The 55,321-nt window shown below is 66.5% G+C and carries 54 protein-coding genes and 3 pseudogenes (2 of these 57 only partly in view); 22 read left to right on the top strand and 35 right to left on the bottom strand.

The features are described from left to right. The 3 genes from C5F46_RS02155 to C5F46_RS02145 form a co-directional block, all read right to left on the bottom strand. Positions 1-672 carry the 5' portion of a TIGR01459 family HAD-type hydrolase gene (locus C5F46_RS02155; protein ID WP_107323718.1) on the bottom strand. Its footprint begins 207 nt before the window's first position, so only the first 672 of its 879 coding nucleotides appear in the window; it begins with the start codon at positions 670-672; its stop codon lies beyond the left edge, outside the window. A gap of 57 nt (positions 673-729) precedes the next feature. Beyond that, positions 730-1,647, bottom strand: a complete 918-nt coding sequence (locus C5F46_RS02150) for a manganese-dependent inorganic pyrophosphatase (protein ID WP_107323756.1) — start codon at positions 1,645-1,647, stop codon at positions 730-732. A gap of 87 nt (positions 1,648-1,734) precedes the next feature. Further along, positions 1,735-2,730, bottom strand: coding sequence for a TraB/GumN family protein (locus tag C5F46_RS02145; RefSeq protein WP_107323717.1), 996 nt, complete (start codon positions 2,728-2,730; stop codon positions 1,735-1,737). A 196-nt stretch (positions 2,731-2,926) separates the two neighbouring features. Here C5F46_RS02145 and groES point away from each other — a divergent pair, with 196 nt between their 5' ends. Next, positions 2,927-3,214, top strand: coding sequence for a co-chaperone GroES (groES, locus tag C5F46_RS02140; protein WP_107323716.1), 288 nt, complete (start codon positions 2,927-2,929; stop codon positions 3,212-3,214). 47 nt (positions 3,215-3,261) lie between these two features. After that, complete coding sequence (groL, locus tag C5F46_RS02135; RefSeq protein ID WP_107323715.1) at positions 3,262-4,905, top strand: chaperonin GroEL; 1,644 nt, start codon at positions 3,262-3,264, stop codon at positions 4,903-4,905. Between the two features lie 90 nt (positions 4,906-4,995). Here the strand turns inward: groL and C5F46_RS02130 are convergent, their stop codons facing one another. Together C5F46_RS02130 and C5F46_RS02125 are read right to left on the bottom strand one after the other, a co-directional pair. Continuing rightward, positions 4,996-6,186: a hypothetical protein gene (locus tag C5F46_RS02130; protein WP_107323714.1), complete on the bottom strand. Its 1,191-nt coding sequence runs from the start codon at positions 6,184-6,186 to the stop codon at positions 4,996-4,998. Next, positions 6,183-7,001 carry a hypothetical protein gene (locus C5F46_RS02125; protein ID WP_107323713.1) on the bottom strand — a complete coding sequence of 273 codons (819 nt, stop codon included), beginning with the start codon at positions 6,999-7,001 and terminating at the stop codon, positions 6,183-6,185. Before C5F46_RS02125 ends, C5F46_RS02130 begins: the two co-directional genes overlap by 4 nt. 266 nt (positions 7,002-7,267) lie before the next feature. On the opposite strand from C5F46_RS02125, the gene C5F46_RS02120 reads away from it, so the two are divergent. Further along, positions 7,268-8,326, top strand: a complete 1,059-nt coding sequence (locus C5F46_RS02120; RefSeq protein ID WP_107323712.1) for a type 2 periplasmic-binding domain-containing protein — start codon at positions 7,268-7,270, stop codon at positions 8,324-8,326. Positions 8,327-8,347: 21 nt separating this feature from the next. Continuing rightward, positions 8,348-10,303 (top strand): tripartite tricarboxylate transporter permease, encoded by a 1,956-nt coding sequence (locus C5F46_RS02115; protein WP_107323711.1) that lies wholly within the window; start codon positions 8,348-8,350, stop codon positions 10,301-10,303. Here the strand turns inward: C5F46_RS02115 and C5F46_RS02110 are convergent. Next, positions 10,280-11,167 (bottom strand): class I SAM-dependent methyltransferase, encoded by an 888-nt coding sequence (locus C5F46_RS02110; protein WP_133618299.1) that lies wholly within the window; start codon positions 11,165-11,167, stop codon positions 10,280-10,282. The genes C5F46_RS02115 and C5F46_RS02110 overlap by 24 nt on opposite strands. 160 nt (positions 11,168-11,327) lie before the next feature. On the opposite strand from C5F46_RS02110, the gene C5F46_RS02105 reads away from it, so the two are divergent. After that, entirely contained in the window at positions 11,328-12,338 is a 1,011-nt protein-coding gene (locus tag C5F46_RS02105) for an ATP-grasp domain-containing protein (RefSeq protein ID WP_107323710.1), read from the top strand. Between the two features lie 36 nt (positions 12,339-12,374). Here C5F46_RS02105 and guaB read toward each other — a convergent pair whose 3' ends face one another. Next, positions 12,375-13,823 (bottom strand): IMP dehydrogenase, encoded by a 1,449-nt coding sequence (gene guaB / locus C5F46_RS02100; RefSeq protein WP_107323709.1) that lies wholly within the window; start codon positions 13,821-13,823, stop codon positions 12,375-12,377. A 68-nt stretch (positions 13,824-13,891) separates the two neighbouring features. Beyond that, complete coding sequence (locus C5F46_RS02095; RefSeq protein ID WP_235820056.1) at positions 13,892-14,857, bottom strand: TDT family transporter; 966 nt, start codon at positions 14,855-14,857, stop codon at positions 13,892-13,894. A gap of 89 nt (positions 14,858-14,946) precedes the next feature. Between C5F46_RS02095 and speB the strand changes: the two genes are divergently transcribed. After that, complete coding sequence (speB, locus tag C5F46_RS02090; RefSeq protein WP_107323754.1) at positions 14,947-15,909, top strand: agmatinase; 963 nt, start codon at positions 14,947-14,949, stop codon at positions 15,907-15,909. Here the strand turns inward: speB and C5F46_RS02085 are convergent. After that, on the bottom strand, positions 15,863-16,813 hold the full coding sequence (locus C5F46_RS02085) for a GNAT family N-acetyltransferase (RefSeq protein WP_107323707.1): 951 nt from the start codon (positions 16,811-16,813) through the stop codon (positions 15,863-15,865). The two genes, speB and C5F46_RS02085, sit on opposite strands and share 47 nt — an antisense overlap. A 45-nt stretch (positions 16,814-16,858) precedes the next feature. Between C5F46_RS02085 and C5F46_RS17190 the strand changes: the two genes are divergently transcribed. From C5F46_RS17190 to C5F46_RS02050, 8 genes are all read left to right on the top strand, one after another. Then, entirely contained in the window at positions 16,859-16,990 is a 132-nt protein-coding gene (locus C5F46_RS17190; RefSeq protein WP_268935645.1) for a hypothetical protein, read from the top strand. A gap of 118 nt (positions 16,991-17,108) precedes the next feature. Then, on the top strand, positions 17,109-18,194 hold the full coding sequence (locus C5F46_RS02080) for a hypothetical protein (RefSeq protein ID WP_107323706.1): 1,086 nt from the start codon (positions 17,109-17,111) through the stop codon (positions 18,192-18,194). Between the two features lie 98 nt (positions 18,195-18,292). Next, complete coding sequence (locus C5F46_RS02075; protein WP_107323705.1) at positions 18,293-19,156, top strand: ATPase; 864 nt, start codon at positions 18,293-18,295, stop codon at positions 19,154-19,156. Between the two features lie 33 nt (positions 19,157-19,189). Further along, a complete protein-coding gene (locus C5F46_RS02070; RefSeq protein WP_107323704.1) occupies positions 19,190-20,113 on the top strand; it encodes a homoserine O-succinyltransferase in 924 nt (307 codons plus the stop codon). Further along, the gene (locus C5F46_RS02065) at positions 20,103-21,044 is read left to right on the top strand and encodes an alpha/beta fold hydrolase (RefSeq protein WP_207186810.1); all 942 of its coding nucleotides are present in this window, start codon (positions 20,103-20,105) and stop codon (positions 21,042-21,044) included. Before C5F46_RS02070 ends, C5F46_RS02065 begins: the two co-directional genes overlap by 11 nt. A 35-nt stretch (positions 21,045-21,079) precedes the next feature. Then, positions 21,080-21,952 carry a polyphosphate kinase 2 gene (gene ppk2, locus C5F46_RS02060; RefSeq protein ID WP_107323703.1) on the top strand — a complete coding sequence of 291 codons (873 nt, stop codon included), beginning with the start codon at positions 21,080-21,082 and terminating at the stop codon, positions 21,950-21,952. Next, the gene (locus C5F46_RS02055) at positions 21,945-22,562 is read left to right on the top strand and encodes a TetR/AcrR family transcriptional regulator (RefSeq protein WP_107323702.1); all 618 of its coding nucleotides are present in this window, start codon (positions 21,945-21,947) and stop codon (positions 22,560-22,562) included. The genes ppk2 and C5F46_RS02055 overlap by 8 nt, the downstream gene beginning before the upstream one ends. A gap of 64 nt (positions 22,563-22,626) precedes the next feature. Then, a complete protein-coding gene (locus C5F46_RS02050) occupies positions 22,627-23,799 on the top strand; it encodes a pyridoxal phosphate-dependent aminotransferase (protein WP_107323701.1) in 1,173 nt (390 codons plus the stop codon). Between the two features lie 59 nt (positions 23,800-23,858). On the opposite strand, the gene C5F46_RS02045 is transcribed toward C5F46_RS02050, so the two are convergent. Together C5F46_RS02045 and C5F46_RS02040 are read right to left on the bottom strand one after the other, a co-directional pair. Continuing rightward, on the bottom strand, positions 23,859-24,473 hold the full coding sequence (locus tag C5F46_RS02045; RefSeq protein ID WP_107323700.1) for a LysE family translocator: 615 nt from the start codon (positions 24,471-24,473) through the stop codon (positions 23,859-23,861). Further along, positions 24,470-24,928, bottom strand: a complete 459-nt coding sequence (locus tag C5F46_RS02040) for an Lrp/AsnC family transcriptional regulator (protein WP_107323699.1) — start codon at positions 24,926-24,928, stop codon at positions 24,470-24,472. The genes C5F46_RS02045 and C5F46_RS02040 overlap by 4 nt, the downstream gene beginning before the upstream one ends. Positions 24,929-25,059: 131 nt before the next feature. Here C5F46_RS02040 and C5F46_RS16550 point away from each other — a divergent pair, with 131 nt between their 5' ends. Further along, positions 25,060-26,022 (top strand): TPM domain-containing protein, encoded by a 963-nt coding sequence (locus tag C5F46_RS16550; protein WP_168796771.1) that lies wholly within the window; start codon positions 25,060-25,062, stop codon positions 26,020-26,022. 63 nt (positions 26,023-26,085) lie between these two features. Then, a complete protein-coding gene (locus C5F46_RS02030; protein ID WP_107323698.1) occupies positions 26,086-26,832 on the top strand; it encodes an SDR family NAD(P)-dependent oxidoreductase in 747 nt (248 codons plus the stop codon). Positions 26,833-26,834: 2 nt separating this feature from the next. Here C5F46_RS02030 and C5F46_RS02025 read toward each other — a convergent pair whose 3' ends face one another. Next, on the bottom strand, positions 26,835-27,656 hold the full coding sequence (locus C5F46_RS02025; protein ID WP_168796770.1) for a DUF2059 domain-containing protein: 822 nt from the start codon (positions 27,654-27,656) through the stop codon (positions 26,835-26,837). Positions 27,657-28,028: 372 nt separating this feature from the next. Beyond that, positions 28,029-28,475: pseudogene (locus C5F46_RS02020) on the bottom strand (DDE-type integrase/transposase/recombinase); the annotation flags it as partial. A gap of 18 nt (positions 28,476-28,493) precedes the next feature. Between C5F46_RS02020 and C5F46_RS17230 the strand changes: the two are divergent. Further along, a pseudogene (locus C5F46_RS17230) lies at positions 28,494-28,592 on the top strand (YcbK family protein); the annotation flags it as partial. A 153-nt stretch (positions 28,593-28,745) separates the two neighbouring features. Here the strand turns inward: C5F46_RS17230 and C5F46_RS02010 are convergent. From C5F46_RS02010 to C5F46_RS01980, 7 genes and pseudogenes are all read right to left on the bottom strand, one after another. Further along, on the bottom strand, positions 28,746-29,966 hold the full coding sequence (locus tag C5F46_RS02010; RefSeq protein WP_168796769.1) for an APC family permease: 1,221 nt from the start codon (positions 29,964-29,966) through the stop codon (positions 28,746-28,748). A 237-nt stretch (positions 29,967-30,203) separates the two neighbouring features. Continuing rightward, positions 30,204-30,456, bottom strand: a pseudogene (locus tag C5F46_RS17270) (transposase); the annotation flags it as partial. A gap of 552 nt (positions 30,457-31,008) precedes the next feature. Then, positions 31,009-32,091, bottom strand: a complete 1,083-nt coding sequence (locus tag C5F46_RS02000; protein ID WP_107323751.1) for an ABC transporter ATP-binding protein — start codon at positions 32,089-32,091, stop codon at positions 31,009-31,011. Positions 32,092-32,170: 79 nt separating this feature from the next. After that, the gene (locus C5F46_RS01995; protein WP_107323696.1) at positions 32,171-32,950 is read right to left on the bottom strand and encodes an SDR family oxidoreductase; all 780 of its coding nucleotides are present in this window, start codon (positions 32,948-32,950) and stop codon (positions 32,171-32,173) included. Positions 32,951-32,960: 10 nt separating this feature from the next. Then, the gene (gene xth / locus C5F46_RS01990; protein WP_107323695.1) at positions 32,961-33,740 is read right to left on the bottom strand and encodes an exodeoxyribonuclease III; all 780 of its coding nucleotides are present in this window, start codon (positions 33,738-33,740) and stop codon (positions 32,961-32,963) included. Beyond that, positions 33,737-34,465 carry a hypothetical protein gene (locus C5F46_RS01985; RefSeq protein ID WP_107323694.1) on the bottom strand — a complete coding sequence of 243 codons (729 nt, stop codon included), beginning with the start codon at positions 34,463-34,465 and terminating at the stop codon, positions 33,737-33,739. The genes xth and C5F46_RS01985 overlap by 4 nt, the downstream gene beginning before the upstream one ends. Positions 34,466-34,518: 53 nt before the next feature. Then, the gene (locus tag C5F46_RS01980; protein WP_107323750.1) at positions 34,519-34,851 is read right to left on the bottom strand and encodes a HesB/IscA family protein; all 333 of its coding nucleotides are present in this window, start codon (positions 34,849-34,851) and stop codon (positions 34,519-34,521) included. Positions 34,852-34,922: 71 nt separating this feature from the next. On the opposite strand from C5F46_RS01980, the gene C5F46_RS01975 reads away from it, so the two are divergent. After that, positions 34,923-36,098, top strand: a complete 1,176-nt coding sequence (locus C5F46_RS01975) for a deoxyguanosinetriphosphate triphosphohydrolase (protein WP_107323693.1) — start codon at positions 34,923-34,925, stop codon at positions 36,096-36,098. Between the two features lie 17 nt (positions 36,099-36,115). On the opposite strand, the gene C5F46_RS01970 is transcribed toward C5F46_RS01975, so the two are convergent. Continuing rightward, the gene (locus tag C5F46_RS01970; RefSeq protein WP_107323692.1) at positions 36,116-37,711 is read right to left on the bottom strand and encodes a peptide chain release factor 3; all 1,596 of its coding nucleotides are present in this window, start codon (positions 37,709-37,711) and stop codon (positions 36,116-36,118) included. A gap of 54 nt (positions 37,712-37,765) precedes the next feature. Then, complete coding sequence (hisI, locus tag C5F46_RS01965) at positions 37,766-38,125, bottom strand: phosphoribosyl-AMP cyclohydrolase (protein WP_107323691.1); 360 nt, start codon at positions 38,123-38,125, stop codon at positions 37,766-37,768. A gap of 63 nt (positions 38,126-38,188) precedes the next feature. On the opposite strand from hisI, the gene C5F46_RS01960 reads away from it, so the two are divergent. Next, positions 38,189-38,623 (top strand): iron-sulfur cluster assembly scaffold protein, encoded by a 435-nt coding sequence (locus tag C5F46_RS01960; RefSeq protein ID WP_107323690.1) that lies wholly within the window; start codon positions 38,189-38,191, stop codon positions 38,621-38,623. A 114-nt stretch (positions 38,624-38,737) separates the two neighbouring features. Here the strand turns inward: C5F46_RS01960 and C5F46_RS17185 are convergent, their stop codons facing one another. From C5F46_RS17185 to sciP, 5 genes are all read right to left on the bottom strand, one after another. After that, entirely contained in the window at positions 38,738-38,860 is a 123-nt protein-coding gene (locus tag C5F46_RS17185) for a hypothetical protein (protein ID WP_268935644.1), read from the bottom strand. Positions 38,861-38,960: 100 nt separating this feature from the next. After that, on the bottom strand, positions 38,961-41,051 hold the full coding sequence (gene recG / locus C5F46_RS01955) for an ATP-dependent DNA helicase RecG (protein ID WP_107323689.1): 2,091 nt from the start codon (positions 41,049-41,051) through the stop codon (positions 38,961-38,963). Next, complete coding sequence (gene ligA / locus C5F46_RS01950) at positions 41,048-43,168, bottom strand: NAD-dependent DNA ligase LigA (RefSeq protein WP_107323688.1); 2,121 nt, start codon at positions 43,166-43,168, stop codon at positions 41,048-41,050. The genes recG and ligA overlap by 4 nt, the downstream gene beginning before the upstream one ends. Before the next feature lie 60 nt (positions 43,169-43,228). After that, positions 43,229-43,942: a response regulator transcription factor CtrA gene (gene ctrA, locus C5F46_RS01945; RefSeq protein WP_107323687.1), complete on the bottom strand. Its 714-nt coding sequence runs from the start codon at positions 43,940-43,942 to the stop codon at positions 43,229-43,231. A 94-nt stretch (positions 43,943-44,036) separates the two neighbouring features. After that, positions 44,037-44,315 (bottom strand): CtrA inhibitor SciP, encoded by a 279-nt coding sequence (gene sciP, locus C5F46_RS01940; protein WP_107323686.1) that lies wholly within the window; start codon positions 44,313-44,315, stop codon positions 44,037-44,039. Positions 44,316-44,436: 121 nt separating this feature from the next. On the opposite strand from sciP, the gene mnmA reads away from it, so the two are divergent. Then, the gene (mnmA, locus tag C5F46_RS01935; RefSeq protein ID WP_107323685.1) at positions 44,437-45,576 is read left to right on the top strand and encodes a tRNA 2-thiouridine(34) synthase MnmA; all 1,140 of its coding nucleotides are present in this window, start codon (positions 44,437-44,439) and stop codon (positions 45,574-45,576) included. A gap of 7 nt (positions 45,577-45,583) precedes the next feature. Here the strand turns inward: mnmA and der are convergent, their stop codons facing one another. The 8 genes from der to C5F46_RS01895 all read right to left on the bottom strand — a co-directional run bounded on the left by der (position 45,584) and on the right by C5F46_RS01895 (position 54,425). Further along, a complete protein-coding gene (gene der, locus C5F46_RS01930; RefSeq protein WP_107323684.1) occupies positions 45,584-47,044 on the bottom strand; it encodes a ribosome biogenesis GTPase Der in 1,461 nt (486 codons plus the stop codon). Positions 47,045-47,093: 49 nt separating this feature from the next. Then, positions 47,094-48,392 carry an outer membrane protein assembly factor BamB family protein gene (locus tag C5F46_RS01925; RefSeq protein WP_235820055.1) on the bottom strand — a complete coding sequence of 433 codons (1,299 nt, stop codon included), beginning with the start codon at positions 48,390-48,392 and terminating at the stop codon, positions 47,094-47,096. A 59-nt stretch (positions 48,393-48,451) separates the two neighbouring features. Continuing rightward, on the bottom strand, positions 48,452-49,096 hold the full coding sequence (locus tag C5F46_RS01920) for a tetratricopeptide repeat protein (protein WP_107323683.1): 645 nt from the start codon (positions 49,094-49,096) through the stop codon (positions 48,452-48,454). 103 nt (positions 49,097-49,199) lie between these two features. Continuing rightward, positions 49,200-51,029: an ABCB family ABC transporter ATP-binding protein/permease gene (locus C5F46_RS01915; RefSeq protein ID WP_107323682.1), complete on the bottom strand. Its 1,830-nt coding sequence runs from the start codon at positions 51,027-51,029 to the stop codon at positions 49,200-49,202. A gap of 157 nt (positions 51,030-51,186) precedes the next feature. Beyond that, positions 51,187-51,621, bottom strand: a complete 435-nt coding sequence (locus C5F46_RS01910; RefSeq protein ID WP_107323681.1) for a hypothetical protein — start codon at positions 51,619-51,621, stop codon at positions 51,187-51,189. A 59-nt stretch (positions 51,622-51,680) separates the two neighbouring features. Next, complete coding sequence (locus tag C5F46_RS01905; protein ID WP_107323680.1) at positions 51,681-52,670, bottom strand: SLAC1 anion channel family protein; 990 nt, start codon at positions 52,668-52,670, stop codon at positions 51,681-51,683. A gap of 17 nt (positions 52,671-52,687) precedes the next feature. Beyond that, the gene (locus C5F46_RS01900) at positions 52,688-53,038 is read right to left on the bottom strand and encodes a DUF5368 domain-containing protein (RefSeq protein ID WP_107323679.1); all 351 of its coding nucleotides are present in this window, start codon (positions 53,036-53,038) and stop codon (positions 52,688-52,690) included. A gap of 13 nt (positions 53,039-53,051) precedes the next feature. After that, positions 53,052-54,425 carry an NAD(P)/FAD-dependent oxidoreductase gene (locus tag C5F46_RS01895; protein ID WP_107323678.1) on the bottom strand — a complete coding sequence of 458 codons (1,374 nt, stop codon included), beginning with the start codon at positions 54,423-54,425 and terminating at the stop codon, positions 53,052-53,054. A 149-nt stretch (positions 54,426-54,574) separates the two neighbouring features. Here C5F46_RS01895 and C5F46_RS01890 point away from each other — a divergent pair, with 149 nt between their 5' ends. Beyond that, a complete protein-coding gene (locus C5F46_RS01890) occupies positions 54,575-55,036 on the top strand; it encodes an RrF2 family transcriptional regulator (RefSeq protein WP_107323677.1) in 462 nt (153 codons plus the stop codon). Positions 55,037-55,296: 260 nt separating this feature from the next. Continuing rightward, positions 55,297-55,321, top strand: the 5' portion of a protein-coding gene (locus C5F46_RS16540) for a hypothetical protein (RefSeq protein WP_168796766.1). It continues 152 nt past the right edge of the window; 25 of the gene's 177 nt are visible here — the first part of the coding sequence; it begins with the start codon at positions 55,297-55,299; its stop codon lies off the right edge, out of view.

Here is a 55,321-nt window from a genome sequence, read left to right as displayed (position 1 = left end):
ATCGGCGCCGCCAAGGGCAGCCAGACGGCGGCTGGCCAGATCGTAGATCGGCGGATGCGGCTTTCCGAAATAAAGCGCCGTGCCGCCCATGTCTTCATACAGCGCCGCCAGCGCACCCGCGCAGTAGATGCGGGTTTCGCCCATATCCACCACCACATCGGGGTTGGCACACAGCATCGGCAGGCCGCGGGTTTTCGCCAGCAGGAACTGTGGGCGGTAATCCTCGGGAACCTCGGTCATTTCGTCAAAGGGGCCGGTGCAGACGATGCCTTCGGCCTGATCCAGGGGCACCCGTTCGATGGGCGCGGCCTTGGCGAATTCGGCGGGAATGTCGCGGAAAAATCCCTCGTCCTTGTCGGGCCCGATGTGCCAGACGCGGCGGCCCACCGCGCCCGACAGCATCGCCTCTTGCGCGGCATCGCCCGAGGTGACGATCACGTCCCAGGCATCGCGCGGCACGCCCATCGCATCCAGCGTGGCCGCCACCGCCCCCGCCGGGCGCGGGGCGTTGGTCAAAAGCAGCACCTTGCCACCCTTGCCCCGAAACGCCTGCAAGGCCGCGACTGCCTCGGGGAACGGGGTCACGCCGTTGTGCAGGCAGCCCCAGATGTCACAATAAACAGCCTGATACCGGTCAGAGATTTCGGACAATGCGCCGATGATGCGGGTCATTGAGGGGCCTTTCAGGGGCTGGGCGGGCAAGAGGCGCAGGCCCCCTGCCCTGACGGATCACAGTTTCAGCGCCGGGATGATCTGCTTTTTCCGGCTCAGGATGCCGGGCAGAACCACGGTGTCGCCCGCGACCTTGCAGGCAAATGACGCCTCGGCGATGGATTTCACCAGATCGTTGGGCACCAGAAGCGTGGCTTCCTCGTTCAGGATATCGACGATGAACAGCAGCACCTGATCGGCGCCGTCTTCGGCCGCCACCGCAGGCATCGCCGCCATCAGCGCCGCCTTGCGATCCAGCAGCACCTTGGGCGCGGTGGTTTCCAGCACCGAGACGCGCAACTGCTTGCCCGCAACCTCGTATTCCTTGCTGTCCATCCGCAGCAGCGCCGCCTCGGAATGGGCCGAAACGTCGGATTTGGCCTCGAACAGCGCCGCCGCGTGCTCGGCAATCGACACACCCAGATCGGCGGCCAGGCTTTCGGCCACGGCGCGGTCATGGGCGGTGGTGGTGGGGCTGCGGAATTCCAGCGTGTCCGACAGGATGCAAGACAGCATCGCACCCTTGATCGCGCGGGGGGCGCGGGCCAGATCGGCGCCGATCAGGTCGTGCATGATCGTGGCGGTGCAGGCCAGCGGGCGGATGGTGATGTCGATCGGCGCGCGCGTCTTGATGCCACCCGCCAGCAGGTGATGGTCGATGATGCCCACCACAGTTGCCGCGTTGATCGAGGCGGGCAGTTCGGCGGGGTTGTTGGTATCGACGATGACGCAGGTGTCGTCGGCTGCCACATCGGCGATGATCTCGGGCTGGTCCAGCCCCCAGTGGCGCAGCACAAAGGCCGCCTCGGTGTTCGGTTCACCCAGCAGCACGGGCTTGGCAGGGGTGCCTTTCACCTCGGTCAGATACCAGGCCCAGATGATGGGCGAGCCGGTGGAATCGGTATCGGGGGCCTTGTGGCCGAAAACCTTGATCATGGGATTGCCTTCAAAACGGGTCATTCGGGGCGCGTTATAGGCGCTGGCCATGGCATTGTCACGACAGAGCAGCGCAGCGGCGCGCGCTCATAGCGGCAGGCGGCGGATCGCAAATCCCTCGGCCTCCAGCAGGCGCAAAAGGCCGGTTTCGCCCGGCAGATGCAGCGCACCCGCGGCCAGCACGACCGGCCCCTGCTCCAGCGCGGGCAGGATCACCGCCATCCACGCGCGGTTGCGGCGGGTCATCAACAACTCTTCGCTCAGCGCGAATTGCGCCGCGACCTGCTCGGGCGTCATGCCCGAATTGGCCAGCGCATCGGCGCGGGTAAATTCCCAGATCAGCCAGATATCTTCGGCAAAATAGGCATCGGCCAAAGTAGCGGTGTAATCGTCGGCATGGGCGGCGATCGGCAGGCTGGCAAGGATCAGGTCGATTTCCTCGGCGTCGGTCAGCCCTTCGAACAGGCGCAGCACGGTGTCATAAGGCTCCAGCGCGCGGACGGGCAGGCCCACCGCCTCCGCGCGGGCGATCACCTGGCCATCCAGCCCCTTGGCGCCCGCCGCCAGCTCGGCCATGGCGCAGGGCGACAGCGCCAGCGTGGCCGCCGCATACCAGGGCTGAAACTTGGCCGCCAGAAACGGCGGAACGCCGCGTTCGTCCATCGCCGCAGCCAGCCGTTGCCAGTCGCCCTCGTCCATCCGTTCGGGCAGGGTTGGGCCGGTGGTGGTGAACATCAGCGCCGGGTCGCGGCTGATCGCAGCCTTCAGCGCGGCCTCTTCAGCGGGGCCACCCTCGACCAGCAGCAGCCGCGCCTCGGCCAGCAGCGGGTCAAGCCGCGCCAGGATCGGGACGTGGCGCGCATCGTCGAAATGATAGGTGCCGATCAGCGTCAGCACCTGATCGCCGCGCTGTGCCTGCCACAACAGCCCCGAGGCATAGGGCGCCGCAGCCGCGCGCACCGACAGATCAGCCTGCACCGGGGCCGGCAGATCGGCGATCAGGTTGCGCCCCACACATTCAGCCTGGGCGCCGCCCGCCCCCCCGACAACCAGCCCGACCAACAGCACCAGAGACTTCAACATTTCCCATCCTTCCGGAATTTGCCCAACCCTGCCACGCCCGCCGCGGCGGGCCAAGGCCGCCCACCCCCTGGCGTGCGCAAATTTTCGCGCGCCGCGGTGTTGACAGGTCGGGGGCAGGCGCTTAACTCAAGCGTCGTTGGCACTCTGCCAGTGCGAGTGCCAGTAATCCATAACCGGAACCAAGGGAGTTCACGAGATGGCTTTCAAACCGCTGCATGACCGCGTGCTGGTCCGCCGCGTCCAGGGCGAAGAAAAGACCAAGGGCGGCCTGATCATCCCCGACAACGCCAAGGAGAAACCGGCCGAAGGCGAAATCGTCGCCGTGGGCGAAGGCGCCCGCAAGGATTCGGGCGAGCTGATCGCGATGTCGGTGAAAACCGGCGACCGCGTGCTCTTCGGCAAATGGTCGGGCACCGAAGTCACCGTCGATGGTGAAGAACTGCTCATCATGAAGGAAAGCGACATTCTCGGCATCATCGCCTGAGATCGCTGACCGAACCCAACGAAATTCAGACAGCAGGAGCACATCCAATGGCTGCCAAGGAAGTCAAGTTTTCCACCGACGCTCGCGACCGCATGCTGCGCGGCGTCAACATTCTGGCCGATGCGGTCAAGGTCACGCTGGGCCCGAAAGGCCGCAATGTCGTGATCGAAAAATCCTTCGGCTCGCCGCGCATCACCAAGGACGGTGTGTCGGTCGCCAAGGAAATCGAGCTTTCCGACAAGTTCGAGAACATGGGCGCGCAGATGGTGAAAGAAGTCGCCTCGCGCACCAATGACGAAGCGGGCGATGGCACCACCACCGCCACCGTTCTGGCGCAGGCCATCATCAAGGAAGGCCTGAAGGCGGTTGCCGCAGGCATGAACCCGATGGACCTGAAACGCGGCATCGACCTGGCCACCACCAAGGTCGTGGAATCGATCAAGGCTGCCTCGCGCCCGGTGAAGGACAGCGACGAAGTGGCCCAGGTCGGCACCATTTCGGCCAACGGCGAGGCCTTCATCGGCCAGCAGATCGCCCATGCCATGCAGAAAGTCGGCAACGAGGGTGTGATCACCGTCGAAGAAAACAAGGGCATGGAAACCGAGGTTGAAGTCGTCGAAGGGATGCAGTTCGACCGCGGCTACCTGTCGCCCTATTTCGTGACCAACCCCGACAAGATGATCGCGGATCTGGAAGACTGCCTGATCCTGCTGCACGAAAAGAAACTCGGCTCGCTGCAGCCGATGGTTCCGCTGCTGGAAACCGTGATCCAGTCGGGCAAGCCGCTGCTGATCGTGGCCGAGGACGTGGAAGGCGAGGCGCTGGCCACGCTGGTCGTGAACAAGCTGCGCGGCGGCCTCAAGATCGCTGCCGTCAAGGCGCCGGGCTTTGGCGATCGCCGCAAAGCGATGCTGCAAGATATCGCGATCCTGACCGGCGGTCAGGTGATCTCGGAAGATCTGGGCATGAAGCTGGAAAACGTGACCCTCGACATGCTGGGCCGCGCCAAGAAAATCTCGATCAGCAAAGACAACACCACCATCGTTGACGGCGCTGGCGAGAAAGCGGAAATCGAAGCCCGCGTGGCCCAGATCCGCACCCAGATCGAGGAAACCACCTCGGATTACGACAAGGAAAAACTGCAAGAGCGCGTGGCCAAACTGGCCGGCGGCGTTGCGGTGATCCGCGTTGGCGGCATGACCGAGGTCGAAGTGAAAGAGCGCAAGGACCGCGTTGACGACGCGCTGAACGCGACCCGTGCGGCGGTTCAGGAAGGCATCGTCGTGGGCGGCGGTGTGGCGCTGGTTCAGGCGGCCAAGGGGCTTGACGGCCTGACGGGCGCGAACTCGGACCAGAACGCCGGGATCGCCATCGTGCGCCGCGCGCTGGAAGCGCCGCTGCGCCAGATCGCGGAAAACGCCGGCGTCGACGGCGCCGTGGTGGCGGGCAAGGTCCGCGAATCCTCGGATCTGGCCTTCGGCTTCAACGCGCAGACCGAAGAATATGGCGACATGTTCAAGTTCGGCGTGATCGACCCGGCCAAAGTCACCCGCACCGCGCTGGAAGATGCGGCCTCGATCGCGGGCCTGCTGATCACCACCGAGGCGATGGTGGCCGAAAAGCCCGAACCCAAAGGCGCCCCGGCGGGCGGCGGCATGGGTGGCATGGGCGGCATGGACGGGATGATGTAATCACCCGTTCCGCCTGAGGAACGCGAAGGGCGCCCCGCGGGGCGCCCTTTTGCGTCTGGGCCGCGCGGCGCTGATGCGGCCCGGCCCCGTTCAGGCCAGCCGCGCCGCAAAATCGCTGGCGCGGGCCTGTGCCTCGGCGCGGGTCCGGCCCATCACGAAACCGGTGCACAGGCTTGCCCCATTGGCGGCCGGCAACAGCGCTGCATCCAGCAGGCGGGTCGGCACGAACCAACCTTCGGCCACCGGGGCGGTGATCCGGGCGATCACCTCGGCCATCGGGCGCGGCGACGCGGCAGAGACCGAAGCGCTGACGCCAAGACCGCTGCGCGCCACCGCGGCGGGATGCAGCACCACCTGCGCAGTCGAGGCATTGAAGCGGAAGTTCGGGTCAAAGACGATCAGGCGCCCGTCGCGGGCCAGCCCGATGTCAAGCCCGCAGACCCCGCGAAAACCCGCGCGGCGCGCTGCATCGGCCACGTTCAGTGCCAGCGCGATGCCCGCCGCGGGCAAGGCCACCTCGGGGTCGATCACGCTGCCCGACTGCCGCGCGGGCGCCGCAAACACCTGCTCGGCCGCGCCCAGACAGGTTACGACCGTATCAAGCACTGACAGGTTCACACACCAGCAGGTGATGACATCGACCGCCGCCTCCACAAGGATGCGGTCGATCCCCTGGGCGGCGAAATCGGCGCGCGCGGCAGACAGGTCGGCGTCGCGCACAACATGGCGCACCGCATAGCCCCAGCCCGTCGCCGCATCGCCCGCGGCTTTCAGATAGACCGGCGGTTGCAGCTGCGCCGCGTCCAGATCGGCAAGCGCGATCACCCGGCGAGCGGCCAATGCCCCCACGGGCACGAGCGCGGGCAGGTTTTCCTTGCTGTTCAACTGCCGCCACAGGGCTGGTGGGACCAGATGCGCCGCCTCCGCAAAGCGCCCCGCGCGCAGCGGATAGGGCCAGACCAGGCGCCTGCCCTGCCCGATCAGCCGGTCGGCAATCGCCTCGGCCTCGTCTGCGGTGTCGAACAGATGCATATCCTCGTCGATCCGCAGACCGGCATCCGCCAGAAACCGCAGGATTTCATCGGTCGCACACGAACGGTGGCGAACGCTGGGCAAACCACCCAGAAGGCCCAGCATAAGGGTCGTGACCGCATCAAGGTTCAGCGGCCGGTAGCCCAGAAGCCGCGTCTGTTCCAGATCGCTGCGCGCCATAAAGGCTGCGTCGGACGGAAACAGCAGATCGGCCCCCACGACAGGGTCAAGGCGGGGCAACGGCGTCATGCCAGAAACTCGGCCGCGGCATCTGCCAGACGTTGCAGGCGCGGCGATTGCGGATCGCCCGCGAAACTTGGCGTCTTGTTGGCATCCAGCAAGATGGCGCGGCCGTCATGCACGACGTAGTCGAATTTGCCGAAGTCAAACCCCATGCTGCGGCGCGCAGCCTCCAGTTCGGGCGGCACCTCGTCAAAGAACTCGTGCCCGACCATCGTGCCGGTCTTGACCATCGGATCGGTCGAAAACAGCCGGTAGCCATAACTTGCTGCGCCAAAGAACAACCAGCCGCGCAGCGCGAACAGATCGCCCTCGCGTTCGGGCACAAAGCGTTCGACCAGCAGATCCTCGCGCCGCCAGACCCAGCCCGGCACCTCCGCGATCGAGGCCAGAACCGGATAAACCCCCTTGGGCAGGCTTCGCGCCAGGTTCCAGTCGTAGCGCGCCAACAGCTTTTGCGCCTCATGCAGCGGGCGGCGGCGCGCACCGCGGCGTTCGGGGCCGCCGAAACAGTTGAGGTTGGTCTTGATGATGACCGGCCCGGCCCAATCGTCGCCCGGCGACAGGATCAGCGCCGAATAAAGCCGTTTCGAGATGTCCAGAACATCGCGGTTCAGCACCTCCACCCCGCCGGGCGCTGACGGGATGTCGGCCGGGTCGATCCGGGTGCGGTCGTGGTGCAAGATGCACAGGTCTGCCGAGGCAGGAAAACCCGGCCCGGTCTCGACCGTGATGCCGCGCGCGCGCCACAGCGCGCTCAGCGCATTGATGACATAGGTTTCGCGCACCGCGCCCCCCACATGCGAGATGCCGATCACTGCCATGGCGACGTGTCCTTCCTTGCGGCCGGGGCACAGCCCCCCGATGCAGGCAACCCGGTGTCCTTGCGGCTCGGTGGTCGGCTCATCGCGACCGGCCCATCGGGGAGGGGCTGGTGCGGCCGTGTTCTGCCACTGACTAACAGAAGCTACCCGCAGGCTCAATCCGGGCCCGTGCTGCGGTGTGGGGTCGCCTCGGTCGGGTTTGTCTTGCGGGAAGCGCGCAGGAGTGGAAAGGTTCGGTAACGAAATCGAGAGGGGGCGTGATCGCCATGAAATTACCGTCTTGCCTGCGTTACACCGCGCTTGCGGCCCTTGCCGCCGTGCTGAGCCTGGAACCGGTCGCCGCCGACCCCAGCCTGCCGACCGATTGCGCATCGGTGTTTCAGGGTCAGCGGCTGACCATCGTGGTGCCCAATGCGGCGGGTGGCGGGTATGACCTTTATGCCCGCGCGCTGGCGCCCGTGCTGACCGCAATCACCGGGGCCACGGCACAGGTGACAAACCTGCCCGGTGGCGGCGGCAAAACCGCCATCGCCCGCGTGAACGAGGCCCCGCCGAGCGAAATGGTCGCGCTGTTCGATTCCGCGACCGACGTGATCCCTTCGGTTCTGTCGGACGCGACGCTGGGCATGACCATGGCCGATCTGGAGGTGCTGGGCATCGTCCACAGCGACCCCGAAACCTGGCTGGCCCGCCACGGCATCGACCTGGCCGACCCGTCAACCACCCGGCTGATCAGCGCGGCCTCGATGATCGAATCGAACCTGATCCCGGTCGGTCTGGCCTCGCTTGCACTGGGCATCGAGAGCAAGGTCATCGCAGGATATAACGGCTCGGTCGAAAATACCGCGGCCATCCTGCGCGGCGAGGTCGATATGGCGTCTGCCTCGCTGACCACTGCCCTGCGGGCACGGGAAACAAACGATCTCGATCTGGCGCTGGTCCTTGCGGACAGCCCGCATCCGGCGGCCCCAGACGTGCCCGTTCTGGGCGGGCCGGGCGGCATGATCGAACGGCGCAGCGCCGGCCTGCCGGCGCCCGAACGCGCCGAGCGTCAGAGACTTGGGGAGATCGTGGTTGCGCTGGCGAACGGCCCGCGCACATTGTTTGCGCCCGCAAGGATGGAGCCGCGCACCAAGGCCTGTTTCGAGGCCGCCATGACTGCCGCCCTCGAAAGCCCCGATTTCCGCGCCGCCGCCGAGGCCCGCAAACGCCCCGTGACCCCCGTCACCGGCCCCGAAGCCGACGAGATCGTCGCGCGGATCGCGACTGCCTACCTTGACGCGCGCCCGCTGCTGGAGATGTTGCTGGCCAGCCAGAGCCGCTAGGCGCAGGAACGGAACGCTGACGTGACCGAGTTTTTCGACCCCCTGGGCATCGGTCTGGCAAATGTCTTCTCCTGGCCCAACATCCTGATCCCGCTGCTGGGGACGGTGCTGGCGATGATCCCGTCGTTCCTGCCGGGCATCGGCGCAGCCAGCCTGGCCGCGATCATGATCGCGGTGACGGTCACCTGGGAGCCGGTTTCGGTGCTGCTGCTGTTTGGCGCGCTGACCGGGGGCGCCACGTTCATGGGCTCGATCACCGCGATCCTGTTCAACATTCCGGGCAATGCCTCCAGCGCCGCGGTGCTGCTGGATGGCCACCCGATGGCGCGCGACGGGCAGGCGCGGATGGCGATTGCCGCATCCGCCACCGCCTCGGCGGTCGGTTCGCTGATCGGGGTTCTGGTGCTGATCGCGCTGCTGCCCGCGGTGCGGCCGCTCCTGTTGCAGTTCGGGCCTGCCGAACGGTTTTTGTTCGGGCTGTGGGGCCTTGTGGCGATCATCGCGGTGCCCAATGCCTCGGCCCTTCGGGCGCTGGCGGCAACGCTACTGGGGCTGACGCTGGCGCTGGTGGGCAGCGATCCGGTCAGCAGTGCGCCACGCTGGACGTTCGGAGCCTTCGCCTTGTTCGAGGGCTTTGGCCATGTCGCCATGCTGCTGGGCTTTTTCACGCTGGCCGAGGTGATTTCGTGGCGGCGCAGCTATGATCTGAAGCCGGTCGCGCCCGTCGATGCCAGCCGGGATTCGGCACGCGCCGGCATCCGTGCGGTATTTCGGCACTGGGGCCTGACGGGGCGGTCGGCGCTGATCGGAACGGCGGTGGGGATGATCCCCGGCGTTGGCGGCACGGTGGCAAGTTTCGTGGCCTATGCCCAGGCCGCGCAGGGCCGGGGCGCCGACCCCGCCCGCTTTGGCCAAGGCGACATCCGCGGCGTGATCGCACCAGAAGCGGCGGTCGATGCGAAAGACGGCGGCTCGCTGCTGCCGGTTCTGGCCTTTGGCTTGCCGGGCAGCGAGGGCGGGGTGATCTTGCTGTCGGTGCTGACGATTCACGGGCTTACGCCGGGCGCACCGATGCTGACCAGCGGGCTGGGGCTCAGCTATACGCTGATCTTCGCGCTGCTGCTGTCAAACCTCGTGACATCGGCGCTGGGGCTGGCCCTGGCGCCGCAGGCTGCGCGGCTGACGCGGCTGCGCATCGACCGGCTGGCGTTGCCGGTGCTGCTGGTGGCGCTGGTTACTTCGGTGCAATTGAACGGCACGCTGGCCGATCTGCATGTGGCGGTGGGCTTTGCCCTGCTGGGCTATCTGTTCAAACGCTTTGACTGGCCGCGCATTCCCTTCGTGATCGCTTTCGTGCTGGGCGGGTTCATCGAAACGAACCTTCAGCTATCGCAGCAGTTGCTGGAGGTGGGGCGGTTGCAGCCGCTACAGCGGCCCGGCGTGCTGATCGTGCTGGGGCTGATCGCGCTGTCGCTGTGGTGGATGCTGCGCAAGCCCGCCGCGGGCACCGCCGCCCAGCGCGGCCCCGCAGCGCGGGCCGAGCCGGTCTTTGCCGCGCTGCTGCTGGTGCTGGCGCTGGGGCTGGCGGTGATCAGCCTGACCGGCGCCCCGGCCTATTCGGGCTTTGCGCAAACGCTGGTGTGGTCGGCGGTGGCGGTGCTGGCGCTGATCCTGACACGCGGGCTGCGCGCGGGCGGAGGTTTGGCCGGGGCCGCGCTGCCCGCGGCCCACCGCCTGCCCTTTGTGGCGCTGGCGGCGCTGCCCTTGGGTATCTGGCTGCTGGGCCTGCCGCTGGCACTGGCGGCGCTGGTCGGGGTCTGGGTCGTGCTGGATACGCCCGCGGGCCGCTGGCGGATCGTGCGGGCCGCGGTCTGGGCCGGGGCCGCCGGGGCGGGCGTGGCGCTCTACCTTGAGCGGGTGGCGGCGATCCGGCTGCCGCCGTCGCTTCTCGCCTCAGCCTGGGGCGGGCTGGTCTAGGCCGCGGCGGCGCGCCGCGAACAGGCTTTGCGGGCCAGGCCCCGACTGCCCCGCCAGATGCACGGGCGAGCCGGTCTGCGCCGCATCGGGCGTGACGATCTCCATCAGGTCGAACCCCGCGCGGGCCAGCAGGCCCCGAAACGCATCGGGATCGCTGGGCGCATGGGTCAGCCGCGCCGCCCAGAAGGCGGCCCCCGCCAGCCTGATCTGCGCCGCCTCTGCCGGATCGAAGCCATAGGCTAGCGCCGCCGCCTCAAGCCCGGCGGCACTGATCGCGATACCCGCCGGATCGCGGCTGCGCGCGGCGCCAGACAGGCGCTGAAACCCCATCAGCTCCCCACCCGGCCGCAACACCCGCGCCCATGAGGCCACCACACTGGCCCGCGCCTCGGGCGGAATGAAATGCAGAACCGAATGCATCACGACCGCATCGACCGGCGCGCAATCAAGGCCCGCCAGATCGCCGTGATGCAGTTCGAACCGGGCCCCGATCTGCGCGGCAAAGCGCCGGTTCTGTTCCAGCGTCGTCGCGCAACGATCGGCCAGAACGATCTGCGGCCGGACCCCCGCGGCGCCCAGCGCGCGCAATACCAGCGCCGCCAGCCCGGTATCGGCCGCCCCAGACAACAGCACCCGGCACACCCCGCCCCGCGCTGCCGCAACCAGACGGGGCGCAAAAAACTCCTCGCCCGCGGGCAGCGCGCCGCCCTTCATCAGAAGGCGGATCATGCTCCAGGCGCGGTGATAAGGTGCGCAGCCATGAGCCGGGTCGCACAACCGCGGCGCCGCCTCGAACGCGAACCGCGCCAGTCCTTCCAGCGGTTCTGACGGCGCCACTGTGGCGGATTGGTCTGTCAGCGTCATTCCCTGCCCTTTCGCACTGCGGCCCACGGCCCTGCCCCGGCACCTCAGGCCCCCGGCACCTTAGGCCAAGCTGCCATGCCCGGTGATGCGACCAATCGCTTGCATCCCCCGTGTTGCGCCCGCACTGTGCCCTCGCAACCCCGACCCCGGACCACCCCGCATGATCGTCGTATTCATTCACGAATTGAACCGCAATCCGCTGCTCAAGATGCTGGCCTCGGCCAAGGGACGGCTGCCGCCGATCACGCCCGTCACCTATCAGCAGGCGTTCCGGCGGCTGGCCTTTCCGGCTGGCACGCTGATATTCACCGATTTCGAGTTTCTGGACGGTTTCGGCATGATGGCCGCCGCCGCAATGGCCGATGCCGCCCTGCGGCGCGACCCGCAGACGCGTGTGCTGAACCACCCCGCCGATGCCGCCGAACGCTATGCGCTGCTCAGACGGCTGCACCGGGCCGGGCTGAACCCGGTCGAGGTGACGCGGCTTGACGGCGGTGACCGGCCCACTCGCTATCCGGTCTTCCTGCGGCTGGAAGACGGGTGTCTTGGCGCCGAAACCGGGCTACTGCACACAGCCGAAGACTTCGACGCGGCCCTTGCGCATCTGCGCGCTACCCAGCGGCCCTTGAAACGGCGCATCGCCGTCAGCTTTGAGGCCAGCGCCGATGCCGAGGGCGGCTTTCGCAAATACGGCGCCTTCCGCATTGGCGATGCGATCATCCCGCAGCACATTCTGCGCAGCCCCGACTGGGTGGTGAAATCATCCAAAGGGGTCAGCTCGGCCGCCTTCGCCGCCGAAGAACTGGCCTTTGTGCGCGACAACCCGCACCATGAATTTCTGCGACAGGCAACCGATATCGGCGATCTGCAATTCGGCCGGATCGACTATACTCTGCGCGACGGTGTGCCCGTCATCTTCGAGGTGAACCCGAACCCGACCTTTCCGCGCTTTGACCGGGCCGGGGGCGAGCGCGCCGAGCGGCGCGAACTGATCCTCGCCCGCGTAGCGGCGGCCTTTGCGGCGATCGGGCCGCAAGGCCCTGCCGGGGGCACGATCCGCTTCTTGCCCCCCAAAGACTGCCACCGCCAGATCCAGACCGCGCGCTGGTCGGGGATCGGGCGCAGGCTTTGGGCCGCGCGCGCCTGGCAGCTTGGGCGCGGCGGCGCCTGAGGCTGGCCAGGTTGCGCGGCGGTCTGGCGGGGCGGCTTAGCCCAGCCGGTAGTTCGGGCTTTCGCGGGTGATCTGCACGTCGTGGACGTGGCTTTCCTTCAGCCCGGCGCCGGTGATGCGGACGAACTGGCAGCCGCCCTTCATCTCGGCCACGGTGCGGTTGCCGGTGTAGCCCATGGCGGCGCGCAGACCGCCGACCAACTGATGGACCACCGCCGCGGCGGAGCCTTTGTAAGGCACCTGCCCCTCGATCCCTTCGGGCACCAGCTTGTCGGACGCCGCATCCTTCTGGAAATAGCGGTCGGCCGAGCCGCGCGCCATCGCCCCCAGACTGCCCATGCCACGATAGCTTTTGAAGCTGCGGCCCTGATACAAAATGACTTCGCCGGGCGATTCATCGGTGCCCGCAATCGCCGACCCCACCATTGCACAGCTTGCCCCGGCAGCGATCGCCTTGGCGAAATCGCCCGAATACTTGATGCCGCCATCGGCGATGATCGGCACATCGCCCGCCCCCAAGGCCGCATCCATGATCGCGGTCAGTTGCGGCACCCCCACGCCCGCCACGATCCGCGTGGTGCAGATCGAGCCCGGCCCGATGCCGACCTTGACCGCATCGGCCCCGGCGCCGATCAGCGCGCGCGTCGCCTCGGCGGTGGCCACGTTGCCCGCGACCACCTGCACCGCATTCGACAACGCCTTGATGCGTTCCACGGCCTTGGCCACACCCTCGGAATGGCCATGTGCGGTGTCGATCACGATCAGGTCGCACCCCGCGTCGATCAGCGCGGCCGAACGCTCGAACCCCGCATCCCCCACGGTCGAGGCTGCGGCCACCCGCAACCGGCCCAGTTCGTCCTTGCAGGCATGCGGGTTCAGCACCGCCTTTTCGGTATCCTTCAGCGTCAGCAGGCCGGTCAGCTTGCCCTGCCCGTCGGTCACCAGCAGCTTTTCGATGCGGCGGGCCTTCATCAGCCCCTTGGCCTCGTCCAGATCGGCCGGCTCGGTCAGCATCGCCAGATTGTCGGCGGTCATCACCGCGCGCACCGGGGTGCGGTCATCAGAGGCAAAGCGCATGTCGCGGTTGGTGACGATGCCCACCACATGGCCGCGCCCATCCACCACCGGAAAGCCGGTGACGTTGTAGCGGTCCTGCAACGCCTTGGCATCGGCCACGGTCTGGTCGGGGGTCAGGGTGATCGGGTTGTAGACGATGCCCGATTCAAACCGCTTGACGCGGCGCACCTCGTTGGCCTGCTCTTCGACACCAAGGTTGCGGTGGATGACCCCGATGCCCCCGGCCTGCGCCATGGCGATGGCCATGCGCGCCTCGGTCACCGTATCCATCGCCGAGGACAGCAGCGGAATGTTCATCCGGATGGATTTGGTGACCTGCGTGGTCACATCGGCCTCGGACGGCAGCACCGAAGATGCGGCCGGAACCAGAAGCACGTCATCAAAGGTGAGCGCCTCGCGAATCTGCATGGATGCCTCCTTGGCAGCTTTCGTTTGGCGGTTCCCCCTTTCACGCCGCGCGCGGTTTGGCAAGCCCCTCAGGCGATGGCGGCGTTGGTTTTTACCGCCAACTGCCCCTTGGCCCAGAGTTTCAGCACGAAAACCGCAATCGGCGGGATGGCCAGCGTGGCCGCCACCAGCAACAGCCCCCCCGGCAACCGCCAGACCCCGCCAAGGGTCAACCAGAAGCTGGCTGTGGCGGCCAGCGGAAAGGTCAGCGCGCCCCACAGCGGGCTTTGCCCGGCGGCGAGCAGCCAGCGCCCACCCAGAACCAGCGCCGCCAGCAGCAGCGCCGACAGCACCCCAAAACCAAGTGCAAGCCCGGTGAACCCCATCCCCTGCGCCACCGTCCCCAGCAGCGACAGCGGCGCCAGATGGATCGCCAGCAGCGGGCGCAGCGGCGCAGGCACGGTTTCGCGGCGAAACTGATCAAGGCTGACCGCCCAGATCGCAACAGCCACACCCAGCGCACCCCAGAACAACGGTGCCACCAGCGCCGCCACCCCCAGCCCCTGCGCCACCATCGCCGCCACCACCAGACCGCTGAAATGCAAATGCCAGACTGGGTTTACACGGCGTTGTTCGACCGGGCCGCGGGCAAAGCCCACCAGCACCAGCCCGATCAGCGCCAGATGCAGAGCCAAGCCCAGCAGCAGCACCGGGCGCGCCTCATCCGGCGCATAGGGGCCAAGGCTGCCCGCCAGCAGATAGACCGACAACACCCCCGCCGCGACGCCTGCACGCCCCGGCAGCACCCGCAACTCGTCGATGATCATCCCAGGGCGTCGCGCGAATTTTACCGCGTAAGCCAATGCTCCAAAGAGAAAAAGAAGCGTAACCGCCCCCATGAACCCTTCCACCGCAGCCAGCGGCACCCCGAATTCGCCCGCACCGCGGCGCCAGGCCAGCCCCAGCCCCAAAAGCCCCAGCATAACCGGGAAAATCGCAGGCGGGGTGCGCCGCCATAGCCCTTTAGGGGTCGGCGCCGGGGGTTTGAAGGCCATGGGTCGCATCCTGTCTGTAACGCGTCGCGGCTCAACTTGCCTTTTTTTCGGAGCTGGTCAAAGGCTTGTCGCAACCAAGGGGGCACATGATGACCGGACACAGCCATGAAACGGGGCGTCTGAACCTGCCCTTTGTCGGGATTTCCACTTTTGGAAAAAGGCCTTATCAACCAGACTGGAGCCAGATCGAGGCCGATGCGGCCATTCTGGGCGCGCCCTTCGACATGGGCACCCAGTTTCGCGCGGGCGCCCGGTTCGGCCCGCGCGGCGTGCGCGAGGCCAGCACCTTGTTCAGCTTTGGTCATGCCGGGGCCTATGACCACGAAGATGACTGCACCTACCTTGGCCCCGAGGTGCGCATTGTCGATATCGGCGACGCCGACATCGTGCATACCGACACCGAAACCAGCCACGCCAACATTGAAACCGGTGTGCGGGCCATCCTTGACGCAGGCGCACTGCCGGTGGTGATCGGGGGCGACCATTCGGTCAACATCCCCTGTATTCGCGCCTTTGCAGGACGCGGGCCGATCCACATCTTGCAGATCGACGCGCATCTGGACTTCGTCGATGTGCGCCACGGGGTGCGCCACGGCCACGGCAACCCGATGCGCCGCGCCGCCGAACAGGACCATGTGACCGGCATCACCGCGCTAGGCATCCGCAATGTCAGCTCCACCACCTTTGAGGGCTATGAGGCCGCGCGCGCCATGGGCGACGACATCCTTTCGGTGCGGCAGGTGCGGGCGCTTGGCGCCCAGGGCGTGCTGGCCCGAATCCCTGCGGGCGCGCGGCTTTACATCACCATCGACATCGACGGATTCTGCCCCTCGATCGCGCCGGGCACAGGCACGCCCAGCCACGGCGGGTTCCTGTATTACGAGATCCTGGAGATCCTTCAGGGCGCTGCCCGGACGCATGAGGTGGTCGGCATCGACCTGGTGGAGGTGGCGCCCGATTACGACCCGACCGGCTCGACCTCGATCCTCGCCGCGCAGGTGCTGCTCAATCTTCTGGGCTTTGTGTTCCACGCCCGCATCGTGAAAGGGTAACAGAGGGAATGACAAGACAGGTCGCGCCCAGCGCGACCGGCACCGCCCCGCAGCCCAGTTTGAAGCGGACAAGGCCGGGCGCCGCCTCGCTGTTCAGATCGCCCAGATCGAGGCTGCGCACCCCCTCGGCCCGCAACGCCAGCAGCGCCTGCCACAAGATCAGGTTATGCGCCTTGGCCGCCCGCCCCTCGGCCCCGGTCCAACCGATCTGATAGGTTGCACCGTCGCCATGGATCAAGAACAGCATCGCCGCCAGCGGCGGCCCGCCGCCCGGCGTATCGCGCGCGGTGAACAGGCGCAGCCCGCCCCCCGCCGCAGCCCAGACCGACACGAACCCCGCAGGCAGCGCGCGATAGCCCCGCGCGCGGCGCTGCGCCGCCTCGGCCGCCAGCAGCCAGCGATAATCGCGCGGCTGCCCCTCTTCCTGCCGGACGGTCACCCCCGCCGCCTCGGCCACCACCAGCCGGTTGCGCCATTTGCCCCACAGCCCGGCGCGCAGCACCGCGGGCGGCGGCGTCAGGTCCAGCCGGGCGATGTGACGCGGGGTGATCAGCGGGATCAGCCCGGCCCCCGCCACCGGCTGTTCCGGCGTGGCCAGCGTTGCCCCCCGCCCCAGCACCCGCAGCGTGGCGCGCTGGATGCGCGCGGGCGGCGGCGGCCCAGTCCAGACCGGCCCGCGCAGGATCAGGCGCAGCGGCGCCGCGCGCGGCCCCCGCTCCAGCATCTGCACCAGCCCCAAGCGCGCGCCGCCCTGCCAGACCTCGCACCGCAGCACCCGTCGGCCCAGCGCCTCCGCGGCGGCACCATACGCCCAATGTTGCTGCATCGCCGCGGCATGGCCTGCCAGCGCCGCGGTCCAGGCGGCGGCGTTCATCAGGCTGGGGCGCAGTTCGACAGGGTCCATGGCGCTGTTAAGACATGCGAAAGCTAAGACGTGCTTAATGCCGCCATGACGCAGCCCCCAGGCCCCCGATTCCACGCCCCTGCCCCGCGGCTGACGCCCTGGGTCGCGCTGCTGGTGGCCTGCGGCCTGTCGGCGCTTTATCTGGCGGGGCTGGGTCTGGCGTGGCTTTGCGGTTGACCGCGGGCCGGGCCGCGACAACCCGACGCTGCGTCACACCAGCCCGTTGATTGACGGAAGGATGCAACTTGCTAGGCTTTCCGAACGAAAAAAAGACACACGCAGGGATGAGGGTCACATGAGACGTGTTGTATGGGCGGCAAGCGCGCTGGCGCTGACCGCAGGAGGCGCCCTTGCGGGCGGCATTGAGCGAACCAACCAGTCGGTCGGCATCCTGTTCGAAAAGGGGCGCTATGCGGAACTGAGCTTTGGCCATTTCGCGCCCGATGTTTCAGGCACTGCCTTTGGTCAGGCTTCGGGCGACATGGCCGGCGACTGGACGGGGGTTTCCCTGGCCTACAAACAGGCGCTGAGCGACACCTTGGATCTTGCGATCATCTTTGATCAGCCGATCGGGGCAAATGTCGATTATCCGGCGACCGGCACCTATGCGCTGCGCGGAACCACAGCGGAAGTCGACGCCAACGCCATCACCGCGCTGCTGCGCTACAAACTGCCCTCGAATGTCAGCCTGATCGGCGGTGTCCGGGCGCTGCGCACCAAGGGTGTGGTATCGATCCCGCTGTCCGCGCCGCTGCCACCGATCACTTACGACATGCAGTCCTCGACCGAGACGGATTTCGGCTATGTTCTTGGCATCGCCTGGGAAAAGCCCGAAATCGCCGCCCGTGTCGCGCTGACCTACAACTCGGCCATCACGCATGACTTTACCGCGACTGAAACCTCGCCGCTGGGAGCCAACAGGGTTTCGGGCTTCGAGACAGAAGTTCCGCAATCGCTGAACCTCGAATTCCAGACCGGGGTCGCGGCCGACACGCTGCTGTTCGGGTCGATCCGCTGGGTGGACTGGTCGGCGTTCAAGATCGCGCCGGATGACTATGCAACGGTCCTTGGTGGAAGTCTGGTGGATTACAAAAGCGACGTGACCACCTACACGCTGGGCCTTGGCCGGAAGTTCAACGAAACCTGGTCGGGCGCCGTGATCCTGGGCTATGAAGACCCGAACGGCGACATCACCGGGAACCTCGGGCCGCATGACGGGATGAAATCGGTCGGGCTGGCCGCCACCTACACCCGTGACAACCTCAAGATCACCGGCGGCCTGCGCTATGTCGAGATCGGTGATGCAACGACTCGGATCGGGGCAGAGTTTGCCGACAACTCGGGCTGGGGCGCGGGTATCCGCATCGGCATGAGTTTCTGAGCCTTGAAGGCCCCGCCGCGGCGGGGCTTTTTCCTGCGAAAACCCCGTGACGCCCGCACGCGCCCACGTTAAACCGGCGCAAGCAAAGGGGGGCGGGCATGATCTATTCCAGCGCAGCAGACTGGCGGGCGGCAGACCGCAAGCGGGTGCTCTTGTTCGGCATGTCGGGCCTGGGCAAGACCCATGTGGCCAGCCTGCTGCGCGGATCGGGCGGGTGGTTTCACTATTCGGTCGATTACCGCATCGGCACGCGCTACATGGGCGAACATATCGCCGACAACTTCAAGCGCGCTGCGATGAAGGTGCCGCTCTTGCGCGAATTGCTGATGACCGACTCGGTCTATATCGCCTCGAACATCACCTTTGACAATCTGGCGCCGCTGTCCACCTATCTGGGCAAGCCCGGCAACCCCGATCTGGGCGGCCTGCCCTTTGCCGATTACATGATCCGGCAGGATCAGCATCGCGTGGCCGAAATCGCCGCGCTGCTGGACGCCCCGCATTTCATCCACCGCGCCGAAGACATTTATGGCTACGCCAATTTCGTCTGCGACAGCGGCGGCTCGATCTGTGAGGTGGTGGAGCCCGAAAACCCCGCGGATCCGGTGCTGAAGGCCTTGTCCAACAACCTGCTGATGGTCTGGATCGAGGGCACCGAGGACCACACCGCCGAACTGGTGCGCCGCTTTGATCGCGCGCCAAAGCCGATGTATTACCAGCCCGAATTTCTGGCCGCCGCCTGGGCCGACTATCGCGCCGAACGGGGCCTGACCGAGGCAGAGGTAGACCCAGACGCCTTTGTGCGCTGGACCTTCGCACGCGCGCTGGCGCATCGCCAGCCGCGCTATCGGGCGATGGCCGACAATTGGGGACTGACGCTCAAGGCCAGCGCCGTGGCACAGGTGCGCAGCGCCGCCGATTTCGACGATCTGATCGCCGAGGCGCTTGAGGCGCGGGCCTGAACGGCCTATCTCGACAGGTCGAAGGAGACGACGATGCCCATCACCCTGCCCGAGAGCCTGCCCGCCTATGACATCCTGAGCCGCGAGGGCGTGATGGTGATGTCGCCGGGCCGCGCGGCGATGCAGGACATCCGGCCGCTGCGGATCGGGTTGCTGAACCTGATGCCGAAAAAGATTCAGACCGAGAACCAGTTTGCCCGACTGATCGGCGCCACGCCGTTGCAGATCGACTTTCAGTTGCTCCGCATGACCGATCACGCCACCAAAAACACCGCCGCCGAGCATATGGCGGCGTTCTACCGCCCCTTTGCCGAGGTCGAGGCTTCGGGTGAAAAGCTGGACGGGCTGATCATCACCGGCGCTCCGATCGAGCATCTGCCGTTCGAAGAGGTCACCTACTGGGATGAATTGCGCCGGGTCTTTGACTGGACCCAGACCCATGTGCATTCCACCTTTGGCGTCTGCTGGGGCGGAATGGCGATGGCCTATCACTTTCACGGCGTGCAAAAGCACATGCTGGCCGAAAAGGCCTTTGGCTGCTTTCGCCATCGCAATTGCGCACCCACCTCGCATTACCTGCGCGGCTTTTCCGATGATTTTCTGATCCCGGTCAGCCGCTGGACCGAGATGCGCCAGCCCGAGATCGACGCCGTGCCGGGGTTGGTAACGCTGCTGGCCTCGGACGAGGTGGGACCATGCTTGATCGAGGATGCCGCGCACCGGGCCCTGTATGTGTTCAACCATTTCGAATACGACAGCGGCACGCTGAAAGAGGAATACGACCGCGATGTGGCTGCCGGAAAGGCGATCAGGGTGCCGGTCAATTATTACCCCGGCGATGACCCGGCGCGGGCGCCGCTGAACCGCTGGCGCAGCCATGCGCATCTGCTTTACGGCAACTGGGTGAACGAGATCTATCAGTCCACGCCCTACGACATGTCGGCAATTGGTGGTTGAACTGGCCCTTGCCGCGAGCGCCGCGGCGCTGGCCACGCATCTGCGGGCGCGGGCGCGCGAACAGGCGGCGCTTGGGGCACATCCGCCGATCGGGCAGATCATCGAGGTGCCGGGCGGGCGCATTCATGCGGTGCAGATGGGGGCTGGCCCCGATCTCGTGCTGATCCATGGCGCTTCGGGCAACCTGAACGATTTCACTATGGGCTTTGCACAGCGGCTGGCCCGGCGCTACCGCGTCACGGCACTGGACCGGCCGGGGCTGGGCCATTCCACCGGCGGGCCGGGGCTGGAAGACCCTGCCGCTCAGGCCCGGCGGCTGGCGGCAGCCGCGGCGGCGCTGGGTGTCACCCGACCCATCGTGCTCGGCCACAGCTATGGCGGCGCGGTGGCGCTGGCCTGGGCGCTGGCCGGTGGCCCGGTCGCCCCCGGCGCACTGGTGCTGGTATCGGGCGCGGCGATGCCCTGGCCCGGCGGGCTGGGGCCGCTTTATCCGGCCACCGCCTCGCGGCTGGGGCGGGCGCTGCTGGTGCCGCTGATCACGGCCTTTGCCCCGCCGGGGCAGATCACCTCGGCGCTGCGGTCGGTGTTTGCGCCGCAGCCGGTGCCGCCGGGTTATGGCGCGCATCTGGGGGTGGGGCTGATCCTGCGGCGCGACACCTATCACCTGAACGCCCGGCAGGTGAACGGGCTCAAGCCCTACCTGCGCGTCATGGCGCGCCACTATCCGGGCCTTGGGCTGCCGGTCGAGCTGATCCACGGGCAGGCCGACCGGATCGTGCCCGCCCATATCCATGCCGAGGCTGCCGCACGGCTGTTGCCGCGGGCGCACCTGACGCTGCTGCCCGGCATCGGCCACATGCCGCATCATGTCGCCCCCGATGCCGTGATCGCGGCAATCGACCGCGCCGCTCTGGCCATGGCGCCGGGCTGAGGCCATACTGCGCCAAAGCTGCGCAAGAGGCCGCCATGACCGACATTCCCTTTGTGGGCGAAATCACCCGTTTTCTGAACGACGAGGCGCCCGAGGCCGTCCGCCAGGCCATCGCCCGCGCGCATCGCAAGGACATTTTGCCTCCCTCCTACCCCTACCGGCGCGAGATGACCAAAAACGAGGCCGCGCCGCTGATGGAGGCGCTTCAGATCGAACTGGTCAAGATGCTGTGGGGCCTGCGCGAGAGTGGCCAGCGGCTGGTGGTGGTCTTTGAGGGCCGCGATGCCGCGGGCAAGGGTGGCACGATCGAGCGGATGCGCGAAAACCTCAATCCGCGCTCGGCCTATATCGTGGCGCTTCCCAAACCCAGCGAACGCGAGGCGGGGCAGTGGTATTTTCAACGCTATGTCGATTGGCTGCCCGGCGCCGGCGAATTCGCGCTGTTCGACCGCAGTTGGTATAACCGCGGCGTGGTCGAGCATGTGTTCGGCTTTTGCACCGCCGACGAGCGTGAGCGATTCTTCCGGCAACTGCCCGATTTCGAACGGATGCTGGTCGATGAGGGGTTCATTCTGGTCAAGCTGTGGCTGGAGGTCAGCCGCGCCGAACAGTTGCGCCGCTTTCTGGACCGCGAGAAAGACCCGCTGAAACAGTGGAAACTCAGCTGGATCGACGTCGAGGGGCTGAAGAAATGGGACGCCTACAGCGCCGCGATCCACGAGACGCTGCATCGCACGGACACGCCTGAGGCGCGCTGGACGGTGATCCGGTCGGATGACAAGCACCGCGCCCGGATCGCGGCGATCCAGACCGTTCTCAATGCGGTCGATTACGCGGGCAAGACCACAGATGCCATTGGCGCCATCGACCGCCGCATTGTCGACGGGATCGGGCTTTTGGATGCCTAAACAGGGCTATCACCACGGCAATCTGCGCCAGGCGCTGGTCGAGGCGGCGCTGGACCTGATCGAGACGCGCGGGCCGCAGGGCTTCACCTTGTCAGAGGCGGCGAAATCGGCCGGCGTGACCCCGGCGGCGGTCTATCGCCATTTCGAAGGACGCGACGATCTGATCGCTGAATGCGCGCGGCAAGGCTATGCGATCTTTGCCGATCTGATGGAACACGCCTGGGCGGGGGGACAGCCCTCGGCGCTGGTGGCCTTCGGTGCGGTGGGGCGGGCCTATCTGGCCTTTGCCCGCCGCTTTCCCGGTCATTACACGGCGATGTTCGAGGCCGGGCTGTCACCCAACCGTGCCCCCCTGCTGGCGCAGGCCGCCGAACGAGCCGAAGCGGTCATGGCGCAGGCCGCCGAGGCGCTGTCACGCCACATCCCCGAGGCGCGGCGCCCGCCTGCGGCGATGTTTTCAGCCCATGTCTGGGCGCTGAGCCATGGCGTCGTCGAACTTTATGGCCGCGCGGCACCCGGCACGCGCGCGCCGTTTTCGCCCGACGACCTGCTGGAAACCGGCATCGGCATCTATCTGCGCGGGCTGGGCCTGATTGCAGCCGACACCTGAACAGGCAGGCCTTGCGGCCCCGGCGCTTTCATGCTGGACAGCACCGCACAGACCGGAGGGCACCATGAAAATCGCAGACCGCATTTCCCATATCACCGGCGGCAGCGCGGATGGCTGGGGGGTGTATTACCGCGCCCGCGACCTGATCGCAGCGGGGGAACGGGTGGCGAACCTGACCATCGGCGAGCCGGACATCAAGACCGACCCGGCGATTCTGGAGGCGATGGCGGCCTCGGCGGCGAGCGGCAACACCGGCTATACCGTCGGCCCCGGTCAGGAGCCCTTGCGCCGCGAAATTGCCGCACGGGTGCAGGCGCGCACCGGCGTGCCCACAAACTGGCGCAACGTGGTGGTGACGCCGGGGGGGCAGGCGGCGCTGTTTGCCGTCCACATGGCGCTGCTGGATGCGGGCGATGTGGGGCTTTACTGTGCGCCCTTCTACCCCACCTACCCCGGCACGATCCGCGCCACCGGCGCCAAGGCGGTGGCGGTTCCCACCCGATCAGACCGCGCCTTCCAGCCCGAAGCGGCCGAGATCGAGGCGCGGGCCGCAGGGGCCAGGACGCTGTTGATCAACACGCCGAACAACCCGACAGGGGTGATCTATTCCACCGATACGGTGGCGCAGATCGCCGCTGCCTGCGTGGCGCGCGATCTGTGGCTGATCTCGGACGAGGTCTATGACACCCAGGTCTGGAACGGCGCGCATGTCAGCCCACGCGCCCTGCCCGGCATGGCCGAGCGGGTGGTGGTGATCGGCTCGATGTCGAAAAGCCATGCCATGACCGGCTCGCGCATCGGCTGGATCGTGGCACCCGAACCGGTGGCTGAGGCGGTGGCGGTGCTGGCCACCAACACGACCTATGGCGTGTCGGGCTTTGTGCAGGATGCGGCGCTGTTCGCGCTGCGTCAGGGCGCGGCGTTCGAAGCGGCGATTGCCGCGCCGTTTCACCGCCGCCGCGATATCGTGGCGCGGGGTCTGGGCAACAGCCCCGCGGTCCGGCTGATACCACCCGAAGGGGCGATGTATGTGATGGTCGACATCCGCGCGACCGGGCTATCGGGCGCGGAATTTGCGCACCGCCTGCTGGAGCAGGAGCAGATCGCGGTGATGCCGGGCGAAAGTTTCGGCGCGCCCGCCGCCGGGCATCTGCGGATTGCGCTGACACTGGAAGATGGCGCGCTGGAGGCGGCGCTGGCGCGGCTGCGCGGCTTTGCCGAGGCGCTGCGGGGCTGAGTGCGGCGCCGGGGGCGCTGCCCCCGGACCCCCGGGATATTTGCGCCAAGATGAAAGGGTCAGATCAGCGGGCGGGTGATCGCCCAGAGGCCGAAGACCGCCATCATCAGGCTGGAGGCGCGCCCCGTCCAGACCGCGAAGCCGTCAGGCAGGCGTCGATGCAGGGTCGCAACCAGGCCCGAGAGCGCCACCCACCACAGCATCGAGCCGACAAAGACGCCCGCGACGACGATGGCGGCCTGCGCTGGGTCCGGTTGCCGGGCAAGGCCGAGGCCCGCGAAGATCGCTGCGAACGACAGAACCGTGACGGGGTTGGTCATTGTCAGGGCAAAGGTGATCGCGGTGGTGGCGGCAAGGCCGCGCGGCTCGGGTGCCGCAGCGGGTTGGGCGGCGGGGCGGCCGCGCGGCCAACCGCGCCAGGCCAGCCACAGCAGGAACAGCCCGCCCCCCAGTGACAGCGGCGTGTCGATCTGCGTGAGTGTGGCGGCAAAGGCGGCAAAACCGGCCGCCGCAAAGCTGGCATAAAGCGCATCGGCCAGCGCCGTGCCAAGGCCGCCCGCGACCCCGGCAGCAAAGCCGCGCGCCAGCGTGCGCTGGATGCACAGCGCCCCGATCGGCCCCAGCGGCGCCGCGATTGCCAGGCCCATGGCGACCGATTTTGCAAACAGGGTCATGGCTGGCACCCGGCGCGATAGGGCGGTTCGACCACAGTTGACAACGCCAGCATCGTTTCCGACCGACCCAGCCAGCCGCCTGCCTTGAGGTCCGTCAGAAACCGCTCGACCGCGGCGAGATCGGCCACCCGGATCTGCACCAGGTAGGACCAGCCGCCAGTGACATGATGGCAAGCCGTCACCGCCGGATGCGCGACCATGGCGGCGCGAAATCCGGGTTCATCCGCCCCCGGCGCCAGGCCTACCCAGACGAAGGCGGCAACGGCCAGACCCAGCGCCTCGGGCGCGGTATCGGCCATGATACGCCGGATCACGCCCCGCTCTGCCAGGCGGCGGACCCGCTCGTTCACCGCCGAGGGCGACAGGCCCACGGTGGCGCCAAGCGCCGCCAGCGGCTGGCGCGCGTCGCGGGCCAGTTCGGAGATCAGGATACGGTCTGTATCGTCTGGCGTCATTCTTTATGCGGCTTTTTGATGTTTATACCGTATATTATCCTGATTCGGAGTCATTTTTCAAGACGCGATCCGACATCTTGCGCCCGCGCCCCATGCATGGCCAAATCCAGGTGCAACGGAAGGAGCCTGCGATGGACCATGACCAGCTGCGCCAATGGTCGAAACGTGCCACCAAACATTCTGCCGACAGACCGCGTGATGATCGCGGAGGACCGCGGCAGCGCCCGCAACATGGTGGAGTTGCGGCCGCAAAACGTCTGGCGCTGGGTCTTGTCCTGATCCCCCTGCCCCTGCTGGCCGAGCCTTGGCCCGCGGCGCAAAGCCCGTATGTCAACGATTATGCCGCCGTGATCGAGGATGCCGCCGAGGCGCGGATTGTCACCGCACTGACCGACCTGCGCGCGCAAACCGGGATCGAGGCCACGGTTTTGACCCTGCCCACACGGCAGGGCTATACCCCCGCGCCCGATATCGACACCTTTGCCACCGGACTGTTCAACGTCTGGGGCATCGGGGATGCGACCCGAAATGACGGTATCCTGATCCTTGTGCTGACCGAAGATCGGGACATGCGCATTGCGCTGGGCGCAGGCTACAACCCGGAATATGACATTCCCGCACAGGATATCATCAACGCGGTGATGCTGCCCGCGTTTCGCGACGGGCGCTATTCCCAAGGGATCGAGTCGGGCACCCGCGAAGTGGTCAACCGGATTGCGCGCCGCCATGCCGGGCTGGACCCGGTCGCGCTGCCAGAGGCGGCGGGCGCAAACTGGTCGCGGTTCCTGCCGCCGGCGCTGTTTGCGCTGTTCGCAGGGTTTGTGGTTTTCCGACGCCGGATCGGGGCGCTGTGGGAACGCGCCCAGCCCTGCCCCGACTGCGCCCGCCGCGGGCTGGTGGTCAGCGATACCGTGCTGACCCCGGCGACCCCCGGCGTGCCGGGCCGGGCCGAACATGTCACCCGCTGTCCGCAATGCGGCTGGACCCGGCGCAGCGAACGCGAGATCACGCCGCCCCGCGGGGGGGCGGGCGGATCGGGTGGCGATTTCGGCGGCGGGCGGTCTTCGGGCGGGGGCGCCTCGGGCAAGTGGTGAGCCTTGCCAGCCATGCCCCGCTTCGCTAGTTTCTGAACAAGCGTTCAGTTACGGGAGAATGGAATGAAACTGGCAGAGGTTCGGGCGATCGTGACCGGGGGCGCCTCGGGGCTTGGGGCAGCGACCGCACGGCATCTGCGCGAGGCAGGCGCACAGGTGGCGGTGCTGGACCGCGACACCGGGCGCGGGCAGGCGCTGGCCGCCGAAATCGGCGCGACCTTTGCCGAGGTCGATGTGACATCCGAGGCCAGCGCGATGCAGGCGATTGCCACGGCCAAGGCCGCGATGGGCGGGCTGACGGCGCTGGTCAACTGCGCGGGCATTGCCACTGGCGAACGGGTGGTGGGCCGCGACGGGCCGCACCGGCTGGACAGCTTCGCCCGCACGATCAACATCAACCTTGTGGGCAGCTTCAACATGATCCGGCTGGCGGCGGCCGAAATGGCCAGCAACCCCGGACCGGAACGGGGGGTGATCGTCAACACCGCCTCGATCGCGGCCTTTGACGGGCAGAAGGGCCAGGCCGCCTATGCGGCCTCCAAAGCCGGGATCGCAGGAATGACGCTGCCGCTGGCGCGCGATCTGGCCAGCCAGGGCATCCGCGTTTGTGCGATTGCACCGGGTATCTTTGCCACGCCGATGCTGGCGGGCCTGCCGCAAGAGGTGCAAGACAGCCTCGCTGCCGAAGTCACCCTTCCCCGCCGCCTGGGCGACCCGGCGGAATATGCGGCGCTTGCCGCCTTTATCCTGACCTGCGGCTACCTGAACGGCGAGGTGATCCGCATCGACGGCGCGCTACGGATGCGCTGAGGCTACAGCGTCTGCCCCACCATCCGCGCCGCCGCCGCCCGTCCCATCTCGCGCGAGACATCCTCGAACATCGCGCCGAACCCGTCAAACAGCGCCCGTGTCAGCCGCTGGCCGGGTTCAGAGGCCGAAAACGCCGTGTAAGCCGCCAATTCGGCATCGGAGAGCGGCTGATAGGCCAGAAACAGATAGGCCGTCATCCAGGCCTCCATCTCGGCGCGGACCTCGGGCTCCTGCATCCAGATATCCGACAGCATGTCGGCCTCGGTCACCTCGTAGGGAAAGACGCCACCCTGTGCCAGCGACCGGTAGAAGGCGAGATTGGCATTCATTCCGCCGATCACATTCGGCTCGATCAGGTCGGCTGCGTCGATAAACTGCGTGACGGCCGCCAGCCGCGGGTCGTCGGCGGCTGCGGCCTCTTCGACCGCGGCAAGGGCGGCCTCCTCGACCGCGTCATCCAGCAGCGCCACCCGCGCCGCCAGTTCCAGCCCGACCACCCGTCGCCCCAGATCGGAGGCATAAAACGCGGTCATCGGCACCGTATCAACCCCGGCAAGCGAGGCGGCAAACCGGGCGTGAAACAGCGGCTGCACCCGTTCGGGGGCGTGGATCGCCCCAACCTCTGCCTGCCAGCCCGCGCCGCCCGCCTGCGGAAACAGCTCCGACTCCAGATCGCTGCCATAGTCCCGCGCCTCGTCGCGCAAGACCTCGAACAGATCGCCCAGCCGCAGCATCCGCTCCAGCGTGGCGGGGTCGGCCCATGCCGGCACGGCAGCGCAGAGCACCAGCAGGGCAGCGGCAAGGAACCGGACGGCGCGACGCATGAAACCCTCGTCTGCGGTGAACATGTCCTGCCACATTGCCCGCCCGCCCCGGCTTTGCCAAGCCCGCCCCGCGTCCACCCGGCGCCCGGCCGCCGCCCGGCCGCCGCCCGACCGGCGAGAAGCGGGCATAGGTGTGGTTTGACACGACATTTTGCAGGTAACCGAAAGACCTCCGAAGAGGGCGGAAGGGGGCGGAAGGGGGCGGATGGATCAGCAAGACAGGAGCCGCGGGGCGGTGAGGGGCGTGGCGGGCGATGTCATGCAGGAGGGCTTGAAATGGACCTGCACCGGTTTCGTACCGGTCAGGCGCTTATTTTAGGCGGCTCTCTGTTCAAAGGCCACGGGTGATTTCCAGCCGAGGGCTGAGTGTTTTCAGCGCGGGTTGCAGGAGCCGTTGACGTATTCGAAGAGGGCAACCTCGACCTCGCGGCGGGTTTGCCAGTTGCGACGCCAGACAAGTTCTGCCTTCAACGATTTGAAGAAGCTTTCGACTGCGGAATTGTCGTAACAATTGCCCTTCCCACTCCCCTTCCCACTCGTCGATACATTGAACCCGTTGTTGCGCCGAAGCTTTTGATAATCGTGTGCGCAGTATTGCGACCTGCGGTTCGTGTGGTGAATGCAGCCCGGTGGCAGCCTGCGCAGGGCGATTGCCACATTGAGTGCCCTCGGCGCCAGAACCTGTTTGATTCGGGTGCTGATCGTCCAGCCGATGACCCGCCTTGAGAAAAGAACAAGGATCACAGCCAGATACACCCAACCCTCCCGTGTCCAGACATAGGTGATGTCGCCTGCCCATTTCTGGTTCGGCCCGCTCGCGGTGACGTCCTGGTGGAGTATCCCCGCTCGGGTTTCATGCACATCGACCTTGGCCCCGCTCGGTCCTGGGGCGAACCCTTCGCGCCCCGCGCCACGCCCTTTGTGCCGGAAACCCCGTGAAATCCAACGTCAGATGCTGGATGCCGCCAGCCGCCGCCCCGCTGATCGTGATGCTCTTGCTCAGCGCATGCGCGATGGCAGGTTCGCCAGCTTCGCACATCCGTCATTTCCTTTGGGCCGCCGGGGCATCACGCCGGGGTCGGCGTCGGGCTAGCCGCCGGCCGCAAAACCCGCGATCAGCAGCCCGATGCAGGCCAGCGCGCCCGCCACCGGAACCCAGCGATAGACGCGAAAGGTACCTGGCGGCGCCGGATCCCCCCGCGCATGGATCCGCGCAAGCGACAGGCACACCAGCGCAAAGACCCCCAGCGTGAGACCCGATGTCCATTCCGCCAAGCGCAGGATGGGAAAGGCCAGCGCCAGGCCAAGCGCCAGGCTGGCCGCCAGCGCCGTGGCCCGCACCGGGGTTGCGCTGCGCGGCGACAGCCGGCCAAGCCCGCGCGGCAGTTCGCCCTCGCGCGCAAGCCCGAACAGCACCCGCCCCGCCATCAGGATCTGCACGATCACCCCATTCAGCGTGGCCAACGAGGCGATGACCGTCAGCAGAACCTCCGGCAACCCGGTGTTGCGCGTGAAGGCCAGCGTCAGCGGGGCGGGGTGGCTGGCGACCTCGGCCAGCGGACCCGACGCCAAGACCGTCAGCACCACCCCGAGGTAAAGCACTGTCGTGATGGCAAGCGTCAGGAAGATCCCGCGCGCTAGCGTGCGTTGCGGGTCGATCGTCTCCTCGGCGATCGAATCGATGTCCTCGAAACCGATGAAGGCAAAGAACGCCAGCAGGCTGGCCGCCATGATCCCGGCCCAGACCGTCGGCGACAGCGTCGTCGGCACCGCCCGCACCGCCTGCCCGGCCAGATCCTGCCCCGCCCAGAAGCCGCCCCCGATGATCAGCACCAGCCCCCCCACCTCGATCAGGGTCAGTGCGCCAGCGATCCCGATCGAGGATTTCACACCCAGCGCGGCGACCAGGCCGCAGCCCCCGATCACCAGCGCCAGCAAAAGCGGCACCGGCAGGTCCAGCGCCAGCACCAGATAGTTGACCGCCCCATGCGCGATGGCCGCGGTCGAGACGATGCCGATCAGCGCCACCCCCAGCCCGACGAGCAGGAACAGCCGACGTGAGCCAAGCCCCTCGCGCACGAAATGCGCCTCGGCTGCGGCAAAGGGCAGACGCCCGGTCAGTTCGGCAAAGCAGGCCGCAGGCAAGGCCATGACCAGCGCCGCCAGAACGAAGGACACCGGCGCATGATCGCCGGCAAGCGTGATGGTGCCGCCGACAAGCGCATAGATCCCGGCCCCGACGGTCACGCCCAGACCATAAAGAACCACCTGAAGCAGACCCAGTTGCCGCTGGAGCCGAATCTCGGCCATGCCCGTCCCCCTTCGCTGCATTACCCGAAAGCCCCGCCCACAAGACCGACGCACAGCCGATCCGTCAACCGGTTCGGCCCCCCGGACCGCGCGGAACCCCTCGGCATGTCCGAGGGCGCCCCGCTGCCGATGAAGATGAGCCGCATCATCGAGGAAGCGGGTGAAGGCGTGCCAGAACCCGCTAGCGCAGATTGCAGAGAAACCCGCGCGTATCACCGGGCGCACCGCGCAACTCAACGGGATCACCTCCTGCCGGGCCCGGCGCCAGGCCGGGGCGATGGACGCGTATTTCCCGGCCCATTTTTCCTCGAAGGCATCAAGCTCGGCCTCGCCGGGTCGGCGGTCGGGGCGCTGTAAATCCGGCGCAGATCGCCGGCCACGGCCTTGCGGTCCTTCCAGGAGCAGAAGTTCAGGGAGTGGCGCACAAGAGCACGATGCAGGTCAGGACCATGGCCTGCGGGAAGGCAGCGGTGATGGCCTCGGGGAAGCCCGAGCGCGTTTCGGTACGGTTCGCGGTCGGTGGCGTGATCGGCAGGGCGGCGCCACGCGCGAAATCCTCGAAAAAGCGGCTGATAAAGGGCCCGTGAAAACCCCGCGAGAGGTCTATCAAAGCGAGGCCGAGTGCCGATGCGCGGTGTCAGCCGAGGTCAAGTCCGTGCGTGCATCCGAGGCTGAATTGATGCTGAGCGTGGTCGGTAATCCTGATGCGCGGGCCGAGGCGCGGGGAACCATGGCCGGGGTGAGCTTGGACGCAGATGGCAGTAGGGTCTGCAAACAGGCGGTTCACCGATGGTCGTTCCGGGCGGGCGGGGGCGCGACGACAGAAATGATCTGTGAGCATGGGGCAAACGGAGCAAAATCGACTGTCTGATCTACTGTCAATTCTGTTGTCTGCCACTGTCAATCCTGCTGTCTCGCTACACCGGTAACAAAGCCTCAGAAATGGCATGACGGAGGTTATGAACGATAACACAACAGGCAAAGCGGGGGGCCGTCTGCCCCCCGCACCCCCCGAGGATATTTGCGCCAAGATGAAAGGGGATCACGCGCGGGCGGGAAAGACAAAGCAGCGGTCACGCCGGATCATCAGCCACATCGCCATACCGGGTTTGGGCATGAACACATTGGGCACCGTCGCCTTGAGGATCGAGCCGTCGTAATCCATGCGAAATTCGACAAGGCTTTCGCGCCCCATGAAACGCGACCGCATCACGGTGCCGCGGGCTGGTGTGCCATCCTGCGCGGTGGGGTTGGGGCCGCGCCCGGCGCGGTCGAAGTCGATCTTGAGGTGCTGCGGGCGGATCACGATTTCGACCTCGGTGCCATCGGGCAGACCTGGCGTCAGAAAATCGCCAAAGGGGGTGTCGGTCAGCGCGCCGCGGACCCGGCCGCGCAGGATGTTGAGGTCGGAAAAGAAGGCCGCCGCCGCGCGGTCCACCGGGGCGTTGTAGAGGTTGTAGGGCGCGCCGCGCTGCACGATGCGGCCTGAGCGCATCAGCAGGATCTGGTCGGCCATCCGCATCGCCTCGTGCGGTTCATGGGTGACCAGAAGGACGGCGGTGCCCTCTTCCTTCAGCAGTGCCAGCGTTTCGTCGCGGATGTCGTCGCGCAGGCGTTCGTCGAGACCCGAGAACGGCTCGTCCATCAGCAGGATGCGGGGCCGGGGGGCCAGCGCGCGCGCCAGCGCCACGCGCTGCTGCTCGCCGCCCGAAAGCGCGTGGGGATAGCTGTCGATGTGGCGCCCCATGTGGACGCGATCAAGCAGGTCCACGACGCGGGCGCGTTTGTCGCTGCGGCTGCCGGTCAGGCCGAAAGCTACGTTTTCAGCCACCGAAAGATGTGGGAACAGGGCGAAATCCTGAAACATCAGCCCGACCGAGCGACGCTCGGGCGGGATGCGGAAGACGGTGTCGCAGATCAGGTTGCCATCGACGAAGATGCGGCCCTGATCTTGCATGTCCACCCCGGCGATGATGCGCAGCGTTGTGGATTTGCCGCAGCCCGATTGGCCCAGGAGGCAGGCGACCTGCCCCGCCGGCACGTCGAAGGACACATCATCGACGACCGCGCGGCCGCCAAACTGGCGGTGCAGGTTCTGCACGTCAAGGCGCGGCGGCGGGGTGATCTCGGTCAACGGGCTTTCCGATCAATTCGCTCGGGTATCTGTGGGATATCAGGCGCAGCGGCGGGCTGCAACCGGGCGGCTACAGCGTCATGTTGGTGGCGCCGCCGTCGAGCAGGATGTTCTGACCGACGATGAAGCCGGCATGTGCCGAACACAGAAAGGCACAGGCGGCGCCAAATTCAGCCGCGGTGCCATAGCGGCGGGCGGGGATGGTGGCCGCGCGGCGAGCGGCGGCCTCGACCACGGTGATGCCCTGGGCTGCGGCGGCACGCTCATCAAGCGCCACGGCGCGGTCGGTTGCATGCAGGCCGGGCAAGAGGTTGTTGATCGTCACGCCCTGCGGGGCGACCTGCCGGGCGGTGCCCGCGACAAAGCCGGTCAGCCCCGCGCGGGCCGAGTTCGACAGGCCCAGTTCGGCAATCGGCGCGCGCACTGATTGCGAGGTGATGTTGACCACCCTGCCCCAGCCCTGCGCGATCATGGCAGGAAGCGTGGCCTGCATCAGCGCGATGGGTGTCAGCATGTTGGCATCAAGCGCAGCGATGAAATCCTCGCGACTCCAGTCGCTCCACAAGCCCGGCGGCGGGCCGCCGGCGTTGGTCACCAGAATGTCGATGGCACCCGCTGCGGCCAGCACCTCGGCGCGGCCCTCGGGCGTGGTGATGTCGGCGGCAACTGTCGTCACCCGCACGCCATGCGTCGCGGCGATATGTTGCCCCGTGGCTTCCAGCGCAGTGGTGCCGCGGGCGTTCAGCACGAGGTCAACCCCGGCCGCCGCCAACGCCTCGGCGCAGCCGCGCCCCAGACCTTTCGAGCCAGCACAAACGAGCGCGCGGCGCCCCCTGATCCCCAGATCCATGGTTCCCCCTTCAGGCGTCAAGTTCCACCCAGACCGGCACATGGTCCGAGGGTTTATCACGGCCGCGCACATCCTGGTCGATGCCGCAATCGGCCAGAAGGTCGGCGGCCTGCGGCGACAGCAGCAGATGGTCGATGCGGATGCCGTTGTTGCGATCCCATGCGCCGGCCTGATAATCCCAAAAGCTGTAAAGCCCCGGCTCGGGGTGACGGGCGCGGATCGCATCGGTAAAGCCCAGATTCATGATCCGGCGAAAGGCGGCGCGGCTTTCGGGGAGGAACAGCGCATCACCCACCCAGGCATCGGGGCGCGCGGCGTCTTCGGGTTGCGGGATGATATTGTAATCGCCCGCCAGAACCAGCGGCAGTTCGGCGGCCAGCAGGTCGGCGGCGCGGGCGCGCATCCGCGCCATCCAGGCCAGTTTATAGTCGAATTTCGGCCCCGGCGCGGGGTTGCCGTTGGGCAGATACAGCCCCGCCACGCGCACCGCCCTGCGACCCAGAACGGTGGCCTCGATCCAGCGCGCCTGTTCGTCGGTCGCATCGCCCGGCAGGCCGCGGCTGACATCCTCAAGCGGCAGCCGCGACAGGATCGCCACGCCGTTGAAGCCCTTTTGGCCATGGGTTTCGACGGCAAAGCCCATGTCTTCGAAAATCTCGCGCGGGAAGGCCTCGTCCACCGATTTGATTTCCTGCAACAACGCCACATCGGGCCGCGCCTCGGCCAGCCAGACGGGCAGCGCCTCGATGCGGGCCTTGATGCCGTTGATGTTGAAGGTGGCAATCTTCATGGCGGTCCTCCGGCTTGCGCCTCAGCCATAGCAAGCGCCCCGGCCGCAAGCCAGAGCGCATCGAGCGCGGCAAGTTCGGCCGGCGCGAAGCGCGCGATCTGTTCCCAGTAGCGGCCCGAGGGCACAAGATAGCCCAGTTCTGCCTCGCGCCGCAGCGCCCGGTCGGCAAGTGGCGCATCATGGGCGGCAGGTGCCGGGGGCAGCGCGCGAGCCGAGGCACGCGGCAGGTTCAGCCGACTGGGGCCGGTTGACAGATTGACCACCGCGCAGCCCTGCCGCGCCGCCAGAATGCGCAGGCGGGCCGACTTTGCCTCCAACGATTGCAGCGTGATATCGGGGCGCAGCGGGTCAGGCGTGCCCCGGCCGTAGAAATGCGTGGCCCCCGCGGCAGGGTAATGCATGTCACAACCGAAAAAGGCGAGGCAACGGGGCCTGTATTCGCTCAGCGCCCAATAGGCTGCGGTAAAGGCCATTGTCGCGCCCGCATAGACAAACCCGCCAAAGGCATTTTGCGCGGGCACAAAATCACCCTCGGCCACGATCCGGCCTGTGGGTGCGGCGGGCAGGTTTTCGGGCGGAAAATCCCACGGCACCACCAGATCGTCCCAATCGGGGCGCACGGCCCAGGCGTTGTTGATCGCCACGATCCGGTCAAAGGGCGCGCGCGGCCAGTCGCGGCAGGCGATAACAGAGGGGCCAGACCCCAGAATCAGAACATTGGTCATGCCTCAGCCCTCGTTTTCCCTGAAACTGGGGCCGCGCCGCGCCGCGGCAAGGGTCAGATCGAAAACGAGGTGCCGCAACCGCAGCTTGATGTGGCATTGGGGTTGTCGATCACGAACCGCGCGCCGATCAGTTCTTCGGAAAAGTCGATTGTAGCGCCCGCCAGAAACGGCAGCGACACCGGATCGACCAGCACCCTCTGGCCCCCGCCCTCCAGCACCAGATCCTCGGGCGCGGGGTCGTCAAGCCGGATATCGTATTGAAACCCCGAACAGCCGCCACCTTCGACAGCCACGCGCAGCGCGCGCGGTGCGTCTGCTGTGGCGTTGATCTCTGCCAGACGCGCGAAGGCGCGAGGGGTGACTTTGGGCGGAAGCGACAGGTCCATGAACAGCCCCTCTGGTTTCATGCGGCATCTGCGATATAGGATGACGCAAACGCGGCAACAAGAACAGGGCCATGACACTGCACCCCTATGCCTGCCTGCCCGACCGCAGCCGCGGACGGCTTTACCCGGAAAGCATGTCCACCTTCCGCTCGCCGTTTCAGCGCGACCGGGACCGGATCATCCATTCCAGTGCCTTCCGGCGACTGAAGCACAAGACGCAGGTCTTTGTCGAACACGAGGGCGATTATTACCGCACCCGTCTGACGCACACGATCGAGGTGGCGCAGGTGGCGCGCACCATTGCCGGCGCCTTGGGGCTGAACACCGATCTGGCCGAAGCGGTGGCGCTGGCGCATGATCTGGGCCACCCGCCCTTTGGCCATACCGGCGAGGATGCGCTGGCGTTGCTGATGCAGCCCTATGGCGGGTTCGACCACAACGCGCAGGCGATCCGCATCGTCACCCGCCTGGAGCGGCATTACGCGGGTTTTGACGGGCTGAACCTGACCTGGGAGACGCTGGAAGGCATCGCCAAGCACAACGGCCCGGTGATCGGGCCGGGCGCCGGGTCGCATACCGTGCCCGACCGCGCCAGCCTGCCCTATGCGCTGGCCGAGTTTGACGCGCAATGGGATCTGGAACTGACCACCAACGCCAGCGCCGAGGCGCAGGTGGCCGCCGTCGCCGATGATGTGGCCTACAACCACCACGACCTGCACGACGGCCTGCGCGCCGGCCTGTTCACCGAGGCCGACCTGATGGAGCTGCCCACCATCGGCCCCTGCTTTGCCGAGGTGGACCGCCTGCACCCCGGCCTCGATCCGATGCGCCGTCGGCACGAAGCGCTGCGGCGGGTATTCGGCGTGATGGTCGAGGATGTGATCGCGGTGGCGCAAAACCGGCTGGCCGCGCTGCACCCCCGATCCGTGGACGATATCCGCCAGATGGAAGGGCCGATCATCCGGTTCTCGAAACCGCTGTATCAGAACCTCAAGGCGATCAAGGGGTTCTTGTTCACCCGCATGTATCGCGCGCCCTCGGTCGTGGCCGAACGGCAGCGCGTAACCGGCATGGTGAACGCGCTGTTCCCGCTGTTTCTGGACCGGCCCGAACTGTTGCCGGACGACTGGCAGGCCGATGTGGCACAGGCCCGCGACCGAACAGAACTGGCCCGCGTGGTGCTGGATTATGTGGCGGGGATGACCGACCGCTTTGCGATTCAGGAATACACCCGGTTGTGCGTGTAGGGGCGCGCGCTTGGTCCCTACACCATCATTTCCTTCGTCGCCGACAGCGTCAGCTCGGGGAAATCGCGCGCGATCCGGTCGATGTCCCATTGCAGGCGCGTCAGATAGACCACGTCTCCGTCGTGGTCGGTCGAGATGTGGCCCTTGTTGATGTTCACGAACCGCTCGACCTCGGCCTTCGGCCCCGTCACCCAACGGGCCGAGGTGAATTGCGAGGATTCGAACCGCACCGGCAGGCCGTATTCAATCTCGATCCGGCTGGCCAGCACGTCGAATTGCAGCGCCCCCACCACACCCACGATAAAGCCCGAACCGATCATCGGCTTGAACACCTTGGCCGCGCCCTCTTCGGCGAATTGCATCAGCGCCTTGTCCAGATGCTTGGCCTTCATCGGGTCGAGCGCGCGCACCGTGTTCAGCAGTTCCGGCGCAAAGCTGGGGATGCCGGTGAAGCGCAGGGCTTCGCCCTCGGTCAACGCGTCGCCAATGCGCAATTGCCCGTGGTTCGGGATGCCGATGATATCGCCCGCCCAAGCCTCTTCGGCCAGTTCGCGGTCGGCGGCCAGAAACAGCACAGGGTTGCTGACCGCCATGGGCTTTTTGGTGCGCACATGGGTCAGCTTCATGCCGCGCTCGAAATGCCCCGACGCAAGGCGGACAAAGGCCACCCGGTCGCGGTGCTTGGGGTCCATGTTGGCCTGCACCTTGAACACGAAGCCGGTGACGGTTGTTTCCTCGGGCGCGATCTGGCGTTCGGCGGCGCGCTGGGGCTGCGGTTCGGGGCCGTATTCGCCGATGCCATCCATCAGTTCCTTGACGCCAAACGAATTGATCGCCGAGCCAAACCAGATCGGCGTCATATGCCCTTCAAGGAAACTCTGCCGATCGAAGGCGGGCAAAAGTTCGCGCGCCATTTCAATCTCTTCTCGTAGCTTCTTCAACTGATCCGCCGGCACATGCTCGGCCAGTTTCGGGTCATCCAGCCCGTCGATCTTGATCGATTCCGCCACCCGGTTGCGGTCGGCGCGGTCCATCAACTCCAACCGGTCGTGCAGGATGTCGTAGCAGCCCAGAAAGTCACGCCCCATGCCAATGGGCCAGCTTGCCGGGGCCACGTCGATGGCTAGGTTTTCCTGAATCTCGTCGATGATCTCAAAGGTGTCGCGGCTTTCGCGGTCCATCTTGTTGCAGAAGGTCAGGATCGGCAGATCACGCAACCGGCAAACCTCGAACAGCTTGCGGGTCTGGCTTTCCACCCCCTTGGCGCCGTCGATCACCATGATCGCGGCATCCACCGCCGTCAGCGTGCGATAGGTGTCTTCGGAAAAGTCGCTGTGACCGGGCGTATCGACCAGATTGAAGCGGTAGTGGCGGAAGTCGAACGACATCGCCGAGGCCGAAACCGAAATGCCGCGGTCCTGTTCCAGCTTCATGAAGTCAGACCGGGTGCGCCGCGCCTCGCCCTTGGCGCGGACCTGCCCGGCCATCTGGATCGCGCCGCCGAACAGCAGGAACTTTTCGGTCAGCGTGGTCTTGCCCGCATCCGGGTGCGAGATGATCGCAAAGGTGCGGCGACGGGCGATTTCGGGCGGGAGGGCGGGACGGTTCTGCATGGCCCGGCTTTATCCGCTGGCGCGGCGCGGCGCAATCGGCCAATGCCGCGCGGATCACGCCATCGGCGCCATGATCTCCACCTCGGCGCCCGCGCGGATCGCGGTGTAGAAACACGACCGGCGGTTGGTGTGGCAGGCGGGGCCGGTCTGTTCGATCAGCACCAGCAGGCAGTCGCGGTCGCAATCCACCCGCAACTCGATCAGCTGCTGCACATGGCCCGAGGTTTCGCCTTTCACCCAGAACGCCGCGCGCGAGCGCGACCAGTAGGTGACGCGCCGCGTTTCCAGCGTGCGGGCCACGGCTTCGGCATTCATCCAGGCCATCATCAGCACCTCGCCGGTGGCGTGGTCCTGCGCGATGACAGGGATCAGGCCGTTGGCATCATAGCGCAGGCTGTGCGGATCAAAGGTCATGGGCCACCTTTTCTGGCAGGGGTTGCCAAGCTACATACCCTGCACGGGCCGCAGGGGAAAGCCATGAGCGAAACCGATCTGATCAAGCTGTATTCCCGCCGCATTCTGGCGCTGGCCGCCGATATTCCGCTGGCCGGGCATCTGGCGGCGCCGCAGGCCAGCGCCATGGCGCGCGCGCCGCTGTGCGGATCGACCGTCGCCGTCGATCTGACGCTGGCCGAGGGCCGAATCGTGGAATTCGCGCAGGATGTGCGCGCCTGCGCGCTGGGGCAGGCTTCGGCGGCGCTGCTGGGCGGGGTGGTGATCGGCCGCAGCCGGGCCGAAGTGGCGCGCGCACGCGATCAACTGGCGGCGATGCTGAGTGGCGGGCCGGTGCCCGATGCCCCGTTCGAGGGGTTCGAGGTGCTGCGCGCGGCCTGTGACGTGCCCAACCGCCACGCCTCGATCCTGCTGGCGCTGCGCGCCACCTGCGCCGCCTTCGACCAGATCGGCGACTAAAAAAAAGCCGCCGCGCATCGGGCGATGGCGGCGGCAGTCTGCGCTATGCGGCCCGCTCGGGGTGAACAGGCTCAGGCGATGGGGCATGACCCCGGCATCAGCGCGAGGCAGGTCTCAAAAAAGGTTGGGCAGGTGCAGGCCCACGATCAGCATCACCATCAACGACGCCGCCCCCAGAGCATCCTGCACCAAAGTGGCCGAGCTGCGGGCCAGAGCAAGTTTCAGATCCTGTGCCATCGGGAACCTCCTGCGTTAATCTGTTGCTGCTTTGTTCTCATATCTCGCCTGCTGCGTAAAGAACTTTTTAGGAACATCCGCGAAAAAGTTAACGCGCAGGTCAACCGACCGAAATCAGCCGGATCGCCCGGTCCTGCTCCATCAGCCACAACAGCACCCGCGCCGCCTGCCCGCGCGGGCCTTGCAGCGCGGGGTCATCCGCCAGCAGCTTGCGCGCATCGGTCTGCGCCACCGCCATCAGCCCCGCCTGATGTTCCAGATCACCGATTCGAAACCGCGGCAGCCCCGATTGCGCGGTGCCGATCACATCGCCCGCCCCGCGCATCGCCAGGTCTTCCTCGGCGATGCGAAAGCCATCTTCGGTGTCGCGCAAGATCTTCAGCCGCCGCTCGCCGGTGTCGCCCAGCGGCGCCTGATACAGCATCAGGCAGGTCGATTGCGCGGCCCCGCGCCCGACGCGGCCGCGCAACTGGTGCAGTTGCGCAAGACCGAAGGTTTCGGCCCGTTCGATCACCATGATCGTGGCATTGGGCACGTTCACCCCCACCTCGATTACCGTCGTCGCCACCAGAACGCGGCTGCGACCCGCGATGAAATCGGCCATGGCCGCGTCTTTTTCCGCCCCGGTCATGCGGCCATGCACCAGCCCCACCACCCCCTCGCCCAGGGTGGCGCGCAGCGCGGCAAAGCGGTCTTCGGCGGCGGTCAGGTCCACCAGCTCGCTTTCCTCGACCAGCGGGCAGACCCAATAGGCCTGCCGCCCGTCAGCCACAGCGCGGGCCAGATGCGCCACCACCTCGGGCAGCCGCGTCAGCGACACCAGCGCAGTGGCCACCGGCTTGCGCCCCGGCGGCTTTTCATCCAGCACGCTCACATCCATGTCGCCATGCTGCGCCAACGCCAGCGAGCGCGGAATCGGCGTGGCGGTCATCACCAGAACGTCGGGGGCCGCGCCTTTGGCGGCCAGTTCCATCCGCTGCGCCACGCCAAAGCGGTGTTGTTCATCGACCACGACAAGACGCAGATCGGCAAAATCCACCTCTTTCTGAAACAGCGCATGGGTTCCCACCAGAACGGCGATCCGGCCCGCCGCCAGATCGGCCAGTTTCGCCGCCCGCTCGGCCCCCTTGTCGCGCCCGGTCAAAATCTCCAGCCGGACACCGGCCGCGGCGGCCAGCGGGGCGAGGTTGTCGAAATGCTGACGCGCGAGGATCTCGGTCGGGGCCATCATCGCCCCCTGCCCGCCCGCCTCGACCGCAGTCAGCAGCGCGGCCAGCGCCACCAGCGTCTTGCCCGCGCCCACATCGCCCTGCAACAGCCGGTTCATCCGGGTCTCGGCGGCCATGTCAGCAGCGATTTCGGCCATCGCGCGGGCCTGCGCGCCGGTGGGCGCATAGGGCAGCGCCGCCAGCACCCGGCCCACCAGTTCACCCGTCCCGCACGAGGCGCGCCCCTTGCCTCGCCGCAGCGTCGCGCGGGCCAGCGCCAACGTCAGTTGATGGGCAAAAAATTCGTCATAGGCCAGCCGCGCCCGCGCAGGCGCGATAGGCGCCAGATCGGCCATGCCGCCGGGCCGGTGCGCGGCCTCCAGCGCGGCGCGCCAGTCGGGCCAGCCCTCGCGCGCCTTCAGCGCCGGGTCGATCCATTCGCCCAGATCGGGGGCACGGGCCAGCGTGCCTTCGACCGCGCGCGCGATCAGCCGCTGCGTCAGCCCGGCCCCGGCGGGGTAGACCGGCTCGAAGGCGGGCAAGCTGGCCGCCTCTTCAGGGCGCAGGATGTGATCGGGGTGGACGATCTGGGCGATACCGTCAAAGATTTCCAGCTTGCCCGACACCACCCGCCGCTGCCCGGTGGGCAATTGCTTGGCCAGCGCCTCGGGGCGAGCGTGAAAGAACACCAGTTGCAACTCGGTCGCAGCATCCTGCACCATCACCCGCGCGGGGCCACCTTTGCGGCGCGCCGGGATATGGGCGCCCACCAGCACCTCGACCGTCACCGTGGCAGGCGCCACCACCTCGCGGATCGAGTGGCGCAGCCGCCGGTCCACCCCGGCATAGGGCAGCGTAAAGGCCATGTCGCGCGGCCGCGCGATGCCCTGCTGGGCAAAGGCCTGCGCGGTCTTTTCACCGATGCCGGGCAGGGTTTCCAGCCCCGCAAACAGCGGAAACAGGATCGGCGGGCGCCCGGTCATGCGCCGCCTGCCAGTGCCAGCCATGCGTCTTCGTCAATCACCCGGATGCCCAGATCGGCGGCCTTTTTTGCCTTGGACCCGGCGCCGGGGCCTGCCACCAGAATATCGGTTTTCGCCGAAACCGAGCCCGCGACCTTGGCCCCCAGCGCCTCGGCCCGTGCCTTGGCCTCGGCCCGCGTCATCCGTTCCAGCGTGCCGGTAAAGACGATGGTCAGCCCCGCGACGGGGCTGCCGGACGCCCGCGCCGCAGCCGGTTCCACCGTCAGGTGCGCCACCAGCCGGTCGATCAGCGCGCGCTCGGCCCCCTGATGAAAGGCCCTGACGACCGAGGCCGCCAGCACCGCCCCCACCCCGTCAATCGCGGTCAGATCGGCCCATTCCGACCCCTCGCCGATCTGCGCGGCGGTCATCGCCGCCTCGAACGCGGCCCAGGTGCCATAGTGCTGCGCCAGAAGCCCCGCCGCCGCCTCGCCCACATGGCGGATACCCAGCGCAAAGATCAGCCGCGCCAGCGGGATCGTGCGCTTGTCGGCAATGGCAGCGAACAGGTTGGCGGCCGATTTGTCGCCCCAGCCCTCGCGGTTTTTGAGTTGCTGAAGCCCCTCGCCAAAGCGCGCCTCCAGCGTGAAGATGTCGGCGGGTTCACGGATCCAGCCGTCCTTGTAAAAGGCTTCGACCTGCTTTGCCCCCAGCCCCTCGATGTCAAAGGCCGCGCGGCTGACGAAATGGCGCAGCCGTTCGACCGCCTGCGCGGGGCAGATCAGCCCGCCGGTGCAGCGGCGCACCGCGTCGCCCTCCTCGCGCACGGCGTCTGATCCGCATTCGGGGCATTTTGTCGGGAAAACATAAGGTTGCGCACTGGCCGGGCGGCGCGACAGGTCCACATCGGCGATCTTGGGGATCACGTCGCCCGCGCGATAAACCTGCACCCAGTCGCCTTCGCGGATATCACGCCCGCCGCGGATGGGAGCGCCGCGCGCGTCACGGCCTGCGATATAATCTTCGTTGTGCAGCGTGGCATTCGACACCACGACGCCGCCCACCGTGACCGGCGCCAACCGCGCCACAGGCGACAGCGCGCCGGTGCGGCCCACCTGAATTTCGATCTTGTCCAGTCGGGTCCAGGCCAGTTCGGCGGGGAATTTATGCGCAATCGCCCAGCGCGGCGTGGTGGACCGGAACCCAAGCCGACGTTGCAGCGCCAGATCGTTGACCTTGTAGACCACGCCGTCAATGTCATAGCCCAGCGTGGCGCGCTGCGCCTCGATCATGCGGTAATGATCCAGCAGCGCAGCGGGGCCGTCGCACAACAGCGTCAGCGGGTTGGTGACAAACCCCATCGCGGTCAACCGGGCGATGGCCGCCATCTGGGTTTCAGCCAAGGGTGCCGACAGCGCGCCCCAGCCATAGGCGAAAAAACGCAAGGGCCGGTCGGCGGTGATGCGCGCGTCAAGCTGGCGCAGCGATCCGGCAGCGGCGTTGCGCGGGTTGGCAAAGCTCTTGTCGCCGCGCGCAAACTGGCGGGCGTTCAGCGCGGCAAAATCGGCGGCGCTCATGTAAACCTCGCCGCGCACCTCCAGCAGGTCGGGGGCATCGGCGATGTGCTGGGGAATGTCGGCGATGGTGCGGGCGTTTTCGGTGACGTTTTCCCCCACCTCACCATCGCCCCGCGTGGCGGCCTGCACCAGCGCGCCGCCCTCATAGCGCAGCGACAGCGACAGCCCGTCGATCTTCGGCTCGGCGGTGTAGCCGATCGGGTCCGGCCCAAGGTTCAGGTATTTGCGGATGCGGTCGTCGAAGTCGGCGATGTCTTCGGGCGTGAAAGCATTTTCCAGGCTGAGCATTGCCACGTCATGCGCGACCTTGGCAAACCCCTCGGCAGGTGCCGCCCCCACCTTGCGCGTCGGGCTGTCAGGGCGGGCGAGTTCCGGAAAGCGTGCCTCGACCGCCAGCAGACGCGCCTTCAGCGCATCATAGGCCGCGTCCGAAATTTCGGGCGCGTCGTGCGTATGATAGGCGACATTGGCCGCCTCGATCGCCGCTGTCAGCCGGGCAATCTCCGCCTCGGCCATAACCTCGTTCAACTCTGCAACCGGCGTTGTGCTGGCCCCTGTCATCCCGCATCCCCCCTGCGCGCCCCACTTGTGATAGGGCGCGCGGAAGATCAGGTCCAGAGGTCAGGCACCGATGGCCAGCCGGCGTTCGGCCACATTGGGAACCGGGTCGCGCAGCACATAGCCCCGGCCCCAGACCGTGTCGATATAGTTTTCGCCCGCCGTCACCTCGGCCAGTTTCTTGCGCAGCTTGCAGATGAAAACGTCGATGATCTTCAGTTCTGGCTCATCCATGCCGCCATAGAGGTGGTTGAGGAACATTTCCTTGGTCAGCGTCGTGCCCTTGCGCAGGCTCAGCAGTTCCAGCATCTGGTATTCCTTGCCGGTCAGATGCACCGGCTTGCCCTCGGCCTCCACCGTCTTGGCATCCAGATTGACCGAGATCTTGCCGGTGCGGATCACCGATTGCGCATGGCCCTTGGACCGGCGGATGATCGCATGGATGCGCGCCACCAATTCCTCGCGGTGGAAGGGCTTGGTCATGTAATCATCAGCACCAAAGCCGAATCCCTTGATCTTGTTGTCGGTATCATCGGCGCCCGACAGAATCAGGATCGGGGTTTCCACCCGCGCCAGACGCAACTGGCGCAAGACCTCATGCCCGTTCATGTCCGGCAGGTTCAGGTCCAGCAGGATCAGATCGTAGTCATAAAGCTTGGCCAGATCGATGCCCTCCTCGCCCAGATCGGTGCAATAGACGTTCAGATTGGCGTGGGTCAGCATCAGTTCGATGCTGCGCGAGGTGGTTGGATCATCTTCAACCAATAGAATCCGCATCCTGAGTTCTCCGCATTAATCCCTCGATCAGCAACAGCTAGCCAGAGAGTGGTTAATCATGCGTTAGTTTGCCCGACGCCGCGGATTTTACAACCTAAAGTTGTCTGTATTTCTGGATCGCAGTGACTTTAAGGGCAACTTCGCCGTGTTTTTCGACCGCTTCGGTCCAAAGCGCGAACTCCTCCTCGCTCAAGCCATAGCGTTCCAGCACCTCGGCCAAGGGAATCAGCCCGTGGCGCACAGCCTTGACCAGCACCGCCTTGCGGCTGGCCACCCAGCGCCGTGTATCAATCGGCGGCAGGTCGGCACGACTGAGAACCGTGCCATCAGGCAGGGTTATCGCGCGCGGCCCGACAACTTTTTTCAGATACATGGGACACCCCTCCATCCTCACCGCGCCGACTGTGATCTGCTCGGCGTTAAGGAGGGGTGAAACCCGCCCTTGTGAGTAGTTCGCATTTTCCTATATTCCTTCGGTTCTGCCGGAGGCGCCGATGACCCAAGACATTCCCCTCAACTCGCTGGGCCTGCCCAAGGCCCCCGCCGACACGCGCGTGGTCGTCGCCATGTCGGGCGGCGTGGACAGTTCGGCGGTGGCCGCGATGCTGGCGGAACAGGGCTATGATGTGGTCGGCGTGACCTTGCAGCTTTACGACCATGGCGCGGCACTGGCCAAAAAGGGCGCCTGCTGCGCGGGGCAGGATATTCACGATGCCCGCCGCGTGGCCGAGGCAATGGGTTTCCCGCATTATGTGCTGGATTACGAAAACACCTTCCGCGAGGCGGTGATCGAAGAATTCGCCGATGCCTACCTGGCGGGCGCCACACCTGTGCCCTGCATCCGCTGCAACGAACGGGTCAAGTTCAAGGATCTGCTGGAAACCGCCCGCGATCTGGAGGCCGACTGCATGGCCACCGGCCATTACATCCAGCGCAAGATCGGCGCGCGGGGGCCAGAACTGCACTGCGCGGCCGATGCGAACCGCGATCAGAGCTATTTCCTGTTCTCCACCACTCCCGAACAGCTGGAATTCCTGCGCTTTCCGCTGGGCCATCTGGCGTCCAAGGCCGAAACCCGCGCGCTGGCCGCGAAATACGGACTGGCGGTGGCCGACAAGCCCGACAGCCAGGATATCTGCTTTGTGCCAAACGGCAGCTATGCCAGCGTGATCGAAAAACTGCGCCCCGGCGCGGCGGACCCCGGCGAGATTGTCGATCTGGCGGGCAATGTGCTGGGCCAGCATAGCGGCGTGATCCATTACACGATCGGCCAGCGCCGCGGCCTTGGCATCGGGGGCTTGGGCGATCCGCTGTATGTGGTGCGGCTTGATCCTGACAACCGCCGCGTGATCGTGGGGCCGAAAGAGGCGCTTTCGACCCGCATCGTTCCTGTGCGCGAAATCAACTGGCTGGGCGATACGCCCTTCACCACGCAGCCGGAATGGCATGTGTCGGTGCGCATCCGCTCCACCCGCCCCCCGCGCGAGGCGATCTTGCGGCCGCTGTCCGCGACCGAGGCCGAGGTGGAACTGCTGACCCCCGAAGAAGGCGTCAGCCCCGGTCAGGCCTGCGTGTTCTACGAAACCGGGGGCACGCGCATTCTGGGCGGCGGCTGGATCTGGAAGGGGCGCTGAGGCGCCCCTACTCTTTCCGGGCTTTCGCCTCGACATGTTTGCGCAGCCGCGAGGGGATCGACTTTTTCTTGTCCTTGTAGGGGTTTTTCGACCCCTGATCGCGGAAGATCAGCCGGATCGGCGTGCCCGGCATGTCGAAAGTTTCGCGCAACCCGTTGACCAGATAACGCTGATAGCTGTCGGGCAGCTTGTCGGTATGCGTTGCCATCACCACAAACTGCGGCGGACGGGTTTTCACCTGGGTCATGTAGCGCAGCTTGATCCGGCGCCCGCCGGGCGCGGGGGGCGGGTGCGCCTCGGTCATGGCGGTCAGGAACTGGTTGAGCCTTGCCGTGGGAACGCGACGGTTCCAGACCGCATGAGCCTTGAGGATTGCGGCGTGCAGCCGGTCAAGCCCCTTGCCGGTTTTCGCCGAAACCGTCACCAGCGGCGCGCCTTTCAGTTGCGGCAACAGCCGCTCGAACGCCTCGCGCAGCTCATTCAGCTTGTGCGGCTTGTCCGCCTCCAGATCCCATTTGTTGGCAGCGACCACCACCGCCCGGCCCTCGGTTTCGGCGTAATCGGCGATGCGCAGATCCTGCTGCTCGAACGGGATTTCCACATCCAGAAGCACCACGATCACCTCGGCAAAGCGCACTGCGCGAAGCCCGTCAGCCACCGACAGCTTTTCCAGCTTGTCTGTCACCTTGGCGCGCTTGCGCATGCCCGCGGTGTCGAAAATCCGCATCGGGGTGCCCATGAACTCGGTCTGCACCGAAATCGCGTCGCGAGTGATCCCGGCCTCTGGCCCGGTCAGCAGCCGATCTTCGCCGATGATCTTGTTGATCAACGTCGATTTGCCGGCATTGGGCCGCCCGATCACCGCCAGTTGCAGCGGCTTGGCCTTGGTGGGGGCCTGGTAGGCGTCGTCATCCTCATCCTCGGCCACGTCGATATCAACCTCGGGCGCGTTCAGCGCGGCCTTGGCCTCGAATTCGTCGGCCAGGGGCACCAGCGCGCGGTAAAGGTCGTCCATCCCCTCGCCATGCTCGGCCGAGATGCGCAGCGGCTCGCCCAGGCCCAGGCTCCAGGCCTCCATCGCGCCGATCTCGCCCGCGTTGCCCTCGGCCTTGTTGGCGGCCACGATCACATGGGCGTTCTTGCGACGCAGGATATCGGCAAAGATTTCGTCGGCGGGGGTCACGCCCTGCCGCGCGTCGATCACGAACAGACAGATATCGGCCTCTTCCACCGCGCGTTCGGTCAGGCGCCGCATCCGGCCCTGAAGACTGTCGTCATCGGCCAGTTCCAGCCCCGCGCTGTCGATCACCACAAAGCGCAGATCACCCAGCCGCGCCGCGCCTTCGCGCAGGTCGCGGGTGACGCCTGGCTGATCATCGACCAGCGCCAGACGTTTGCCCACAAGGCGGTTGAACAGGGTCGATTTGCCCACATTGGGGCGGCCGACGATGGCAAGCGTAAAGGTCATGCTGCCCTCCTTGGGCGGTGCGAAGCAGACGCTCTACACGGCTTTGGCGTCAACGGAAAGCGTGAAGCTGCCCATTGCGGCCCAGCACATAAACCGTGCCGCCCGCCACCACCGGCGCGCTGGCCGCGCCGCCGGGGATGTCGGACTGCGCCAGCAGCGCGCCCGAAGCCGGGTCAAAGCTGCGCAACAGCCCGTCGGACGAGGCTACGATCAGCCGCCCCCCCGCCAGAACCGGGCCGTAGTTGGCATGAATCGCCTTTTGCTTCTTGATCTTGTCCTTGACGAAATAGGGCATGTCGGTGGCCCAGACTTCTGCGCCGGTCGCCGCATCAAGCCGCATCAGCCGTGCCTCGTCGGAAATCAGAAAGACCGAGCCGCCCGCAACCTGCACCGGGCTTGCCGCGCCCTCGGTCGCCGCCCACAGCCGCTCGCCGGTGTCGGCGCGCACCGCAACCAGACGGCCCGCCGCCGAGCCGGCATAGACCACGCCGCCCGAAATCACAGGATCGCCGGTCAGGTCCGACACACCGGCATAGGCCCGGCCCATCCGTTCGCCAGCCACCCGCGCCTTCCAGACCGGGGCGCCATCGGCGCGCTGCACCGCCAGCAGATCGCCCGAGGCAAAGGGAAACACCGCGATCCGATCATCAGCCGCGGGGGCCGACACGCCGGTTACGCCCGCCAGCGTGGGCACGCCCGGCAGGGTCCATTGCACCTTGCCATCGGCCGCAGCAATGCCCCAGGCCGAACCGTCGCGCGCCGCCACATAGACCGTATCGCCCAGCACCGTGGGCGCCCCGCCCACCGGCACCGCAAAATCCTGGCGCCAGATCACCGCGCCCGACGCGGCATCAAGAGCCACCAATTCACCAAAGCCGGTGGTCACATAGACCCGCCCGCCCGCAAACGACAGCCCGCCACCCGAGGCATCATCGGCCTTGTCGGTCGCGGGGGTCAGATCGGCCGACCACAGCGCCGCCCCGTTCAACCCGGTCGCAGCCACCTGCGCGCGGCTGTCAAGCGTATAGATGCGCCCCGCCCCCAGCACCGGGTCGGCACTGATGCGGTGCTTGCGCCCCGAACCTTTGCCGACATTGGCCGACCACAGCCGCGTCGTCGCCGCCCCCAGTGCGGGATGGGCAATGGTATGGCTGGCGCTGCCGCCGCGATGGGTCCAGTCGGCATTGGTCTGGGGGGGCGGCAGGCTGATCGGACGGGCCTGCGGCGCGGCCACCTCAGCCGGTTCGGCCACACCTGCCAGCACGTCACGCGGCGCGATCCGGTCGCCCTGAAGGATCAACTCGTCATCGCCGCACGCCGCCAGAGCCGCAACAACACTTAAGGTCAAGATGCCTTGGCTCAGCTTCACCGCCCCGCCCCCTTGTTATCGTTCAGATACCCCGGCGCCTAGCGCGCTGCCGGGTCGCCCCCAAGAGTCACAATCAACTCTGTCGCGCGCCGACGCAAGCCCGGCGTCAATTCAGCCTCGTTCAGGATCTGGCGGCTGAGAACGATCGCCTCGTCGCGCCGCCCGGCGTCCAACAGCGCCAGCGCCTGCTGTTCCAGCGCCAGCAGCCGGAACGGCGCACCGGGCGCGGCAAGGGCAGCCAGCGTCGCATCGCGTTCGGCAGGCGCCATGTCGGGGCCGGCAAGGATCGCGGCCTTGATCCGCGCCAGCGCGCGCAGGCTTTCGGGCAGCGCCGGATCGGCGGCCAGCGCCTCCAGCATGTCGCGCGCGCCCGCCGCATCGCCCGCCTCGGCGGCTTCGGCGGCCAGCAGGAACTGGCGCAGCGCGTTTTGCGGCGCCGTGCCCGCAACCGCAGCCAGTGCCGCGCGGCGATCTTCGGCCTCCATCGCGGCCATCACGGCATCACCAAACGCTTGCGCACTGGCGGTGGCGCGGGCTTTTTGCCATTCGTTGTAGGCCGCCCCGCCCACGATGCCCAGCATCGCAAGGATGCCGACCCAGCCATAGCGCCGCATCAGCTTGAACAGGCGGTCGCGGCGGACTTCCTCGGTGACTTCCTCGATGAAGCTGTCGGTCTCGCTCATGGGCGGGTCTTTCCCCTCGGTTCGCTCGGGCCAGTCGTGTCGGGCCTGTCTTACACGCAAGCGCCGGGCATTGCCAAGCCACCGCGCGCCGCAGCGGGGCGGATCAGGCCGCCTCTTCCTCGGCCGACTGGCGCGCCCACATCGCAGCATAGCGCCCGCCCGCCGCCAATAGCTGTTCGTGCCGGCCCTGTTCCACGATCCGCCCGGCCTCCAGCACGACGATCTGATCGGCGTCGGAAATGGTCGAAAGCCGGTGCGCGATGGTGATCACGGTGCGGCCCTGCCCCATGGCGCGCAGACTGTCCTGAATGTCGCGCTCGGTCTGCGTGTCCAGCGCCGAGGTCGCCTCGTCCAGCAACAGGATGGGCGGGTTCTTCAACAGTGTTCGCGCAATGCCCACGCGCTGCTTTTCTCCGCCCGACAGTTTCAGCCCACGCTCGCCCACGGTGGTATCATAGCCATCGGGCAGGCTGACGATAAAGTCGTGGATGCGCGCAGCCCTGGCCGCCGCCTCGACCTCGGCGCGGGTCGCGTCGGCGCGGCCATAGGCGATGTTGTAATAGATCGTGTCGTTGAACAGCACGGTATCCTGCGGAACCACGCCGATGGCCGCACGCAGGCTGTCCTGGGTGACTTGGCGCACATCCTGCCCGTCGATCCTGAGGCTGCCCCCGGTCACGTCATAAAACCGGAACAGCAGCTTGCCGATGGTGGATTTGCCCGCCCCCGAGGGACCGACCAGCGCCACCCGCTGCCCCGGCGCCACCCGCAGCGACAGATCCGACAGGATCGTGCGGTTCGGGTCATAGCCAAAGGCCACATGGTCAAACACCACCTCGCCCCCCGCCACCTTCAGCGCAGGTGCGCCGGGCGCATCGGTGATTTCGGCGGGCTGATGCAACAGGTCGAACATCTCGCCCATGTCCACCAGCGCCTGCCGGATTTCGCGGTAGACCGTGCCCAGAAAGCCCAGCGGCATGGTGATCTGCATCATATAGGCGTTGACCATGACGAAATCGCCCACCGTCAGCGTGCCCGCCTGCACCCCGCGCGCCGCCATCACCATCACGATCACAAGGCCGGTGGTGATGATCGCCGCCTGCCCGAAGTTCAGGACCGCAAGGCTTTGCCCGGTCTTGACCGCCAGCCGCTCATAGCGCTGCATCGAGACATCATAGCGCGCGGTTTCCCGCGACTCGGCGCCGAAATACTTGACGGTTTCATAGTTCAGCAAGCTGTCGATCGCCTTCTGGTTGGCGTCGGTATCCTGCTGGTTCATGTCACGGCGGATTTTCACCCGCCATTCGGTGATGCGGAAGGTGAAAGTGACATAGGCCCAGATCGTCACCACCACGACGCCCATGTACCAGACGTTGAACAACACCGCGAACAGGATCGCCACCAGCGTCAATTCCAGGATCAGCGGGCCGATTGAAAACAGCATGAAGCGCAGCAGGAAATCGACGCCCTTCACCCCGCGTTCGATGATCCGGCTCAGCCCGCCGGTCTTGCGGGTGATGTGATAGCGCATCGACAGGCGGTGGATATGGCCAAAGGTTTCCAGCGCCAGCGCGCGCAGCGCGCGCTGGCCCACCCGCACAAAGACCGCATCGCGCAACTCGCCAAAGCCCACGTTCAGCAACCGCGCCACGCCATAGGCCACCGTCAGCCCAACCGCGCCCAGCCCCAGCAGCACCCCCGGCTCTGGCGCCGCGCCCGCCAGGGCATCGACCGCGGTCTTGTAGATGAACGGGATCGAGACCGAAAACAGCTTGGCCGCGACCAGCGCCAGCATCGCCAGAACGACGCTGCGTTTGACCCAAGGCGCATCATCGGGCCAAAGATACGGCAGCACCTGGCGAATGGTGCGCAGCCCGCGGCTGCGTTCGGTTCCGGTGATTTCGCCCGAAATTGTGGTGGTCGTGCGCCGCATCTTCGCCCTCGTTTTCGTCCAACACCGGAACCTAGCCGCGACCCAGCGCAGATGCCAGACCGATCTGGCACCGAACTGGTCACGTCAACAAGGAAAAAGGCCCGCGCTGAGCGCGGGCCTTGGGTCGTCGGGGCGCAGTTGGCCTGCGGCAGCCCGATCAGAAGCTCATCACCGTGGTGTCATCTGCGATCAGGGCCGCGCCCATCGCATCGGGTGCTGCGGGCGTGACGCCTTCGATCAGCACCGAGGCATCGGCCCCCTTGCCCGGCAGGTAGATCGCGCAGACCTCGGCCGTTACCCCTTGTTTGGCGATCATCATCTTGAGCAGGCCCTGCGGGCTGGCGCCCTTGGGCGGCTGGCCCGCGGTCGCGGCTTCAGGCGCGGCTTTCAGCGCGATATCGGCTGCCGGACCGCACAGCAACACATGCGCCTTGGCGCCTGCGGCCACTGCGTTCATGGTCAGCACCATGGCCATCAGCTGCGTCTGCGGCTCGGGAGCGGTCAGGATGGTGATCAGTTGCTTGGTTTCATTGGCCTGAGCGGGCAGAATGGACGCCGCGGAGATCGCCGCAGCGGCAAGGATCTTTTTCATCGTAGACTCCTGTTGGTCGCAAAAAGAAGAATTGGCCGCAAAAAGAAGAACCGGAAGGCTTATTCCGGGTGGCAGATTTCGTGGCGCGCGATGGCAACCGCCGTGCGCCCCACCAGCACCGCAATCAGCAGCGCCAGCGCAGCCAGCAGCCCGGCGCCAACCCACATATGAACCTGCGATGCCGCCTTTTCGGCATAGACAAAGCTGGCGATAGTCAGCGCCGCCAGCGGAAAGCTGAGCGCCCAGAACGACATCGCAAAAGGCAGTTTCAAGATACGCGGCAGTTGCACCAGCACGAGGGCCGCAAAGACATAGCCAAGGCTCAGCAGGATATGGCCAAAGGCGTCGATCCCGGCGGTTTCTCCCTGCATCCGCACCCAGGCGATGAAGGCCACCGAAGGCGGCGCAATCATGATCACCAGCGTCGGCTGCAACCGGCCCGGCATCGGATCGTGAAACACCAACCGGTTGAACACCAGCGTCAGCAGGATGACCCAGAACATGATCCCCGCCGAAAAGAACAGCCACGAGGTTTCGCTGTAGCCCAGTTGCGCCCCGGCAACCGGAACGATGACGTTGCCCACCGCCGGAATGAACCACGCCGGGTTCAGGTGGCCATGCATGAACGACCGGGTGCCGATCCAGCCGGTGATGACCGCCAGCGTCAAAACCCCCTGCAACCCGGTGCCGAACAGCCACAACAGTTCGGCCGCCTGCCGCGACACCGACAGAAAGGCGATCGACATCAGCAGGATCGACACCGAAACGGTCGGAAAGAACGCCAAGCGCACCGGATGGTGCCACTCGGCATGGACCGCACGCCAGTAGCGCGCGGCCTTGACGGCATAGACCAGCGCCACCAGCCCGAACACCGTCACCGTCGCCGCCAACGCCGCGCGAAATGGCGCCGTGCCCAGCCCCAGCGGCTCGGCCGCCGCACGCAACGCCAGCGTGAGACCGCCAAAGCCCATCGAGGTGGCAAAGAAGGTGATCGGAAAATTTTGCAGGCGGCTGGGAGCCGCCTGTTCAGCAGTGGTGGTGGCGGTCATGCCATAGTCTCCGTCTATCAGGATTTCTTGGGCCAGAGGATGGATTGGAGGGTATACATGAAGATGGTCAACCCGCCCGCCCCGGCGATGGCAATTCCGGCAAAGATGATCCAGTCGATCGGCCCGCCGATATCGCCCAGTTTGGAATTGGTGAACCACAGCACGAACAGCACCGCCCCCACCGCGCCCAGCGGCGCAAAAATCTCGGCATTGACAAGGCGCCGCGCCGAAAGCTGGTGATCGCGGATCAGCACATAGGCAAAGCCCAGCGTGATCAGCCCCGCCAGCACGACCAGCGTCCAGAACAGGCCGCGACCATAGATTTCCTCGAACACCGCGATCAGGGTTTCAAGCGTCAGTTCTTTCATGATCCGTCCTCCCTCAGGCCTTGCCGCGCAGCATCGCGTTATAGGTGGGTTTCAGCGCGACTTCCTTCATCAGCCAGGAAATCCACAGCTCTTCCAGCGGTGCGATCACGCCGGGGAACGAGGGCACAAGGTTGTCCTTGTAGTCGAATTCCACCAGCATCGCCCGGCCGATCCGGGTGATCATCGGGCACGAGGTGTAACCGTTGAAGGTGGCTGTGCCGACCGAGCCCGCAATATCGGCCACCAGATGATCCTCGACCACCGGGATATGCCACTTCACGCTGGCCGCCGTCTTGCCCTTGGGCACGCCGTTGATGTCGCCCAGACCGAAGATGTTGGGATAGCGGACATGGCGCAGCGTCGCGGTATCGACCTCGATCCAGCCCTGATCAAGCCATTTCGTGCTGTGCGACAGCCCGGATTCACGCACCACCTGCGGCGCCCTCATCGGCGGGATCACGTTCATGAAATCGAACGCGATCGTTTCCTCGCGCGCGGGGATCTGGGTTTTCGACCCGTCGGGGTTGGCAACCTCTTGTGCGGCAACCTTGAAGGTGGCGGTCTTGGCGCTTGCGTCGATGCCCTTCAGAACATGATCATAACGCGTATCCACGCCGCGATCGACGAACAGCAGCTTCAGCTTTTCGCTGACGATCGGCACCGAGAAAAGCGCCTTGTTGTTCGAAGCATAGATCACCTGCGATTTCTCGCGCGTGCCCTTGCGACGCAGGTAATCGTCCACGATGAAGGTGTATTTCAGCGGTGCGCCCGCGCATTTCATCTCGGTCGCCGGGCGCGAGAACAGCCCCACCCCGCCCCGCGAGGTGAAATCGTCCATCTCTTTCCAGGTGGCGGCGGCATAATCCGGCCCGGCATAAACGGCGCCGATCCCGTTGCGGCCCACCATGTCAAGCGAGAACCCCTCGACCCCGCCCCAGTCGAGCGACAGCCCGGTCGCCACGATCAGATAGTCATAGGGCAGTTTCGTGCCACCGGTCGTGGTCACGATCTGCGCCACCGGGTCGATGCCCGCCGCATACTCCTGCACCCATTTGGCGCCACTGGGCAGCCAGTCGCCAGTGCCCGAAACCGAATAGCTTGCAGGCTTGAGCCCTGCTGCGATCAGCGTGAAACCGGGCTGGTACAGATGCTGCTTGCGCCCATCGACGAGGGTGATCTCCGCCCCCTCCAGCCGATCCACAAGCCGGTTCACCATGCCCGTGCCGCCAGCACCCGAGCCTACGATCACGATCCGAGCCTTGGTCTTGACCGCCGGCCGGGATTGCGCCCGCGCCGCTCCCGCAGTCAGTGACAATGCCGCAGCCGCCCCTCCGGCCATGCCCAAAAAGGCACGGCGCGAAGCGGCGATACGCTCCAGTTCCGTCATATGATTCTCCCTCTCATATTCCAACATTAGCATGTATACTGTTGCGCACAATTGATACAGATCAAAAACATGTATTTTTAATATGCAATCCGGGTAAAACATGTCACCCAGAGTCACGTTAGCAAAAACGGCGAAGGATTGCAGCCCGAATGAGACTGACCACCCGCACAAATCTCGCCATGCGCACCCTGATGTTTTGCGCCGTCAATGCAGACCGTGTGGTGCGCAAGCACGAGATCGCCGACGCTTGCAACGCTTCGGAGAACCATCTGGCGCAGGTGGTGAACACCTTGGCGCAGCTAGGGTTTGTCGATACTCAACGCGGGCGCGCGGGCGGTTTGTGGCTGAACCGCCCGATGGAACAGATCGGCGTCGGCGCGGTGCTTCGGGCGTTTGAAACCGGGGTTCCCTTTGCCGAATGTTTCGATGAGGCGACCAACACCTGCCCGTTGCGCGCCGCCTGCCGGTTCCGGAGCGCGCTGATCGCGGCGCTGGATGCGTTTTATGCCACGCTTGATTCGGTGACGCTGGCCGATCTGGTCCGCAACAACATCTCGCTGGATCATATCTTGAAGCTGGGCGATGCCCGCCCGGTGCCTGCCTGCGGCTGATTCGCACTCGAATGCCCCGAAATTTCGCGCGTGTCGCCAGAACACCCCGCCCCGCGGGAAGGCTGTGTTCACGTCTCGGCGACTTCCCGCCGAATCCTCCGCAACGTCGGCCTTGCCCCGTCTTGATTCGACGAAACGGGCGGATTAGACCTGCGTCAACCCGGTCATGATGTCGCGGCCTTTTCGGCGAAGTCCAAGAACCGGGTCAGGGCAGGTTATGGCAGCCCCCGGCAACCGGGACAGGCAAAAGGGAACAGATTATGCAACCGACGACGCAGATGGGCG

Origin of the sequence: Phaeovulum veldkampii DSM 11550 (assembly GCF_003034995.1) — a bacterium.
In the GTDB taxonomy this organism is placed as follows: Bacteria; Pseudomonadota; Alphaproteobacteria; order Rhodobacterales; family Rhodobacteraceae; genus Phaeovulum; species Phaeovulum veldkampii.
Note: the sequence above shows the minus strand (reverse complement) of the source record. Positions and strands in the feature narration are given on the sequence as shown.

Excerpts from the sequence above, each read along its gene's own strand:
- C5F46_RS02150 (WP_107323756.1), bottom strand. The coding sequence starts at position 1,647 with ATGATCAAGGTTTTCGGCCACAAGGCCCCCGATACCGATTCCACCGGC.
- C5F46_RS02145 (WP_107323717.1), bottom strand. The coding sequence starts at position 2,730 with ATGTTGAAGTCTCTGGTGCTGTTGGTCGGGCTGGTTGTCGGGGGGGCG.
- groES (WP_107323716.1), top strand. The coding sequence starts at position 2,927 with ATGGCTTTCAAACCGCTGCATGACCGCGTGCTGGTCCGCCGCGTCCAG.
- groL (WP_107323715.1), top strand. The coding sequence starts at position 3,262 with ATGGCTGCCAAGGAAGTCAAGTTTTCCACCGACGCTCGCGACCGCATG.
- C5F46_RS02130 (WP_107323714.1), bottom strand. The coding sequence starts at position 6,186 with ATGACGCCGTTGCCCCGCCTTGACCCTGTCGTGGGGGCCGATCTGCTG.
- C5F46_RS02125 (WP_107323713.1), bottom strand. The coding sequence starts at position 7,001 with ATGGCAGTGATCGGCATCTCGCATGTGGGGGGCGCGGTGCGCGAAACC.
- C5F46_RS02120 (WP_107323712.1), top strand. The coding sequence starts at position 7,268 with ATGAAATTACCGTCTTGCCTGCGTTACACCGCGCTTGCGGCCCTTGCC.
- C5F46_RS02110 (WP_133618299.1), bottom strand. The coding sequence starts at position 11,167 with ATGACGCTGACAGACCAATCCGCCACAGTGGCGCCGTCAGAACCGCTG.
- C5F46_RS02105 (WP_107323710.1), top strand. The coding sequence starts at position 11,328 with ATGATCGTCGTATTCATTCACGAATTGAACCGCAATCCGCTGCTCAAG.
- guaB (WP_107323709.1), bottom strand. The coding sequence starts at position 13,823 with ATGCAGATTCGCGAGGCGCTCACCTTTGATGACGTGCTTCTGGTTCCG.
- C5F46_RS02095 (WP_235820056.1), bottom strand. The coding sequence starts at position 14,857 with ATGGCCTTCAAACCCCCGGCGCCGACCCCTAAAGGGCTATGGCGGCGC.
- speB (WP_107323754.1), top strand. The coding sequence starts at position 14,947 with ATGACCGGACACAGCCATGAAACGGGGCGTCTGAACCTGCCCTTTGTC.
- C5F46_RS02085 (WP_107323707.1), bottom strand. The coding sequence starts at position 16,813 with ATGGACCCTGTCGAACTGCGCCCCAGCCTGATGAACGCCGCCGCCTGG.
- C5F46_RS17190 (WP_268935645.1), top strand. The coding sequence starts at position 16,859 with ATGACGCAGCCCCCAGGCCCCCGATTCCACGCCCCTGCCCCGCGGCTG.
- C5F46_RS02080 (WP_107323706.1), top strand. The coding sequence starts at position 17,109 with ATGAGACGTGTTGTATGGGCGGCAAGCGCGCTGGCGCTGACCGCAGGA.
- C5F46_RS02075 (WP_107323705.1), top strand. The coding sequence starts at position 18,293 with ATGATCTATTCCAGCGCAGCAGACTGGCGGGCGGCAGACCGCAAGCGG.
- C5F46_RS02070 (WP_107323704.1), top strand. The coding sequence starts at position 19,190 with ATGCCCATCACCCTGCCCGAGAGCCTGCCCGCCTATGACATCCTGAGC.
- ppk2 (WP_107323703.1), top strand. The coding sequence starts at position 21,080 with ATGACCGACATTCCCTTTGTGGGCGAAATCACCCGTTTTCTGAACGAC.
- C5F46_RS02055 (WP_107323702.1), top strand. The coding sequence starts at position 21,945 with ATGCCTAAACAGGGCTATCACCACGGCAATCTGCGCCAGGCGCTGGTC.
- C5F46_RS02050 (WP_107323701.1), top strand. The coding sequence starts at position 22,627 with ATGAAAATCGCAGACCGCATTTCCCATATCACCGGCGGCAGCGCGGAT.
- C5F46_RS02045 (WP_107323700.1), bottom strand. The coding sequence starts at position 24,473 with ATGACCCTGTTTGCAAAATCGGTCGCCATGGGCCTGGCAATCGCGGCG.
- C5F46_RS02040 (WP_107323699.1), bottom strand. The coding sequence starts at position 24,928 with ATGACGCCAGACGATACAGACCGTATCCTGATCTCCGAACTGGCCCGC.
- C5F46_RS16550 (WP_168796771.1), top strand. The coding sequence starts at position 25,060 with ATGGACCATGACCAGCTGCGCCAATGGTCGAAACGTGCCACCAAACAT.
- C5F46_RS02030 (WP_107323698.1), top strand. The coding sequence starts at position 26,086 with ATGAAACTGGCAGAGGTTCGGGCGATCGTGACCGGGGGCGCCTCGGGG.
- C5F46_RS02025 (WP_168796770.1), bottom strand. The coding sequence starts at position 27,656 with ATGCGTCGCGCCGTCCGGTTCCTTGCCGCTGCCCTGCTGGTGCTCTGC.
- C5F46_RS02010 (WP_168796769.1), bottom strand. The coding sequence starts at position 29,966 with ATGGCCGAGATTCGGCTCCAGCGGCAACTGGGTCTGCTTCAGGTGGTT.
- C5F46_RS01995 (WP_107323696.1), bottom strand. The coding sequence starts at position 32,950 with ATGGATCTGGGGATCAGGGGGCGCCGCGCGCTCGTTTGTGCTGGCTCG.
- xth (WP_107323695.1), bottom strand. The coding sequence starts at position 33,740 with ATGAAGATTGCCACCTTCAACATCAACGGCATCAAGGCCCGCATCGAG.
- C5F46_RS01985 (WP_107323694.1), bottom strand. The coding sequence starts at position 34,465 with ATGACCAATGTTCTGATTCTGGGGTCTGGCCCCTCTGTTATCGCCTGC.
- C5F46_RS01980 (WP_107323750.1), bottom strand. The coding sequence starts at position 34,851 with ATGGACCTGTCGCTTCCGCCCAAAGTCACCCCTCGCGCCTTCGCGCGT.
- C5F46_RS01975 (WP_107323693.1), top strand. The coding sequence starts at position 34,923 with ATGACACTGCACCCCTATGCCTGCCTGCCCGACCGCAGCCGCGGACGG.
- C5F46_RS01970 (WP_107323692.1), bottom strand. The coding sequence starts at position 37,711 with ATGCAGAACCGTCCCGCCCTCCCGCCCGAAATCGCCCGTCGCCGCACC.
- hisI (WP_107323691.1), bottom strand. The coding sequence starts at position 38,125 with ATGACCTTTGATCCGCACAGCCTGCGCTATGATGCCAACGGCCTGATC.
- C5F46_RS01960 (WP_107323690.1), top strand. The coding sequence starts at position 38,189 with ATGAGCGAAACCGATCTGATCAAGCTGTATTCCCGCCGCATTCTGGCG.
- C5F46_RS17185 (WP_268935644.1), bottom strand. The coding sequence starts at position 38,860 with ATGGCACAGGATCTGAAACTTGCTCTGGCCCGCAGCTCGGCCACTTTG.
- recG (WP_107323689.1), bottom strand. The coding sequence starts at position 41,051 with ATGACCGGGCGCCCGCCGATCCTGTTTCCGCTGTTTGCGGGGCTGGAA.
- ligA (WP_107323688.1), bottom strand. The coding sequence starts at position 43,168 with ATGACAGGGGCCAGCACAACGCCGGTTGCAGAGTTGAACGAGGTTATG.
- ctrA (WP_107323687.1), bottom strand. The coding sequence starts at position 43,942 with ATGCGGATTCTATTGGTTGAAGATGATCCAACCACCTCGCGCAGCATC.
- sciP (WP_107323686.1), bottom strand. The coding sequence starts at position 44,315 with ATGTATCTGAAAAAAGTTGTCGGGCCGCGCGCGATAACCCTGCCTGAT.
- mnmA (WP_107323685.1), top strand. The coding sequence starts at position 44,437 with ATGACCCAAGACATTCCCCTCAACTCGCTGGGCCTGCCCAAGGCCCCC.
- der (WP_107323684.1), bottom strand. The coding sequence starts at position 47,044 with ATGACCTTTACGCTTGCCATCGTCGGCCGCCCCAATGTGGGCAAATCG.
- C5F46_RS01920 (WP_107323683.1), bottom strand. The coding sequence starts at position 49,096 with ATGAGCGAGACCGACAGCTTCATCGAGGAAGTCACCGAGGAAGTCCGC.
- C5F46_RS01915 (WP_107323682.1), bottom strand. The coding sequence starts at position 51,029 with ATGCGGCGCACGACCACCACAATTTCGGGCGAAATCACCGGAACCGAA.
- C5F46_RS01910 (WP_107323681.1), bottom strand. The coding sequence starts at position 51,621 with ATGAAAAAGATCCTTGCCGCTGCGGCGATCTCCGCGGCGTCCATTCTG.
- C5F46_RS01905 (WP_107323680.1), bottom strand. The coding sequence starts at position 52,670 with ATGACCGCCACCACCACTGCTGAACAGGCGGCTCCCAGCCGCCTGCAA.
- C5F46_RS01900 (WP_107323679.1), bottom strand. The coding sequence starts at position 53,038 with ATGAAAGAACTGACGCTTGAAACCCTGATCGCGGTGTTCGAGGAAATC.
- C5F46_RS01895 (WP_107323678.1), bottom strand. The coding sequence starts at position 54,425 with ATGACGGAACTGGAGCGTATCGCCGCTTCGCGCCGTGCCTTTTTGGGC.
- C5F46_RS01890 (WP_107323677.1), top strand. The coding sequence starts at position 54,575 with ATGAGACTGACCACCCGCACAAATCTCGCCATGCGCACCCTGATGTTT.